At 60.7% G+C, this 57,671-nt stretch carries 46 protein-coding genes (2 of these 46 cut by a window edge); 27 read left to right on the top strand and 19 right to left on the bottom strand.

What is annotated here, in order from left to right; genetic code table 11:
• The 8 genes in view from CAG47_RS11945 to CAG47_RS11910 are tightly spaced (at most 33 nt apart) and all read left to right on the top strand, a layout consistent with a single transcriptional unit that may run on beyond the window.
• A protein-coding gene (locus tag CAG47_RS11945) for a PepSY domain-containing protein (RefSeq protein WP_085725050.1) crosses the window boundary here: on the top strand, nt 1–1,178 show its 3' portion. It extends 25 nt beyond the left edge of the window; only the last 1,178 of its 1,203 coding nucleotides appear in the window; its start codon lies beyond the left edge, outside the window; its stop codon occupies nt 1,176–1,178.
• Nucleotides 1,175–1,717, top strand: coding sequence for a thiamine pyrophosphate-binding protein (locus CAG47_RS11940; protein ID WP_085725049.1), 543 nt, complete (start codon nt 1,175–1,177; stop codon nt 1,715–1,717). The genes CAG47_RS11945 and CAG47_RS11940 overlap by 4 nt, the downstream gene beginning before the upstream one ends.
• Nucleotides 1,714–2,043: a hypothetical protein gene (locus CAG47_RS11935; protein ID WP_085725048.1), complete on the top strand. Its 330-nt coding sequence runs from the start codon at nt 1,714–1,716 to the stop codon at nt 2,041–2,043. The genes CAG47_RS11940 and CAG47_RS11935 overlap by 4 nt, the downstream gene beginning before the upstream one ends.
• A complete protein-coding gene (locus tag CAG47_RS11930; RefSeq protein WP_085725047.1) occupies nt 2,040–2,612 on the top strand; it encodes a DUF6162 family protein in 573 nt (190 codons plus the stop codon). The genes CAG47_RS11935 and CAG47_RS11930 overlap by 4 nt, the downstream gene beginning before the upstream one ends.
• Nucleotides 2,613–2,645: 33 nt before the next feature.
• Entirely contained in the window at nt 2,646–3,572 is a 927-nt protein-coding gene (locus CAG47_RS11925) for a metal ABC transporter substrate-binding protein (protein WP_085725046.1), read from the top strand.
• Nucleotides 3,569–4,405: a metal ABC transporter ATP-binding protein gene (locus CAG47_RS11920; protein ID WP_085725045.1), complete on the top strand. Its 837-nt coding sequence runs from the start codon at nt 3,569–3,571 to the stop codon at nt 4,403–4,405. The genes CAG47_RS11925 and CAG47_RS11920 overlap by 4 nt, the downstream gene beginning before the upstream one ends.
• The gene (locus tag CAG47_RS11915) at nt 4,405–5,304 is read left to right on the top strand and encodes a metal ABC transporter permease (protein WP_085725044.1); all 900 of its coding nucleotides are present in this window, start codon (nt 4,405–4,407) and stop codon (nt 5,302–5,304) included. The genes CAG47_RS11920 and CAG47_RS11915 overlap by 1 nt, the downstream gene beginning before the upstream one ends.
• The gene (locus tag CAG47_RS11910) at nt 5,305–6,207 is read left to right on the top strand and encodes a metal ABC transporter solute-binding protein, Zn/Mn family (protein ID WP_085725043.1); all 903 of its coding nucleotides are present in this window, start codon (nt 5,305–5,307) and stop codon (nt 6,205–6,207) included.
• A gap of 120 nt (nt 6,208–6,327) precedes the next feature.
• On the opposite strand, the gene CAG47_RS11905 is transcribed toward CAG47_RS11910, so the two are convergent.
• The 4 genes from CAG47_RS11905 to CAG47_RS11890 all read right to left on the bottom strand — a co-directional run bounded on the left by CAG47_RS11905 (nt 6,328) and on the right by CAG47_RS11890 (nt 10,249).
• Complete coding sequence (locus CAG47_RS11905; RefSeq protein ID WP_085725042.1) at nt 6,328–6,555, bottom strand: MbtH family protein; 228 nt, start codon at nt 6,553–6,555, stop codon at nt 6,328–6,330.
• An 81-nt stretch (nt 6,556–6,636) separates the two neighbouring features.
• On the bottom strand, nt 6,637–8,037 hold the full coding sequence (locus CAG47_RS11900; protein WP_085725041.1) for an aspartate aminotransferase family protein: 1,401 nt from the start codon (nt 8,035–8,037) through the stop codon (nt 6,637–6,639).
• Nucleotides 8,038–8,246: 209 nt separating this feature from the next.
• A complete protein-coding gene (locus CAG47_RS11895) occupies nt 8,247–9,572 on the bottom strand; it encodes an ATP-binding protein (protein ID WP_085725040.1) in 1,326 nt (441 codons plus the stop codon).
• Nucleotides 9,569–10,249, bottom strand: coding sequence for a response regulator (locus tag CAG47_RS11890; protein WP_008020398.1), 681 nt, complete (start codon nt 10,247–10,249; stop codon nt 9,569–9,571). The genes CAG47_RS11895 and CAG47_RS11890 overlap by 4 nt, the downstream gene beginning before the upstream one ends.
• A 154-nt stretch (nt 10,250–10,403) precedes the next feature.
• Here CAG47_RS11890 and dsbD point away from each other — a divergent pair, with 154 nt between their 5' ends.
• The 3 genes from dsbD to dsbG are packed head-to-tail and all read left to right on the top strand — an operon-like array spanning nt 10,404 to nt 13,737.
• Complete coding sequence (gene dsbD, locus CAG47_RS11885; protein ID WP_085725039.1) at nt 10,404–12,140, top strand: protein-disulfide reductase DsbD; 1,737 nt, start codon at nt 10,404–10,406, stop codon at nt 12,138–12,140.
• A complete protein-coding gene (locus CAG47_RS11880; RefSeq protein WP_085725038.1) occupies nt 12,140–12,994 on the top strand; it encodes a TlpA disulfide reductase family protein in 855 nt (284 codons plus the stop codon). Before dsbD ends, CAG47_RS11880 begins: the two co-directional genes overlap by 1 nt.
• Entirely contained in the window at nt 12,970–13,737 is a 768-nt protein-coding gene (dsbG, locus tag CAG47_RS11875; RefSeq protein WP_085725037.1) for a thiol:disulfide interchange protein DsbG, read from the top strand. The genes CAG47_RS11880 and dsbG overlap by 25 nt, the downstream gene beginning before the upstream one ends.
• Before the next feature lie 15 nt (nt 13,738–13,752).
• Here dsbG and CAG47_RS11870 read toward each other — a convergent pair whose 3' ends face one another.
• From CAG47_RS11870 to CAG47_RS27865, 6 genes are all read right to left on the bottom strand, one after another.
• Nucleotides 13,753–14,565, bottom strand: coding sequence for an alpha/beta fold hydrolase (locus tag CAG47_RS11870; protein ID WP_085725036.1), 813 nt, complete (start codon nt 14,563–14,565; stop codon nt 13,753–13,755).
• Between the two features lie 146 nt (nt 14,566–14,711).
• Complete coding sequence (locus CAG47_RS11865; protein WP_085725035.1) at nt 14,712–15,449, bottom strand: pilus assembly protein; 738 nt, start codon at nt 15,447–15,449, stop codon at nt 14,712–14,714.
• Between the two features lie 57 nt (nt 15,450–15,506).
• Entirely contained in the window at nt 15,507–16,727 is a 1,221-nt protein-coding gene (locus tag CAG47_RS11860) for a hypothetical protein (protein ID WP_085725034.1), read from the bottom strand.
• 49 nt (nt 16,728–16,776) lie between these two features.
• Nucleotides 16,777–19,299, bottom strand: coding sequence for a TcfC E-set like domain-containing protein (locus CAG47_RS11855; protein WP_085725033.1), 2,523 nt, complete (start codon nt 19,297–19,299; stop codon nt 16,777–16,779).
• A 104-nt stretch (nt 19,300–19,403) separates the two neighbouring features.
• Nucleotides 19,404–19,913 carry a CS1 type fimbrial major subunit gene (locus CAG47_RS11850; RefSeq protein WP_085725032.1) on the bottom strand — a complete coding sequence of 170 codons (510 nt, stop codon included), beginning with the start codon at nt 19,911–19,913 and terminating at the stop codon, nt 19,404–19,406.
• Nucleotides 19,914–20,477: 564 nt separating this feature from the next.
• The gene (locus tag CAG47_RS27865; protein WP_143515835.1) at nt 20,478–21,530 is read right to left on the bottom strand and encodes a hypothetical protein; all 1,053 of its coding nucleotides are present in this window, start codon (nt 21,528–21,530) and stop codon (nt 20,478–20,480) included.
• Nucleotides 21,531–21,906: 376 nt separating this feature from the next.
• Here CAG47_RS27865 and CAG47_RS29235 point away from each other — a divergent pair, with 376 nt between their 5' ends.
• Nucleotides 21,907–22,254, top strand: coding sequence for a LuxR family transcriptional regulator (locus tag CAG47_RS29235; protein ID WP_085725030.1), 348 nt, complete (start codon nt 21,907–21,909; stop codon nt 22,252–22,254).
• Between the two features lie 67 nt (nt 22,255–22,321).
• Here CAG47_RS29235 and CAG47_RS11835 read toward each other — a convergent pair whose 3' ends face one another.
• Complete coding sequence (locus CAG47_RS11835; protein ID WP_085725029.1) at nt 22,322–35,320, bottom strand: non-ribosomal peptide synthetase; 12,999 nt, start codon at nt 35,318–35,320, stop codon at nt 22,322–22,324.
• A 375-nt stretch (nt 35,321–35,695) separates the two neighbouring features.
• On the opposite strand from CAG47_RS11835, the gene CAG47_RS11830 reads away from it, so the two are divergent.
• Nucleotides 35,696–36,244, top strand: coding sequence for an RNA polymerase factor sigma-70 (locus tag CAG47_RS11830; RefSeq protein WP_085725028.1), 549 nt, complete (start codon nt 35,696–35,698; stop codon nt 36,242–36,244).
• A 118-nt stretch (nt 36,245–36,362) separates the two neighbouring features.
• Here the strand turns inward: CAG47_RS11830 and CAG47_RS11825 are convergent, their stop codons facing one another.
• The 3 genes from CAG47_RS11825 to CAG47_RS11815 all read right to left on the bottom strand — a co-directional run bounded on the left by CAG47_RS11825 (nt 36,363) and on the right by CAG47_RS11815 (nt 38,990).
• Nucleotides 36,363–37,376, bottom strand: coding sequence for a GNAT family N-acetyltransferase (locus CAG47_RS11825; RefSeq protein ID WP_085725027.1), 1,014 nt, complete (start codon nt 37,374–37,376; stop codon nt 36,363–36,365).
• A gap of 75 nt (nt 37,377–37,451) precedes the next feature.
• Complete coding sequence (locus CAG47_RS11820; RefSeq protein ID WP_085725026.1) at nt 37,452–38,270, bottom strand: ABC transporter substrate-binding protein; 819 nt, start codon at nt 38,268–38,270, stop codon at nt 37,452–37,454.
• A 93-nt stretch (nt 38,271–38,363) separates the two neighbouring features.
• Nucleotides 38,364–38,990, bottom strand: a complete 627-nt coding sequence (locus CAG47_RS11815) for a TetR/AcrR family transcriptional regulator (protein WP_085725025.1) — start codon at nt 38,988–38,990, stop codon at nt 38,364–38,366.
• A gap of 178 nt (nt 38,991–39,168) precedes the next feature.
• On the opposite strand from CAG47_RS11815, the gene CAG47_RS11810 reads away from it, so the two are divergent.
• The 8 genes from CAG47_RS11810 to CAG47_RS11775 all read left to right on the top strand — a co-directional run bounded on the left by CAG47_RS11810 (nt 39,169) and on the right by CAG47_RS11775 (nt 48,545).
• The gene (locus CAG47_RS11810; RefSeq protein ID WP_085725024.1) at nt 39,169–40,971 is read left to right on the top strand and encodes an acyclic terpene utilization AtuA family protein; all 1,803 of its coding nucleotides are present in this window, start codon (nt 39,169–39,171) and stop codon (nt 40,969–40,971) included.
• Nucleotides 40,972–40,983: 12 nt separating this feature from the next.
• Nucleotides 40,984–41,853: an SDR family oxidoreductase gene (locus CAG47_RS11805; RefSeq protein ID WP_085725023.1), complete on the top strand. Its 870-nt coding sequence runs from the start codon at nt 40,984–40,986 to the stop codon at nt 41,851–41,853.
• A gap of 3 nt (nt 41,854–41,856) precedes the next feature.
• Entirely contained in the window at nt 41,857–43,473 is a 1,617-nt protein-coding gene (gene atuC / locus CAG47_RS11800) for a geranyl-CoA carboxylase subunit beta (RefSeq protein WP_085725022.1), read from the top strand.
• Nucleotides 43,474–43,499: 26 nt separating this feature from the next.
• On the top strand, nt 43,500–44,657 hold the full coding sequence (atuD, locus tag CAG47_RS11795) for a citronellyl-CoA dehydrogenase (RefSeq protein WP_085725021.1): 1,158 nt from the start codon (nt 43,500–43,502) through the stop codon (nt 44,655–44,657).
• Nucleotides 44,654–45,451 (top strand): enoyl-CoA hydratase-related protein, encoded by a 798-nt coding sequence (locus CAG47_RS11790; protein WP_085725020.1) that lies wholly within the window; start codon nt 44,654–44,656, stop codon nt 45,449–45,451. Before atuD ends, CAG47_RS11790 begins: the two co-directional genes overlap by 4 nt.
• A gap of 117 nt (nt 45,452–45,568) precedes the next feature.
• Complete coding sequence (locus CAG47_RS11785) at nt 45,569–47,530, top strand: acetyl/propionyl/methylcrotonyl-CoA carboxylase subunit alpha (protein WP_085725019.1); 1,962 nt, start codon at nt 45,569–45,571, stop codon at nt 47,528–47,530.
• A 118-nt stretch (nt 47,531–47,648) separates the two neighbouring features.
• A complete protein-coding gene (locus tag CAG47_RS11780) occupies nt 47,649–48,191 on the top strand; it encodes an exonuclease domain-containing protein (protein ID WP_085725018.1) in 543 nt (180 codons plus the stop codon).
• A 69-nt stretch (nt 48,192–48,260) separates the two neighbouring features.
• On the top strand, nt 48,261–48,545 hold the full coding sequence (locus tag CAG47_RS11775; RefSeq protein ID WP_085725017.1) for a pyrimidine/purine nucleoside phosphorylase: 285 nt from the start codon (nt 48,261–48,263) through the stop codon (nt 48,543–48,545).
• A gap of 70 nt (nt 48,546–48,615) precedes the next feature.
• Here the strand turns inward: CAG47_RS11775 and CAG47_RS11770 are convergent, their stop codons facing one another.
• Both CAG47_RS11770 and CAG47_RS11765 read right to left on the bottom strand, forming a co-directional pair.
• On the bottom strand, nt 48,616–49,422 hold the full coding sequence (locus CAG47_RS11770) for an MOSC domain-containing protein (RefSeq protein WP_085725016.1): 807 nt from the start codon (nt 49,420–49,422) through the stop codon (nt 48,616–48,618).
• 180 nt (nt 49,423–49,602) lie between these two features.
• Nucleotides 49,603–50,538 carry a chemotaxis protein CheV gene (locus CAG47_RS11765; RefSeq protein WP_085725015.1) on the bottom strand — a complete coding sequence of 312 codons (936 nt, stop codon included), beginning with the start codon at nt 50,536–50,538 and terminating at the stop codon, nt 49,603–49,605.
• A gap of 462 nt (nt 50,539–51,000) precedes the next feature.
• On the opposite strand from CAG47_RS11765, the gene CAG47_RS11760 reads away from it, so the two are divergent.
• The 4 genes from CAG47_RS11760 (at nt 51,001) to CAG47_RS11745 (ending at nt 54,003) form a co-directional block, all read left to right on the top strand.
• Nucleotides 51,001–51,471, top strand: a complete 471-nt coding sequence (locus tag CAG47_RS11760) for a hypothetical protein (RefSeq protein ID WP_085725014.1) — start codon at nt 51,001–51,003, stop codon at nt 51,469–51,471.
• 494 nt (nt 51,472–51,965) lie between these two features.
• A complete protein-coding gene (locus tag CAG47_RS11755; protein WP_085725013.1) occupies nt 51,966–52,859 on the top strand; it encodes a sensor histidine kinase in 894 nt (297 codons plus the stop codon).
• On the top strand, nt 52,856–53,515 hold the full coding sequence (locus tag CAG47_RS11750; RefSeq protein WP_085725012.1) for a response regulator transcription factor: 660 nt from the start codon (nt 52,856–52,858) through the stop codon (nt 53,513–53,515). The genes CAG47_RS11755 and CAG47_RS11750 overlap by 4 nt, the downstream gene beginning before the upstream one ends.
• Nucleotides 53,516–53,727: 212 nt before the next feature.
• A complete protein-coding gene (locus tag CAG47_RS11745) occupies nt 53,728–54,003 on the top strand; it encodes a hypothetical protein (protein ID WP_371917200.1) in 276 nt (91 codons plus the stop codon).
• 63 nt (nt 54,004–54,066) lie between these two features.
• Here CAG47_RS11745 and glp read toward each other — a convergent pair whose 3' ends face one another.
• Both glp and moaB read right to left on the bottom strand, forming a co-directional pair.
• Nucleotides 54,067–55,293, bottom strand: coding sequence for a gephyrin-like molybdotransferase Glp (gene glp / locus CAG47_RS11740; protein WP_085725010.1), 1,227 nt, complete (start codon nt 55,291–55,293; stop codon nt 54,067–54,069).
• The gene (moaB, locus tag CAG47_RS11735) at nt 55,277–55,816 is read right to left on the bottom strand and encodes a molybdenum cofactor biosynthesis protein B (protein WP_085725009.1); all 540 of its coding nucleotides are present in this window, start codon (nt 55,814–55,816) and stop codon (nt 55,277–55,279) included. Before moaB ends, glp begins: the two co-directional genes overlap by 17 nt.
• 81 nt (nt 55,817–55,897) lie before the next feature.
• On the opposite strand from moaB, the gene mobA reads away from it, so the two are divergent.
• Together mobA and CAG47_RS11725 are read left to right on the top strand one after the other, a co-directional pair.
• Nucleotides 55,898–56,500 carry a molybdenum cofactor guanylyltransferase MobA gene (gene mobA, locus CAG47_RS11730; RefSeq protein ID WP_085725008.1) on the top strand — a complete coding sequence of 201 codons (603 nt, stop codon included), beginning with the start codon at nt 55,898–55,900 and terminating at the stop codon, nt 56,498–56,500.
• 75 nt (nt 56,501–56,575) lie between these two features.
• Nucleotides 56,576–56,797 (top strand): YgdI/YgdR family lipoprotein, encoded by a 222-nt coding sequence (locus CAG47_RS11725; RefSeq protein ID WP_085725007.1) that lies wholly within the window; start codon nt 56,576–56,578, stop codon nt 56,795–56,797.
• Between the two features lie 84 nt (nt 56,798–56,881).
• Here CAG47_RS11725 and CAG47_RS11720 read toward each other — a convergent pair whose 3' ends face one another.
• On the bottom strand, nt 56,882–57,671 hold the 3' portion of the coding sequence (locus tag CAG47_RS11720) for a pseudouridine synthase (RefSeq protein ID WP_085725006.1). Its footprint extends 101 nt past the window's final position; the window shows 790 of its 891 coding nt (coding positions 102–891); the start codon falls outside the window, past its right edge; the stop codon is at nt 56,882–56,884.

Below are 57,671 nucleotides of genomic sequence, written 5' to 3'. Positions count from 1 at the left end.
TCTGGTTCCTGGTCCATAGCTGGCTGGCGCTGCCGATCTGGTTTTTCGTGCTGATCGTCTGCGTGACCGGCACCCTGGCGGTGATCAGCCAGGAAATCGTCTGGCTGGCCAATCCGCCCATGCGCGCCAGCCAGCCCTCGGACGATGCACCGCTGCTCAGCTATCAGCAGGTCATCGAGGCCATCAACAAGGCCGAGCCGCAAACCGTGGTACAGAGCATCAGCCGGCCCGACGAGTCGCATTTCGCACTGGATGTCGAAGTCAGCTATCCCGACGGTCGCTCGGTGGTGATTTATGTCAATCCGTACAGTGGCGTGATCCAGGGTGTCGCGCCGGAGTTCAATTTCCGCGCCTTTACCCGCGCCCTGCACGGTTGGTGGCTGGTGCCGTTTACCAATGGCTATAGCTGGGGCTGGTACCTGGTGTCGTTTCTCGGCTTGCCGCTGCTGGCTTCGCTGATCACCGGGCTGGTGGTCTACAAACGTTTCTGGAAAGGCTTTTTCCGCCCAACCCTGCGCATTCGCCACGGGGCACGGATTTTCTGGGGCGACTTCCACCGCTTGAGTGGCATCTGGTCGATCTGGTTCATCGCGGTGATATCCATCACCGGCACCTGGTTCCTGATCCAGGCACTGCTGTCCGATAACCAGATTTCCATATCCACGGAAAAAATCATTCCGGCGATGCCCCGTGAAGCCGTACCGCTGTCGGTCGATGGGACACCCCCGCCACGGATCGACCTTGATCGCGCGATCGAGATTGCCTCGCAGAGAATTTCCGGGCTGCAAGCCAGCTTCGTCAGCCTGCCGGGCAATGCCTACAGCCATCTGGAGGTCGGCGGACGCGGCTGGTATCCACTGATGTTCCAGATCGCGACCATCAACCCGTACAACGGCGAAATCGCCGCCTCGCGCCTGATTTCGGACCGCTCGGCCCTGGAGTTCGTCACCGAGTCCATGCGCCCGCTGCACACCGGAGACTTCGGTGGCCTGTGGATCAAGCTGATCTGGGCATTCTTCGGCCTGTTGCTGAGCATGATGGTGCTCAGCGGCTTGTTGATCTGGACCAAGCGCACGGCACTGGCCACGGCCAATGCCTTCAAGCGCAGCAACAAAAAACCACGAGGCACCACAGCACAACCGGTCACCCGCAACGAAACATCGGAGGCCAACCCGTGAGCAAAGCCACAGCGGTCTCACAACCCTCGCGCCTGGGCGTTTTCTGGCACAAATGGCGCTTTCACCTGAACGTCCTGTTGTTGCTGGTGCCACTCGGTTTCATGCCCAGGTATTTCGCTGACGAAGCCTTGATGCGTGGCGACAGCGGCCTGGGCGAACACGAAATCGGCGAAGTCCAGGTCGGCCCCTGGAGCCTGCGCCTGGCGGAGCTGCGCAACACCGCGCCCACGCTCGATGGTCCGGCCGGCTACATGAAGGGCTTCAACGCCGCGTTGTGCGATACCTGCATCGGGCAGGTCAAGGCCACTTACCTGCGCATCGGCAAGCCCCGCAGCCTGCGTGCCGCCGGGGTGATTTTCTTCGGCCCCCCGTATCGCATGGGCGCTTCGTTGCCCGTCCCGGAAAAGACCACGGCCGATGCCGAGCTGTGGATCACCATGGAAGGCTGGGACGGCGCGATGCATCAGGCATTCATTCCTTTGCGCCAGGCCTCCCCCGCCACCATCGCCTGGCTGAACAAACAAGGAGGCAAACCATGATCCCCCCTCTTCGGCCACTCAAAGCCCTGTTGCTGGTGCTCTGCGCCGGATCCAGCACCAGCGTCCTGGCCCATAACCCGATGTGCGAATGCAAGGCCATCGACGCCGAGCAGATCAAATGCACCGGCGGCTTTTCCGACGGCAGCGGTGCGCCGGGCGTGACCCTCGATGTGATCGGCTATGACGAAACCATTCTGGTGCCGGGCAAACTCGGAACCGATTCGACCCTGACCTTCAAGAAACCCGGCACCGAGTTCTACGTGCTGTTCGACGCAGGCCCCGGTCACGTGGTGGAAATCGACCAAGCGGACATCGAGGCACCATGAGCACGCCAACGACCCAAGTCGTGCGCCCGGCCGGTGCCGGTCACGAAACCCTCCATGTCCTGCTGCTGTGCCTGGTGATCCTCGCGGTCGCCGGGAGCGTGGTGCTCTGGCGCGGCGAATCCCATGAGATGAGCAGCGTCAACAGCCACCAGTTGGATGCCCGTCGCGACCTCAATGCGTCCGAGCAAGGCATCTATGCCGATTTGCGGGTGACGCTGGACGAGATTCATTTGCTGCGCCAGGAACAGCCAAGCCTGCCGACTCCCCAGGCCCTCGCCGACGAAGGATTTGCCCCGTTTGCCCAGGACGCCAGCGCCGTCAGCCGTGGCAACCATACCTGGCAATTGCTCGATGCCAAGGCCTACTTCGGCCAAAGCCAGGCGCCGACGGTCGCCGGTTCATTCCTGATGCGCCTGACCGCAGGCGATGACGCCGTGGACGTCTGGCTCAACCGCGACGGCACGCTCACGGCTCCAGCCGACCTCAGTGATACCGCGCTCGAAAGCGCCGGCTGGCAACAGATCGTCGCGCAATTCGACGCCGGCGTGACTCGCCAGCACCGGCACTGAACCCTCGCCCATTCGAGAGAGGACCGCTATTCCATGCCTGTTTCATCTCAACGTTCCATCTTGCGCTTGCTGCTGGTCGGCCTGCTGGCCTGCCTGCTGCCATCCCTGGCCAGTGCCGACGAAGCCAAGCGCCTGCGCATCGGCATCACCCTGCACCCTTACTACAGCTACGTGGCGAACGTCGTTGGCGACAAGGCTGAAGTGGTGCCACTGATCCCCGCCGGCTTCAACCCGCATGCCTACGAACCTCGCGCCGCAGACATCAAGCGCATCAGTGGGCTGGACGTGATCGTGCTCAACGGCGTCGGTCATGATGATTTCGCCGACCGCATGATCGCCGCCAGCGAAACGCCGAACGTGCCGGTGATCGAAGCCAATGAAAACGTGCCGCTGTTGGCCGCCACCGGCGTTGCCGCGCGCGGTGCCGGCAAAGTGGTAAACCCGCACACCTTTCTGTCGATCAGCGCCTCGATCGCCCAGGTCAACAACATCGCCCGGGAGCTGGGCAAGCTTGACCCGGCCAATGCCAAGACCTACACCGAGAACGCCCGAGCCTATGGCAGGCGCTTGCGCAAGATGCGCGCCGACGCCCTGGCCCAACTGACCCAGGCGCCGAACGCCGAGTTGCGAGTGGCCACGGTACACGCGGCCTACGACTACCTGCTGCGTGAGTTCGGCCTCGAAGTCACGGCCGTGGTCGAGCCGGCCCACGGTATCGAGCCGAGCCCGAGCCAGCTGAAAAAGACCATCGACCAACTGCGCGAGCTGGACGTGAAAGTGATCTTCTCGGAGATGGATTTTCCATCCACCTACGTCGACACCATCCAACGTGAATCAGGCGTGAAGCTGTATCCGCTGTCGCATATTTCCTACGGCGAATACACCGCAGACAAGTACGAAAAGGAAATGACCGGCAACCTCGACACCGTGGTGCGGGCGATTCAGGAGTCCGGCGCATGACTTCGAAAGAAACCCTCTGTGCCCCCCCTGTGGGAGCGAGCCTGCTCGCGAAGGCGTCCAGTCAGGCGACACCTTCATTGAATGACACACCGCAATCGCGAGCCTGCTCGCTCCTACAGGGTTCGGGGCCGACGCTGGATTTTTCCGATGTCAGCCTGACCCTCGGGCGCACGACGATCCTCGACCAGGTGACCTTCCAGGTCCGTCCCGGCAGCGTGCACGCACTGGTTGGCCCCAACGGCGGCGGCAAGAGTTCACTGATCAAGACCCTGCTCGGGCAAATGCCGCATCAAGGCCGATTGAGCCTGCAATGGTCGGAGGAGCCCGGCACCATCGGCTACGTGCCGCAAGCCCTGGAATTCGACCGCGGCTTGCCAATGACCGTCGACGACTTCATGGCCGCCATGTGCCAGCGTCGCCCGGCTTTTCTCGGTTTGAGCAAACATTATGCGACGGCGATTGGCGAAGCCCTTGAGCGGGTCGGCATGCAGGAAAAACGCAAGCGCCGCATGGGGGCGCTGTCCGGCGGTGAGCGCCAACGGGTGTTGCTGGCCCAGGGGCTGGTTCCGCCTCCGCAATTGCTGGTGCTCGACGAGCCAATGTCGGCCCTCGACGAGGCCGGCATCCAGGTGTTCGAGCGTTTGCTCGGTGACTGGCGAGCGGCGGGCATCACCGTACTGTGGATCGAGCACGACCTGGAAGCGGTTGCGCGCCTGGCCGATCACGTCACCGGACTCAATCGCCGGGTGCTGTTCGACGCCACGCCGCAACAGGCACTGACGCCGGAGCGCCTGTGGACGCTGTTTTCGAGCCACCCCCGGAGCCTTGCCTGATGAGTTACGAAGCTTTTCGCCTGATGGTCCAGGGTTGGGCGTCGTCGGGTTATCTGCCCGAGGCGCTGGCCTATGGGTTTGTGGTCAATGCGCTGCTCGCCGGTCTGCTGATCGGCCCGGTGCTGGGGGGCCTGGGCACGCTGGTGGTGGTCAAGCGCTTCGCGTTTTTCTCCGAGGCGGTCGGCCATGCCGCACTGACCGGCGTGGCCATCGGTATTTTGCTCGGTGAACCCTACACCGGCCCCTACGGCAGCCTGTTCGGTTACTGCCTGCTGTTCGGCATTTTGCTCAACTACCTGCGCAACCGCACCGGGCTGGCGCCGGACACCTTGATCGGCGTGTTCCTCTCGGTGTCGCTCGCCCTGGGCGCCAGCCTGCTGTTGATTCTGGCGGGCAAGATCAACGTGCACATCCTGGAAAACGTGCTGTTCGGTTCAGTGCTGACGGTCAACGGCAATGACCTGCTGGTATTGGCCATCGTCGGTTCGCTGGTGATGGCCCTGGCGTTGCCGCTGTACAACCGCATCATGCTCGCCAGTTTCAATCCGCAACTGGCAGCGGTGCGCGGGGTGGCGGTGAAGACCCTGGACTATCTGTTCGTGATTCTGGTGACGCTGATCACCGTCGCCGCCGTGAAGGTCATCGGTGCGATTCTGGTCGGTGCCCTGCTGGTGATTCCGGCAGCGGCGGCGCGATTGCTCAGTCAATCGCTGAAGGGCTTTTTCTGGTGTTCGGTGCTGATCGCCACCCTCAGCACGCTGTGCGGGATTCTTGCGCCGATCGTCTTCGACCTGCCGATCCCGTCCGGTGCCGCGATCATCCTCGTGGCCGGTATCGCCTTCGCTCTGGCCGCCCTCGCGCGCGGCGTTGTCCCCAGCCTGAAAGGGAACCTTGGATAAATGATTCTTTCACTGCGCCAACTGACCCTCGCCGTTGCCCTGTGCGGGCTGACTACCGCGACCTGCGCCGCTGACAGCGGCAAACCGCTGCGTGTACTGGCCTCCTTGCCGATTACTTATGGTCTCGGTGAAGTGCTGCTCAAAGGCACCGCTGTCAGCCTCGAACGTGCCGCGCCAGCCAACCTGCCCGGCAGCCGCCAGACCGCCTACTTCACCGGGCGTGGCGCCTCGGCGCTGGCCAAACTGGCCAATGATGCCGATGCGGTGATCAGCCTGCGCTCACTGTGGCCCGACGACCCGCTGTACCCGATCTCCCGGCGCAGCAATATCCGCATCGTCGAAGTCGACGCCGCCCGCCCGGTGGACGGCGCCCTGCCCGGTATTGCCGTGCGCCCCGGCAACAAGGTCGACGGGCTGAACAGCCAGCCATGGTTCTCCAGCAACAACATGGGACGCATGGCCGATGTGATGGCGGCGGACCTGGTGCGCCTGGCCCCCGAGGCCAAGCCGACAATCGACGCCAACCTGGCAGCGCTCAAGCAACGCTTGCTCAAGCTCAGTGCCACCAGCGAAGCGCGCCTCGCCAATGCGGATAACCTGAATGTGATGAGCCTGAGCGATCATTTCGGCTACCTGATCGGCAGTCTCAATCTCGAATTGATCGCCCAGGACCCACGCCCCGACGCCGAGTGGACAGCCGAAGCGCTCAAGCAATTGGGCGCAACATTCAAGGACAATGATGTGGCGGTGGTGCTGCATCACCGGCAACCCTCGGATGAGCTGAAAGCGGTGATAGCCGGGTCGGGTAGCCGGTTGGTGGTGTTGAGCACCGATGCCGAGGATCCGGTGGCTGAACTGGAGGGGAATGTGGATTTGCTGATCAAGGGGCTTGCCGGGGCGTAACTGAGTTAGACCGCGTTATCGTTCATCGCGAGCGTGCTCGCTCCTACAGGGCGACCGTGCACGACATGAAAAAGCCCGCTGACTGTCACCAGTCCAGCGGGCTTCTTTTGGCATGACCGATCAGCGCGTCACAGCCGCCTGCTCATCCATCTTTTGCCGCAGGCTCAACGGACGCATATCGGTCCAGGTTTCCTCGATGTAAGCCAGGCATTCCTTTTTCAGCCCGCTTTTGCCCACGGTGCGCCAGCCTTGTGGCACGGCTTTGTAATCGGGCCAGATCGAGTATTGCTCTTCGTGGTTGACCACGACCTGAAAGAGGATGTCCTCGCGGTCGAATACTGACGTCATGGTGTCTCTCCATCGTTGCAGGGCGGGCTGCGCTGTGTGCGCAGCCGTTATGTAGAAGGAACGTTCCCCGGGATGGAAAATTTAAGGACGGGCGGTGGCAGCGGCCAGGGCCCGACCAAAAATCTCCGCCACACGATCGATTTGCGCAGCGGTAATCACCAGTGGCGGCAGGAAGCGCACCACCGCGCCATGGCGGCCACCGAGTTCCAGGATCAGGCCACGCTTGAGGCATTCGCGCTGCACCAGCGGTGCCAGGCGGGCGCAGGTCGGTGGGTGCCCCTGGGCATCCGGCGCGCCCCTCGGATCGACCAGTTCGACACCGAGCATCAAGCCACGCCCGCGAATATCACCCAGTTGCGGGAAGTCCCGCTGCAGGATGCGCAAGTGCTCGGCCAGACGCTCGCCCATTGCGGCGGCATGCTCGCAGACCTTGTGTTCGACCAGAAAACGCATCACCGCGGAACCGGCGGCCATGGCCATCTGGTTGCCACGGAACGTCCCCGCATGGGCACCCGGCAACCAGCTGTCGAGCCAGTCGCGATAAATCACCACCGCCAGCGGCAGACTGCCGCCGATGGCCTTGGACATCACCACCACATCGGGAATGATCCCGGCATGCTCGAAGGCAAACATCTTGCCGGTGCGGGCGAATCCACTCTGGATTTCATCGACGATCAGCGCGACCCCCGCCTCTTCGGTGATCCGTCGCACACCCCGCAGCCAGTCCAGGTCCGCCGGGATCACCCCGCCCTCGCCCTGCACCACTTCCACGATGATTGCCGCCGGCAATTGCACGCCGGCCTCGGGGTCGTTGAGCAGGTTTTCCAGGTAACTCAGGTTGGCTTTGACCCCCGGCGCGCCGCCAAGCCCGAACGGGCAGCGGTAATCGTATGGGTACGGCATGAACTGCACGCCGCTGCCGAGCAAGGCACCCAGGGGCTTTTTCGGCCCAAGGCTACCCATCAGGCTCAACGCCCCCTGGCTCATGCCGTGATAGCCGCCCTGGAACGAGATCACGGTGCTGCGACCGGTGGCGGTACGCACCAGCTTCAGCGCGGCTTCCACAGCGTCAGTGCCGCTGGGGCCGCAGAACTGGATCTTCGCTTCCGCGGCCAGCGCGGGCGGCAGCAGGCCAAACAGGTCCTGGACGAACTGGTCTTTGACCGGCGTGGTCAGGTCCAGGGTATGCAGTGGCAGCTCATCGGTCAGCACTTGTTGGATCGCCTGGATCACCACCGGGTGGTTGTGCCCCAGGGCCAAGGTCCCGGCACCGGCCAGGCAGTCGATGAACGTGCGGCCTTCGACGTCTTCGACGTAAATACCCCTGGCGCGCTTGAGCGCCAGGGGAATGCGTCGCGGATAGCTGCGGGCATTGGACTCCTGCTGGCTCTGGCGGGCGAGCAATGGCGATTCGTTGAACTGATAAAGCGTCTCGGCGGACGTCGCCGGTTGCTCTTCGATCAGGCTGGTAGCGACTGACATCTCTCGACCCCTCAATAAGGTTTTCCTGTTCTGGAAACGCATCAGCGCTTGAGGGATTTAGGCGGTAACACGCAAACCCTGTAGGAGCGAGTGCCCGCTTGCGGCAAGCTCGCGATGGAGGCACAGGCACCGCGGGGTGTCAGGCAGCCAGTGTCATCGTTAACGACCATCGCGAGCTTGCTCGCTCCTACAGGGGTTTAATGATGTTTTCAGATGGATTGCAGCGGCATCGTCAGCTCGACCCGCAAGCCGTCCGGACGGCTATCGAAATACAGCGTGCAGCCGCAACGCTGGACGATCGCCTGGACTATCGCCAACCCCAGGCCACAACCGGTGCTCTGGCCGTTGCGCCAGAAACGCTGGGTCAGGTATTGCAGATCCTCTTCGGCAATCCCCGGTCCATGGTCGCGCACCACGAATTGCACACGATTGCCGGTGGTTTCCAGGCTCAACTCCACCGCCTTGTCGGCAGGGGTATGCCGCAGTGCGTTGTCGAGCAAGTTGCGCAGCGCGGCAATCGACAGCACGGCGGGCATTTGTACTGGCGCAGCGGAGACCGTGCCCGGCGCCTGGAACTTGATGCGTTGCCGATCGCCGCTCGCCGCGTCCTGGATCGCCAGTTTCGCCACTTGCTCGGCATTGCACTGCACACCGTCATCAAACGACAGACTGCCCTCGACTCGCGCCAGCAACAGCAATTGCTCAAGCGTGCGATGCATGCGATCTGCACCCTCTTCGGCCCTGGCCAGTGACTGGTCGCGAGCATTGCCGTCGGTCATGCGCGCCACTTGCAGGTGGGTCTTGATCGCGGTCAGCGGGCTGCGCAGCTCGTGGGCCGCATCACCGGTCAGGCGCCGTTCGCGCTCGATCGTCTTGCCGATGCGCTGGAGCAGCTGGTTCTGGGTTTCCAGCAAGGGTTGCAGCTCGCGGGGCAACGGATGGATCTGCAAGGGCTCGAGGGAGTCGGCGCTACGACGCATCAAGGCATCACGCATGCGGTTGAGCGGCACCAGCCCCTGGCCGATGCCCAGCCAAAGCAGGCACAGGCATCCGAGCAAGGCCACGCCCACCGGTACCGAAGCGGCCAGCAGAATCGACAGGTTCAACGCCTCACGTTCGATCTGCCGGTCGGCGGTGGTGATGCGCAGATCTCCCCGGGCCAATGTGAAACTGCGCCACGGCGCGCCGTCGATCATCTGATCGTGAAACCCCAGTTTTTCGGCCTCCAGCGCTTGTTGCGGATCGGAGTGGCTGCGAGCAAGGATTTCCCCGCGCAACGAGCTGACCTGGCACGCCATTCCACCGGGAATGTTCAATTGTTCGGCACTGAAATGGGTGCCCTCGCCCTTGCTCGGCAGGGGTGGCAATTGCTCCATCAGGCCGGCGACCATGCGCGCCGACGCCACCAGGCGCTGGTCGAGGGAAAACATCATTTGATTGCGCAAATCGCTGAGCATCCAGGCCGCGGCCAGGGCCCAGATCAGCGCAAACGCGGCGCCGAGCGTCAGGCTCAGGCGCAAACGCAGACTCATCACTTCGATTCTTCTCCGCCATCAGCCGGCCCCAGGCGATAGCCCAGGCCGCGCACGGTCTCGACAATGCCATTGCCAAGCTTGCGCCGCAGGTGATGGATATGGACGTTGAGGGCGTTGCTCTCCAGTTCGTCGTTGAAACCGTAGACACTGTCCTTCAGTTGCTCGGTGGACAGCACCCGGCCACGGTTATGCAACAACGCTTGCAGGAGTGACTGCTCGCGGCGCGACAGGTCCACCGGTTGCCCCGCGAGCGTGGTTTCGCGGCTGCTGGGGTCGTAAGTCAGGGCACCATGTTCGATCAGGTTGACGCTGCGCCCCGCCACCCGTCGCAACAGCGTATGCAGGCGTGCAGCGAGTTCACGCAAGTCGAAGGGTTTGAGCAGGTAATCATCGGCGCCGGCTTGCAGGCCATCCACGCGATCGGTGACCGAGTCCCGGGCGGTGAGGATCAAGACCGGCAGTTCCAGGCCTTGATGGCGCAACTGCTGCAGCAGCTTGAGGCCATCCTCGTCCGGCAGGCCAAGGTCGAGCACCATCACGTCGAACTCCGCGACCTTGAGCATCGCCCGGGCGGCGGACGCCGTGGCGACGTGCTCCACGGTAAGGCCCTGGGCGGTCAGGCCGGCGACAATGCCGCTGGCGATCAGCTCATCGTCTTCGCAAACCAGTACGTGCATGGGGAGCCTCGTAGAAATAAAGCGGATTAAGCCGTTGACCGATTAAGCCGACATTATGCCGCAGGCGCCACCGCCACAAGGCCGAAGCGGTTAATCATCGGTTAATCGCCGCCCGCCACTGTGCACTCTAATTGCACAGGGCAAAGGCTTATCCATGCGTCGTCTGTTTTTACTTTTTACCCTCATGATCGCTGGCCTGGCCCAGGCGGGGACCAATCCATTCGATACCAAACCCGAGTTTCTCCCGGTCGATAAAGCGTTCGCGTTCAGCTCTGAGCGCCTGGAGTCCGGTGAAACCCAGCTCTATTGGCAGATCACCGACGGTTATTACCTGTACCAGAAACGTTTGAAATTCGACGGATTGCCTGTCGCGCAACATCCCGCGCTGCCGGAAGGTGAAGCCCACAGCGACGAGTTTTTCGGTGAGCAGCCGGTCTATCGCCAGGGTCTTGAACTGAAGATTCCGGCCGGTGCCAGCGGCAAGGTCAAGGTCAGCTACCAGGGCTGCGCCGATGCCGGTTTGTGTTATCCGCCGCAGACTCAGGTCGTGGATCTGGGTGGCAAGGCGGTCAGCGTTGCGGCAAACGAAGCACCGGACCAGGCATTGGCCAGCGGCCTGCAACAACGGGCGCTGGGCTGGAGCCTTCTGGTGTTCTTCGGCCTGGGCCTGTTGTTGGCTTTCACCCCTTGTTCATTGCCGATGCTGCCGATTCTGGCCGGCTTGATCGTCGGCAGCGGCGCCACGCCCAAACGCGGATTGACCCTGGCCAGCAGTTATGTGGTCAGCATGGCGCTGGTGTATGCGGCGATGGGTGTCCTGGCCGCCTCCCTCGGGGCGAACCTGCAAGCCTGGTTGCAGAACCCCTGGTTGCTGGGCAGTTTCGCGGCGATTTTCGTGTTGCTGGCGCTGCCGATGTTCGGTTATTTCGAACTGCAACTGCCGGTGGCTGTGCGTGATCGCCTGGAAAATGTCTCGCGCAATCAGCGTGGCGGCAGCCTGATCGGTGCCGGGGTGCTGGGGGCCCTGTCCGGCCTGTTGGTCGGCCCGTGCATGACAGCGCCGCTGGCCGGCGCCCTGCTCTACATCGCGCAAAGCGGTAACGCGCTGCATGGCGGCTTGATCCTCTTTGCCATGGGTATCGGTATCGGCGTGCCGCTGCTGTTGCTGGTGACCGTCGGGAATCGCTTCATGCCCAAGCCTGGCGCCTGGATGAACCTGGTCAAAGGCATTTTCGGCTTCTTGTTCCTCGCCACCGCGTTGCTGATGCTGCGCCCGGTGCTGGACCAGTCCCTGTGGGTCGGCTTATGCGGTGCGCTACTGCTGATCGCGGCCTACAGTGCCTGGAAACAGTCGGAAGGTTTCGGTCGTATCGCCCACCTGTTTGGCGCCAGTTCGTTGCTGCTCGGTTTGTGGGGCAGCCTGCTGGTAATCGGGGCGGCCGGTGGCAGTGACGATCCCTTCAAGCCGTTGCAGGTCTTCCGCGCCTCGAACCAGGCGGTGGCCGCCGTGCCGGTTGGCCACGATGCCTTCACCACCATCAAGGATCCGCAGGCACTGCAACAGGAACTCGATGCCGCGCAGGCTCGGGGCCAGTGGGTGCTGCTGGACTACTACGCCGACTGGTGCGTGTCGTGCAAGGTCATGGAAAAACAGGTGTTCGGCAAAGCCAATGTCATGCAAGCCTTGAGTGACGTGCGCTTGCTCCGGTTGGACGTGACCGCGGACAATGCCGCCAGCCGCGAACTGCTCGCTCGTTTCAAAGTGCCGGGGCCACCGAGCCTGCTGTGGATTGGCGCTGATGGCGAGGAGCGTCGCAGCCAGCGCATCACTGGCGAAGTCGATGCCGATACTTTCCTGCAACGCTGGACCACTACCCGAGACGCCCGTTAATGCTGACCTTCACCCTCGGCACCTTTGCCATCGCGCTTAATCACCTGCTGCTGATCAGTGCGCTGGCGCTGGCCACGTTTGTCGGCTGGCGGGTGGCCAAGCGTGGCGGCGACAACCCCGAGTCGGTGCTGTTCAGCCTGTTTCTGATTGGCATGCTGGCGGCGCGAATCGGCTTCGTGGCGGCCTATTGGGTGCATTATCGCAACGATCCGTGGCAGATCATCGACCTGCGCGATGGCGGTTTCCTCGCCTGGCCGGGAGTGATTGTGGTTTTGCTTGCCACCCTGTATCGCGGCTGGCGTCGCCCGGGTTTGCGCCGACCACTGGGCTTTGGCGTGGCCAGTGGCCTGGCGTTCTGGTTGTTGGCGACGTTCTCCCTGTCGATTTATGAACAAGGCACACGCCTGCCGGAGATCGCCCTGCGCAATGCCGCTGGCGAAACCGTGCAATTGGCCGACTACAAGGGCGGCCCGCTGGTGATCAATCTCTGGGCCACCTGGTGCCCGCCATGCCGCCGGGAAATGCCGGTGCTGGAAAACGCCCAGCAACAAAGGCCGGACCTGACGTTCCTGTTCGTCAATCAGGCGGAAAGCATGCAAAGCGTCGCGACCTTTCTGGAAACCCAGGGCCTGAGCCTGACCAACGTGCTGTTCGACGGCGGTGGGCGTCTGAGCCAGGCCGTGGGCTCCATGGCGTTGCCGACTACCCTGTTCTATAGCCCCGAAGGTCGCCTGCTGGGCAGCCATCTGGGCGAGTTGTCGGATGCCAGCCTGGCCCGCGCACTGGAAAACTTCGACACCGTACCTGCCACCTCTTCAAGGAAACTGCCATGCCCCGCCTCCGCCACCTGCTGACCCTGAGCCTCGGTGCCGCCCTGCTGCACCTGCCGTCGGTGCAGGCCGAAGAATTGCCCGATGCGATCAAGAAAATCGAGGCCAAGGGCGCGAAAATCGTCGGCCAGTTCGATGCCCCCGATGGCTTGCGCGGTTATGCCGCGCAGTACCAGAACCGCGGCATGGCGCTGTACCTGACACCGGATGGCAAACACGTATTGCTGGGCAACCTGTATGACGCCGAGGGCAATGACCTGAGCAGCGCACCGTTGCAGAAGCTGGTGTATGCGCCGATGGCCAAGGAAGTCTGGGCCAAGTTCGAAACCAGCAACTGGATCGGCGACGGCAACAAGGATGCGCCGCGCGTGGTGTACCTGTTCAGTGACCCGAACTGCCCGTACTGCAACATGTTCTGGGAACAGGCCAGGCCATGGGTCAAGGCGGGCAAGGTGCAGTTGCGCCACATCATGGTCGGTATCATCCGCGAAGACAGCCCAGGGAAATCCGCCGCATTGCTCGCGGCCAAAGACCCGGAAAAAGCCCTGCAGGACCACGAAGCCGCAGGCAAGGGCAGTTCGCTCAAGGCCTTGAAGGAAGTGCCGCCAGCCGTTCAGGCGAAACTCGCGGCCAACATGCAGTTGATGGAAGAGTTGGAGTTGCAGGCGACGCCGGCGATTTTCTACATGGATGACAAGGGGAATCTGCAACAGCAGCAAGGCGCGCCGTCGCCGGACAAGCTGGCGAAGATTCTCGGGCCGAAGTGACGGGCAGTAAACCCACTAACTTCTTGAAGCTATGAACTTCAGCAATTCGGCGGTGACGAACCCGGGGTTTTCCAGATTGGAAATATGCCCCGCCTCCGGCACCAGCACCCATGGACAGCCAATCAACCCGGCCATCTCACGGGCCTCATTCGGTGGCCGAGGTTTGTCCTGGTCGCCGCACATCACCAGCGTGCTGGCAGCGTCGAGCTCACCCAGCCGCGCCATGAAATCCTCGCGGCCAAAGGTAATGCGCCCCATCGGCACAATGCTTTCACGCAGGCGATCGGCAGGCAAAGCTGCCAGCGTCGCACGGAAGTTCCGGTACAGAGGCGACTGCGGGTCGATACCGGGGCGAAAGAAGATCGGCACCACGATATCCAGCAACTGCGGGGCAATGGCGCCCGCCTCTTCGATCTGCTGCAGTAGCGAGAAGTAGTACTGACGGGTCGGCTCCGGCTCGACACCCAGGTAGGTGTCCATCATCACCAGCCCGTTGATACGCTGCGGCGCCGACAACGCCAGGCGCGCGCCCCACATACCGCCTACCGACAGACCGACCAGGGTGACCTGCCCGATATCAAGATGATCGAGCAGCATCAGGGCCTGGCGTGCCAGATCATCCAGCGACGTCGTGGCTGCTGGCATAGGCCCGGATTCACCATGGCCCCACAAGTCCAGGGCGATCACCCGATACTGTTGCGCCAACGCGGCAATCTGCGGCGCCCACATGGCCTGGTCCCACAGGTAACTGCCGGCCAGCAGCACGGCCGGGCCAGTGCCTTGATCGATGTAGTGAAGAGCTTGTCCATCCAGGGTTACGAAGGGCATCGAGGGGCTCCGCAGAAAAATGGAGCGGCAAGACTGAGCGACCGGCACCCTGCAGTCAATCGCAGGAACGTACGGGTTTGTACAACCGCCATCGCGAGCTTCCCCCCGGTGATCTCGCTCACCGCCAACCTGTCGATGGACGCTGACTACCCCTTCACTTCCACAGGGGTTTTCTTTCCGTCCTCGATCAAGTTATAGCGATAGACTCGACCCGCTTGCTTATCGAACGCAAAATCATGACCTGGGATCAAGTGTACTTTTTTGGTCGGTTTGCACTCATCCTCGTTCTTGGCTGAACAGTCCTTGAAAGCGTCGATAACGACCACGCTATTGCCGTTGTTTTGCACTTTATAACGATTCGCAATGTTATCGATCCGGGTATCAAACCGGGTCTCGGCCGGGCGAACAAAAAATACCGAGCCATAACCTGCCATTACGTTGAAACCGGCAGACATGCTCTTTTCATAGGATTCGCGCTCACTTTCGGAAACGGCGAATTTATCTTCTTTTTCAGGTACTACCGGCAAAAAGCGAACCCGGAAATATCGCTCCTTGCTACGATCGCCGGTATACAGCAGGCGAGTGCCCTGAGTGCCCTTGGCTGGCACGATCAACCGGGCCGGACTGGCAACCAGGCCATCGCGAGTACTGCCCTCGACGACCTTCAAGGGCTCTTCTCGAGACTTCCCGTTCTTCTCGTAAAAAATCTCCTTGATCTCGACTTTTACGAATGCCGTTGATGTACCGCCGTTATGAATACGTTTCAGATAACTACTTTGAGTACCTTTCATAAAGTCATAGAAGGTACCGATTTGCAGGCTCGGGCCCGCATGAGCGTTCATGCTGAACATCAATGTGCAAAGCATCGTATAAAGAAATTTCATGAGATGAACCTCATACTGAAAACGGGCCCGATCAAGCCTCTGGCCGCGCTACTGTTATTAAATGTCAGAATCAAAGGTGACATAGACGGTTCCGCGATAACTGCTGTCGCCTTGCATATCCTTGACTGAGTCTGCTTGCACCTCGAAGTGCAAAATACTGGGCTGCCCAGTGGCCGAACCTATCAATTTCAGATGTTGCAAACCGGCGCCGGTCACTGTCAGTGGACGCCGCGATACAGGCTGACTCATATCGTCGACCCACGGAGGTGCCAGACTGACACTCATATCGACCGGTACTTGATGGGATCCATTGCTGATCGCACAAGTATCACCCACAAAACGCTCGCAAGTAAGTTCCATCTTGAACGGCGCAGAGCTCAATATGGAAAATCGCAGGTCCCCCAGCAACTTTTCCTCTTTGCGACCGTTAGCGATCCACTCCATCCATCCGCCCTTGGGCGCGAGGGCTACCCTGTCGGAGGACATGACCACCTTGACGTCCTGTTTCACTGACAGGTTCAGGTTGAATGTCATCGAAGGATCACTGGCAGTCAGATTACCCATGTTCAAGTCGTTGGGTATTGTGTAGGTATACGATCCCGAATAGTTGCCACTGATGAGTTTTTCCGGGCGAACTGCTCGTAACTCATAATCTACATCGAGCCGGTCTAAAGTCATCCACGGAATTGCAAATCGTGCGGTTCTTGGACCACAGGAGGTGACTTCTGCAGACATTCTCCAGAAAGTTGTGTAGTCCCTTCCGTTTGGATCAGCACCATCAGAAATCACTGAAGTACAGGGGGCAACCGCGTTAGCCCATGAGGGCCTCCAAAGAGTGACATGGTATTCATGAGGAGTGACACCCGATGGTCGTCCCGTCAGCGCTTGTGCAGTGTCACTCAAGCGATAACGGGTTCCTGCTCCGGAAATTCGGATTTCGATCTCTGCGGTCTCGCCAGGAATACTTTCATGGTCGACTTTAAACCTGCGCCATGTCGCTGGAAAATTGAACGGCATGCTGCCATCTTGCGGAATAGCCCCAGACGATTGAAAACTAATATTAAAAGTATTACTTCGAATACGATTACTGGCGCATTGGCCCGGGTATTCCACACAAAACCCGGTAACCGGGGTCTTGTTAATAATTTCAGCACTGGCCGGATTGCTCGGATCCGGCTTTATTTCCGCATCTACGTTCAATGTGGCAGCCTGGGAAAAACCCGGATAAAACCCGCAAAGCATCCCCGCCAATACAAGGCGATTCATTGACTTGTTCATTTGACTTTCCTGTGTACGCCATATTCAGACCGCTGTGTATAAGTGCCCATCAACTGGCTTTTTCAGACTTATAAGCAGCTTCGGCCAAAGTGTCTGAATGACACTTGAGATCGCCTACCATCAGCACATCATTCTCTCGACGCTGGGAGGTGGGATCGAGCCTGAACTGGCATAACAACTGACTGTCGTGCCGCACTTCAAGTGTAGGAGACTTTTCACTCAGTTCCATGGAAAAGAACCCATCGACTTCGCTGACGCCACGACTGGCATGGTTGATAACATGGTGGCCTTTCAGCGGTTTCCCAGTGGCATCCACCAGGCGGCCCATGACTGTCACCGTCTTCAGAATGCGTACCTGACGATAATCCACGCCGCCCTTGTTCAAGTGGTAGGTGGTACGCGCCGGCTGGATGGTTGCCGCGGGCACATCCGTCCCGTTGAAATCGAAGCTCACGGTACCGTTCCTGTAGGCCGACACCGGAATGAAATTACGACCTGCCCGCAGCGTGGAGTGGGTGCCGGAGAAGTCGTCGGCGCGCAACTGGATATCATCCACGTCGCTCTCGACATCAACGATCATCCCCGCCTCGCGAGTCGTAGCCTGGCTGCTGAGTACCAGTTTTTTTCCACTGACCGCCAGGGTACTGTCCAGATTCAACCCACCAGTGACACCACCGTTGAAGGAAGAGCGCTGTGCATGCATGGAACCGTTGACCTGGTCAGTCTTGAAGTCGACCGTGCCCGCCAGGCCGGTCCCGTATACATCTCTGCTTGTCGTGGCGGATACGCTCTGCAAAACATGATCCTTGAGGTCCCGACGATAGGTGACGGACGCATTGGCATCCCGCCCACCGTCACGCGACGTGCGCTGACCGATGCTACCGGACACCTGGTGACCGTCCGAACCCAATGCCAGGCGCAGGCTGAGATCGATCCCGCGATTACGCTGGTTGGCAGTACCCAGGGTACCCGGCCGGTCGAACACCGCCACCCGCCAGTCGGCAGCATTGCCAAACAACTGCGCATTGCGGGTCCAACTCAAATCGATGCCCATACCTTCGGAATAACCCTCGCTATGGGAAACTTGCGCACTGATCGAACTCCTGCTGTTCAGGCGTTGGTTCATCGCCAGCGACGTGTTGCTGGTTTGTCCGTTGTACGTATTGCGTTGGCGGATGTGCGTTCCGTCCGGCAGCGTTTCGTAAGTGTTGCGTGTGTCCAGCCAACTGCGCTGGTGGCGCAACACCAGACTGCCACCGTTGTAGTGATGTACGCCCTGCACTTCCACGCCCGTGCCTTCGCCCTTGGTCTGGGACAGGCTGCCAAAGACGGAAGTCTTGTCGCTCACCGTCAACTCGGCGGAAGTGCCCAGTTGCATCTGCTCCTTGACCTGTCGGGCGGACAAGCCCAGGACCACTCGTGGGTGCAGCAGAAAGTTGAAGGCAGCGCCTGCCGTCAGGTCGCCGTCATCGCTTTCTTGCCAATTGCTGAGCAACTTGCTTTCGCGACCGGCAAACAGGTTGTAGCGCCAGCGATTTTCCGGGTTGCGCCAGTTGGTGGGCTTGTAAACAAGCTCCTGGTTGGTGGAAATCACTTGGCCATCTTCGATCAGACGCACTTCCACCTCGTAGATGCCGCCCGGCAACGGACGCGTGTCCAGAGTCTGAAGGCCGCTGGCCACCTGCTGACTGTTGATCAACGCGCCGTTGCGATAGATCTCCACCATCGCCTGTCGATTGGCGGTCACCGAAATCGGATAGAGGCTCGGTTTGGGGTCGTCCACCGCCAGGCTGTCGGAACTGCCGTACATCATGCCCAACACGGTATCGGGGCCGGCGCCGATTGTCCGCGCTGACCGAGTCAAACCCTGGGCGCTGGGCGTAAAGTACCCGGCACGAAAGAAGCTGCCTTCCAGTTCCCGCTGGGCATGCAACTCATGAACTGCATGCTTGATGCCTGTGTCTACCCCGGACATGCGCGAAAGTTGGGCGTTGAACGTGTTAGTCCAGTTGCCCAGGCTCGCGCTTGCCTCCAGGCCATAACGACCGGCCGCGTTCTGCTCCTGACCGCCGCTGATGTTCAATTGATTGCGCACAATCAACCCGACACTGCCGCCTTCCGGTTGATCGTGAAACTGTCGGGTTTGCGGGTCGCGCTCGGCATTGGCCGTTACCAGCGACACCATGGAGTCCGCAAGGCTGTAGTGAACCGCCTGCAATTGCCGAGGGCAGGCGCTTTTGCACGATCCCAGCGCCACGCCCTGGGTCAGGAATGCAGACCACTCATCACGTTCGGCCGAAGTCAGGTCGCTGTTGCGGGTATCGGTAAAATTGATCAACGTGATCCGCTCATCCCGGGTCAACTGGATCATGGCCTCACCCAGAAACTGTTTGTCGACCTCGACGCGAACAGCCAATGGCACATCAAAAAAGAATTCATGAAACTCCGCGGGCAAGCCTTCAGCCTGTTGCAGCAAACTGACGGTTTTATCCGTATGTCTGGTTTCACTGGCAAGCGCACCCGCGCAAATAATCAGCGCAAGCGCTCCTGCGACAGGAGTCTTCGAAAACATGGAAGTATTTCTCAAGTTAGCGCTTGCATGTGCAAGGAAGAATGCGGCCGGCATAGAGTGCCGGCCACACAAACAACGTACTGACAGCTAGAGTCCACTCACCATCAAGGCGCGTCGAACATCACTTTAACGAAACCGCGATAGTTACCTTCAACGTAACCTGGGGCGGCTGGCTCAACTGGGGTAATTGCCAGAGGCGCTCGCATTTCAGTTGTCGCATCGCCACTGTCAACAACCACGACAGGAGTGCCTACAGTCGTCAATGCACGACCATTGAAGCTTACATTCAAGTTGATCTTGTTATTCGGATTGGCAATATCCACAATTTCAGCGGCTTCCAAAAGAGTCGCCTCAACCTCAGGACCTGCCGCAGCACCCACGGAACTCTTGACCTTGAACATCCGGGAAATACCTTCCAACTTCGAAGTCGTCTGATTCCAAAGCAGGCGTTGCTCGTCGCGAATGGTGCTCATGTCTTCCGGTTGCACATAAAAATCAGCACCCGGAATATCAGCAACTACAGTAATATCATGTTGCTGGGGAACAGCCAGTGCAGCCGAAGAAGCCAAGGCCAAAGCCAGCACAGAGGTAGACATTGCAACTTTCTTAAACATTAGATTCACCTTTAAACAGCCAAGTAAAAGTGCAAGCTTCAGCCAAGTGACGAAAGTCCAGCACCGGTTTGTCATGCCAACCAAGAGAGTTGGCATTGCATTTCAACGGGGCGCATCTTCGTGCTTTCTGAAGGACGGGTATGCAAGAGTTGTCTGCTCTGCTTGTAGGATTAATCCTTCTACCTAAAGAGGACGCTTCCACAGCTTCTGCTTACTGCTTGTAGGTGTTTTCGCTACAAACGCACGGGGCGAGAATTCGGCTGGCAACCTTAAAAGAAGGGGTATCGGCGTTATCAAGCACAGGGAGGATCAGGGTTCGAAAACCGAAGCGCACCTATAGATGGGTGGCCGAGCGAAGGGCGCATCTGCGTACGGGCAGATCGAGAAGGGACGTGGTATTCGGTGTGTCAGTCAAGGCGCAAACACACATCGAGTTGAAAGAAGGACTTTTACGATTGTCATCGATTGGCAAGGCATGCGATGGAGCAGACCCAAAGCACAGAAAGTCCCGATGCCTGAACATCGGGACTGAGTCAAACACGCAAAACCAACGGCGTTACACGGTTACTGCTTGCGCTTTAAAGGAATGCCGATGGGCGGATAGCTTGTACATACTTGTTCTGATTTATTACCGGAAGCATCCTCAGCCTCTACACAGATCTGATAGCGCTTCCCTGACTCCATCTCGGTAATGGAAAATGCCGTCTCATCCGTGGTTCCCTTATGGTCACCATTCAGATAAACATGGTATTTAACCTGTCCGGATGAATCATACGCCGGATCCCAGAGCACTTGCAGGTTAAGATCAGTGGTTCTCAAGTTTGATGGTTCAGTGGGTGCGGTCACATCACCGAAGCTGAGCTCCAGTGTAGTCCGCTCCGATTCGTTGTACTGATCATCAACTGTAGTGACGCTATAAACATAAGTATTGCCTTGCTCTGGGGTTAAATCCCTGTAAGCAGTATCTTCTGTTTCTTCAAGCACTAGTTCATCGCGCCGCACTCGGTAAAGAATCTTACCACCATCGACCGATCCCGGGCCCCAATGCAACAAAACCGAATTGATGGTGTGCTCAAACTTACCTAAATAGGCAGGTGCGGTCGGCAGGTCTCTAGGCATCGTAAAACTAAGATTATTCCATTCCAGTGCATTATCCAACCTAACACTACACTTTACTGACTGACCAGGCCTTGCATTAACTATTTTCCAACGATTCGAACTATGATGAGTCTCTTCCGGACCATCATCAATTTTCACTTTCACTCGTTGCGTGTCACCTGGCCAATTCAACTTGAAGGATGTCTTTGTAACGTCGGTTACCCAAAGTTCAAGCTTAGTACTTTTTGTCCTGACCTCATGAAAAGGCCCCTGACCGCTCCATTGACCATTGGGCTTCTTTCCATAAAGAGAGAGCCGATACAACGTATCCGGGCTCAACGAAGTTAGCGTTATTTCACTCTCAGGTAGATTAATAGGCAATCCTGGCGCCCCCATAAGACGATATTCAGTAAATTCGTCTGAAACTGGCCAGCTGACCTTTACGGCATAATAATCCACCCAATCCGTTCTGATTTGAAGCGCATTGTTAATTGCGAAATCGCTCACTAAATTAGTCATTTTTCATCCCTTCATAATAAACTAAAAAATAAATCGACCTCCCGTATTTCAGACTAATGAAATACATCAATATTTACACACAACTCTGACTCCAAGCACACTATCAGTTCTGCTAGGGAAACTTCGAATAACTTGCAGCGACTGCGTCGTCATTTGAACAGACTGTCACGTCAACCTTTCCCAGCGCAGAAATGGCCTTAAGCATCCGTCGACCTGAACATCTGGATGATCGATTCCACTGCACTCGCAAACAGCCCACGAATACAGCGTACCGAACTGGTATTTCTTACAGGTTCCAACCACCCCGAATCGCGCTATAAAAGACTCCTCGAGTTACACACCGCCCTCCAAGGCGCCCTACCCCGGGAGACCAGCCATGTACACTGCGAGCCCAGCCCAGTTCCGATCTGAAACACCGCCCACCCAGTCACTCGGCTACGCGATCCCCCCGAAACTCTCCGCCAGAGAGCAGGAAATCCTGAAGTGGTGTGCCATGGGCAAATCGTCCTGGGAGATCGGACGGATCCTCAATTGCTCTGAGGCGGGGGTGAATTATCACTTCTGCAATATTCGTAGAAAATTCGGCGTCAGCTCGCGTTGGCTGGCGCTGGTCAAGGCCATGGAACTGGGGCTGGTCGAATTGAAGGACCGAGAGGGCCCGACTGAAACCAGACAGGCTGCCTCTCGGAAAAAAGGGCGGGGTTCAAGCGTCAGTTGCGTATGAACTGTGTTCCGGCGGCTGCGGACGTGCCCGTGGGGCAGCATCCGGATTTTCCGTGAACTATTGGCTTTCAGTTCATTTCCAGCTCAGCCATCAAATCATTCAAACGATCCACCTTCTCCCCGGTGATGTCGTTGGCCGCCAACCCGTCGATGTACCCGGCCAATTCCTCCACCGTGCTGCATTCGAACATCGCCCGCAGAGGCACATCCCGTTGCAGGGTTTTCTGCACCCGCGAAGCGATTTGCGTGGCCAGCAGCGAATGTCCGCCCAACTCGAAGAAGTTGTCGCGAATACCCACCTGTTCGACCTTCAACACCTCGGCCCAAATGTCGGCGAGGGTCTGCTCCAGGTCATTGCGCGGCGCGGCATAGTCCTGGCTGTGCAGTTGGCCGATCTCCAGCGCCGGTAGCGCCTTGCGATCCAGCTTGCCATTGGCATTGAGCGGCAGCTTGTCCAGCCACAGCCAATGCAGCGGCACCATGTACTCCGGCAGTTCGGCACGCAGTCGCCGCTTGATTCGCTCCAGTTCCTCGCTTGAATCAAGCGAAGTATCGGCCGTGACCAGATAACCAACCAGGTGCTTGCCGTTGACGCCTTCCTGCACAGCCACCGCTGCGTCACGGATTTGCGGTTGCTCATGCAGACGCGCTTCGATTTCGCCCAGCTCGATACGGTAGCCGCGAATCTTCACCTGGTGGTCGACCCGGCCGACATACTCCAGCACACCATCGCTGCGCCGGCGAGCCAGGTCACCGGTGCGATACAGACGCTCACCCGGCGCACCGAACGGGTTCGGCACGAACACCGGTGCCGTGCGCAGCGGATCGCTGACATAGCCGCGACCGACGCCGGTGCCGGCGACGCACAACTCGCCCACCGCGCCCAGCGGCACCAGTTCCAACGCGCCGTCGAGCAAATACAAACGGTTGTTGTCGGTCGGCGTGCCGATCGGCAGGTAGCTGCCGCGAGTGGATGCCATGTCGACACGGAAAAACGCCACATCATCCGAGCACTCCGCCGGACCGTAGGCGTTTACCAGGCCGATGTCCGGATAGCGCTGCAGCCATTGATGCGCCAGCTCCGGTGGCATCGCTTCACCGGTCGGCAGCATCCAGCGCAGGCCGTCGAGGTCCATGCGCTCCTGGGCGAGCATGCCCTGGATCAGCGACGGCACGCTTTCCAGCACGGTGATGCCCTGGGTCGCAACATGCGCCAGCAAGCCCTGGGGATCGTGGGCGATGGTGTTCGGCACAATGTCCACCCGTGCGCCGAACAACAGCGCGGCGAGGAACTGCCAGACGGAAATGTCGAAGCTTTGCGAGGCGGTTTGCGCGACCACATCGGCGTCGCTCAGGTTCAGGTACGGCACCTTGCTCAACTGGTTGTTGAGCATGCCGCGCTGTTCGACCATCACGCCCTTCGGCAAGCCGGTGGAACCGGAGGTGTAGATCACGTAGGCCAGGTTGTCCGGGGCACTGTAGAGACCCGGATTATCCGCCGAGAGCGCAAGGGCCTGGACTTCCTCCCAGACCAGCAGTCGTGGCCGACTGGCGCAGCCGAACTCGTCGAGCAAGACCTGCGCCTGCTCACGGCATGCTTGCGTGCACACCAGCAATGGCGTGCGGCTCAGATCGATGATCCGGTTCAGGCGCTGGCTCGGCAAACCCGGGTCCAGCGGCAGATAGCCCGCCCCGGCCTTGAAGCTGCCGATGATCATGCCCAGCAACTCGAGGCTGCGCTCGGCCAGCAAGGCCACCGGTTGGTCCCGACCGACACCGGCGGCCAGCAACGCATGGCCGAGACGGTTACTGCGCTCGTTCAACTCAAGATAGCTGTACTGCCGGTCAAGACAACTGGCGGCGATCCGCTGCGGGTGCCGGGCGACCCGGGTTTCGAACAATGAAACGTAGCTCTGCTCCAGCGGATATTGCTGTTCGCTCTGGTTACAGCCATGCAGAAGGAAATCCCGCTCCTGCGCCCCCAGCAACGGCAGGTCGGCCATGTCGTCATGGAAACCGTCCACCAGCGCCAGCAGCAAACGCTTGAACTCAGCGAGCATGCGCTCGACCGTGGCTTGCTCGAAGTAGCGCTGGTCGTAGGACAGGTGCAAGCCCAGGTCATCGCCTGGATAGCACACCGCCGTCAGCGGGAAGTTGGTGTGGGTGCGGCCCGAATCCGAGGTCGCGTTGAGGCTCTGCGCACGGTCCAGCACCGAGACTTCCACCGGGGCGTTTTCGAACACGAACAGGCTGTCGAACAGCGGCTGGCCTTTGGGCAGTTCGCTTTGCTCCTGGATGTTCACCAGCGGCAGGTATTCGTACTCGCGCAGTTGCATGTTGCTGTCGAGCAATCCGTTGAGCCACTCACGCACGCTGCAACGCTGGCCGTCCTCGGGCATTTTCACCCGCAGCGCGATGCTGTTGATGAACAGGCCGACGGTGCGCTGCATCTGTGGCATGTCCACCGGACGTCCGGCCACGGTGACGCCGAACAGCACGTCGCGATCACCGCTCAAGCGCCGCAACACCAACGCCCACGCTGCCTGGGCGAAGGTGTTGATGGTCAGTTGGTGGGCCTGGGCCAGCTCGCGCAATTGCGCACCGTCACGGGCGTCGAGCCTTGTGTAGCAGTCGCCGACGATCATGCCGCCGCTGTCGCCGGCATGTTCGCGCAGGATTGGCCGGTCGCTGGGGATCGGCGTGGTCCGTTCGAAGCCTTGCAGGTTGGTTTTCCACCATTGCCGCGCTTCGGCCAGGCTCTGGCGTTGCAACCAGGCGATGTAGTCGCGATAGCGCGGCGGCACCGCCAGCTGTGCTTCCCGGCCTTCGCCCAGGGCGCTGTAGATTTCAAAGAAATCGTTCATCAACAGCGAACGGCACCAGGCATCGATGAGGATGTGGTGGTTGCTCATCATGAACCAGTAGCGCGCCGCACCGACCCGGATCAGGCGCAGATGGAAGGGTGCCTGGTTGAGCAAGTCGAAACCCGCCTCGCGTTCGGTCTTGAGCAGGGTTTGCAGCTTCGGCTCTTGCTCGGCTTCGGCCACGTCGCTCCAGTCGAGGTACTCGATCGGCGTGCCGCCCGGCTTGTGGATCACCTGCAGCATGTCTTCGCCGACGTTCCAGCAGAACGACGCGCGCAACGCTTCGTGGCGGGCGATCACCGCTTGCCAGGCCCGGGCGAAACGCTGCGGATCGAGCTCGCTGTCGATGCGATAGCGGTCCTGCATGTAGTACAGGCCGGTGCCAGGCTCCAGCAAGGTGTGCAACAACATGCCTTCCTGCATGGGTGTCAACGGGTAGACATCTTCAATCACGGAAGCCGGAACCGGCAGCGCATCCAGTTGCGTCTGGCTGAGCTGCGCCAGCGGGAAGTCCGACGGTGTCAGGCCACCGGCATCGTCGCGCAGGCAATGTTCGATCAGGCTTTGCAGCTCGCCCATGTAAGCACCGGCCAGATCATCGATGGTTTGCGCATCGTAGCGTTCGGCACTGAACGTCCAGCGCATCACCAGTTCACCGCCATACACCTGACTGTCGACGCTCAGCTCGTTGGGCAACGGTGCATTGGCATCGTGGGCCGCGCCGATGGCTTCATCCAGCGGATGGAACAGCGCATCGGCAGCAAAGCTCTGGTCGAACTGTCCCAGGTAGTTGAAGGTGATCGGCGCCACCGGTAACTCGGCCATGCCCTGACGGCTCAGGTCATCGGCGAGATAGCGCAGCACGCCATAACCCAGGCCGTTGTGCGGCACGGCGCGCAGTTGCTCCTTGATCGCCTTGATCGAAGCGCCCTGCCCCGCTGCCTCTTCAATGTTCGACGGGGCAAGGCGCAACGGGTAGGCGCTGGTGAACCAGCCCACGCTGCGGGTCAGGTCGATGTCCTCGAACAGCGCTTCGCGGCCATGGCCTTCCAGCTGAATCAACACCGATGCGTGACCGCTCCAGCGGCACAGCACCCGGGCCAATGCGGTCAGCAACAGGTCGTTGACCTGAGTGCGATAGGCACTCGGCGCCTGTTGCAGCAATTGCCGGGTGCGCTCGCTGTCGAGGCGCACGCTGACGGTTTGCCCATGACGATTCTGTCGACCGCCGTCCGGGCGGTCGCACGGCAGTTCGGCGCTCGGTCCGGCCAATTGGGTCTGCCACCAGCCCAGTTCCTCACGCAGGGACTCGCTGCCGGCATAGGCCTGCAAGCGTGCAGCCCAGTCCTTGAAAGCGCTGGTTTTTGCCGGCAGTTTCACCGACTGCCGCGCGTCGAGTTGGCGGTACGCGGTTTGCAGGTCGTCCAGCAGTACGCGCCATGAAACACCATCGACGACCAGATGGTGAATCGCGATGAACAGCCGTTGCTGGCCCTCGGGACCATCGACCAGCAACACGCGCATCAGCGGCCCCTCTTCGAGGTCGAGGCTGCGCTGGGCATCGGCGAACAGGGCGGGGCATTTATCCATCGACGAAACGCGCACCTGCCACAGCACCGGCACGTCGCAGATCGGCTGATGCCGGGCTTGCCACTGACCGGCGATCCGGCTGAAGCGCAGACGCAAGGCGTCGTGCTGCTCGATCAGCGCCAGCAGCGCTTGCTCCAGGCGGTGGGACTCCAGAGGTGCCGTCGGCTGCAGCAACAACGCCTGGTTCCAGTGCTGGCGTTGCGGGATATCCGTGTCGAAGAACCAGTGCTGGATTGGCGTCAGTCGCGACTCGCCCATGATCAGGCCTTGTTCGGCGCTGATCTGCTCGGTGCGGGTGGCCACGGCGGCGAGGGTCCGTACGGTCTGATGCTGGAACAGGTCGCGCGGGCTGAAGTGAATACCCTGCTGCCGCGCCCGGCTGACCACCTGGATCGACAGGATCGAGTCGCCGCCCAGTTCGAAGAAGTTGTCGTCGAGGCCGACCTGTTCGACGTTCAGCACTTCGCACCAGATCTGTGCCAGCGTGACTTCGAGCTCGTTGCCCGGTGCCACGTACTGCTGACGATTCAGCTCCGGGTCCGGTGCCGGCAGTGCGCGACGGTCGAGTTTGCCGTTGGCGGTCAGTGGCATGCGGGCCAACAGGATCAGGTGCATGGGCACCATGTAATCGGGCAGCTGCGATTTCAGGTGTGCCTTGAGGGCTTCGCGCAATGCGCTTTGCTGCGCATCGCTCTGCCCGGCGATGTCACTGACGAGGTAAGCGACCAGTTGCTTGCCGCTCGGCGTATCGAGGGCCAGCACCACCGTTTCACGGACCGATTCGTGTTCCAGCAAACGGCTTTCGATCTCGCCCAATTCGATGCGGAAACCGCGAATCTTCACTTGATGGTCGATCCGCCCCAGGTATTCCACCAGGCCATCGTCGCGCTGGCGAACCAGGTCGCCGGTACGGTAGATACGCCCGCCATTGGCGGCAAACGGGTCGGCCACGAAGCGTTCAGCGGTCATGCCCGGACGCTGGTGATACCCCTGCGCCAGACCAGCGCCCCCCACGTACAGCTCACCGGTCGCGCCCTGCGGCACCAACGCCAGATCGGCGTCGAAAATGTAAGCCACGCGGTCGCCGATCACGCTGCCGATCGGCACACTGCCGGCGCCCTCTTCCAGCACTTCAGGCGCAAGGCTGGCCAGCGGCATGACCACGCTTTCGGTCGGGCCATAGGCGTTGAAGAACTGGCTCGGCGCGAACGCTGCGCGAATGCGCGCCAGGTGTTCGCCGCTCAGCGCTTCGCCGCCGGTGATGATCATGCGCACCGGCAGGATTTCATTTTGCGTTGCCAGCCACTGCGCCAACTGGCTGCCATAGCTCGGGGTGAAACCGAGGACGTTGATGTGGTGACGACGGATCAGGCCACAGATTTCCTGTGCGTCCCACTGCCCTTGCGCCCGCAACACCACCTGCGCGCCGCTGAGCAGCGGCACCAGCAAGCGTTCGGTGGCGGCGTCGAAGTTGATCGAATAGAAGTGCAGTTCACAGTCGTCCGGGCGCATACCGAAGCGCTCGATCACCGCGCGACAATGCATGGCGATTTCGCCGTGGGACACCACCACGCCTTTGGGTTTACCGGTCGAGCCCGAGGTGTAGATCAGATAGGCCTGATGCTGCGCCTGGCTGATCGACGGCAACTCGGTGGCCGGGTAATTGGCAAGCCTGGCCGCGTCTTCTTCCACGCACCAGCGACCCACCGCTGACGGCAACTCACCAAGGGCCTTGAACATCGCGGCATCGCTGAGCAGCAGACCGATGCCGCTGTCTTCGATCATGTAATGCAAGCGGTCCAGCGGGTATTCCGGATCGAGCGGCACATAGGCGCCACCGGCCTTGAGGATCGCCAGCAGGCCGACGACCATGTCCAACGAACGCTCCAGCGCCAGACCCACACGAACCTGCGGCCCGACACCGCGCTCGCGCAGCATCCAGGCCAGGCGATTGGCGCGACTGTCGAGTTCGCCATAGCTCAGGGTCTGCCCGGCGAAGGTCAGGGCCGGAGCATCCTTGCGCAGCAAGGCTTGCTCGGCGAACAGGTGATGGATGCACTGGTCCAGCCGATGCTCACCCGGTTCGACACCCAGACTGTCGAGCAGATTCTGTTGTTCACCAGCGTCCAGCAGCGGCAATTCGCTCAAGCGTTGCTGCGGATCGGCGATCAGCGCCTCCAGCACGTTGCGCCAATGCGTGGCCATGCGGGCGATGCGCGGCTCGTCGAACAGATCGGTGCTGTAGGTCAGGCAGCAACCCAGGCGATGGTCGAGGTCGGTGACTTCCAGGTTGAGGTCGAACTTGGTCGCACGCGCATCGTTGACCAGGTACTCGACCGTCATGCCGGCCAGAGTACGGCTTTGCTGGAACTCCCAGCGCTGTACGTTGCACATCACCTGGAACAGCGGGTTGTAGGCAGCGCTGCGCGGTGGCTGCAAGGCTTCCACCAGATGATCGAACGGCAGGTCCTGATGGGACTGGCCTTCGATCACCGTGTGGCGCACCTGCTCGAACAATTCGCCGACGGACATTTGCCCGTCGAGCTGGCAACGCAGCACCTGGGTGTTGAGGAAGGCCCCGATCAGCCCTTCGCTTTCCGGGCGAATGCGGTTGGCCACCGGCGCACCGATGCGCAAGTCGGTCTGGCCGCTGTAGCGGTACAGCACGACAGCCAGGGCGGCGGTCATGGTCATGAACAGCGTCAGGCCCTGCTGCGCATTGAAGGCGCGTACCCGTGCCGCGAGGTCATCGCTCAGGTCGAAACGGTACAACTCCCCCTGGTGGCTTTGCGCCGGCGGACGCGGACGGTCGGCCGGCAACTCCAGCAGCGGGTGTTCGCGACCCAGTTGCGCGGTCCAGTAATCGAGCTGGCGTTGACGCTCGCCGGACTCCAGCCACTGACGCTGCCACACGCTGTAATCCAGGTACTGCACCGGCAATGGCGCGAGGGGCGATTCGCGCTCATCGACAAAGGCTTCGTACAGCGCACTGAGTTCCCGGGCGAAAATGTCCATCGCCCAGCCTTCGGTGACGATGTGGTGCAAGGTCAGCACCAGGTAGTGTTCCTGCTCGGCAGTCTTGACCAGACAGGCGCGCAGCAACGGTCCGGCTTCCAGATCGAAGGGCTGGTGCGCTTCGTCGTCGGCCAATTGCTGGACCTGCCACTCGCAGCCTTCGGCATCCAGCGCGGTGAAATCCTTCCACGCCATGCGCACATCGGATTGAGCGTGCACCTGTTGACGGGCGACGCCGTCGATGCTCGGGAAGGTGGTGCGCAGGGTTTCGTGGCGCATGATCAAGGCTTGCAGCGCCGCTTCAAGACACGCGACATCCAGCACGCCGCGCAGCCGCGCCATGCCGCCGACGTTGTAGGCCGGGCTGTCCGGTTCCATCTGCCAGAGAAACCACATGCGCTGCTGGGAATAGGACAGTGGCACCCCTTGGCTGCGGTCGACCTTTTCAATCGGCGGTTGTTTGTTGCTGCTGCCGCTGGACTGGAGCAAGCGAACCTGCTCGGCAAACGCGCCGAGGTCGCTGTGCTCGAACAGCGTGCGCAGCGGCAACTCGACGTCGCAGGCCTGACGGGTACGGGAGATGATTTGCGTGGCCAGCAATGAGTGGCCGCCCAGGGCAAAGAAATCATCGCCCAGGCCGACCTGGGCCAGGCCCAGCACTTCGCGCCAGATTCCGGCGATGTGCCGTTCCAGTCCAGACACCGGTTCGACGTGTTCGCGCACCTGCCATTGCGGTTCCGGCAAGGCGCGGCGGTCGAGTTTGCCGCTTGGGCCGAGGGGCATTGCATCCAGGCGCATCAGTTGCGCGGGGATCATGTATTCCGGCAATTCGGCGGCCAGTGCGCTGTTCAGGCGAGCGATTTGATCGGTTTCACCCCCGGCATTGTCCGCAGCGCTGTAGTAACCGATCAACTGAGCTCCGGTCAGGGTTTCGCGCACCAGCACCACGGCTTGCGCAACGCCGTCCTGGGCCAACAGACGCGCTTCGATTTCCTGCGGCTCAACGCGGAACCCGCGCAGTTTGACCTGCTGATCGAGGCGGCCCAGGTATTCGATCACGCCGTGCGCCGTCCAGCGCACCCGGTCGCCGGTGCGGTACAGGCGTTCGCCCGGCCCACCCAAGGGATCGACCACGAAGCGTTCGGCGGTCAACGCCGGACGACCGAGGTAACCACGGGCCAGACCAATGCCGCCGATGCACAGTTCGCCCGGCACGCCGACCGGAACCGGATTGAGATCGCTGTCGAGCACGCGGCAAATCACATTGCCCAATGGCCGGCCAATCGGCGAACGTTCGCCGTCGAGGCGGGAGCAATGCCAATGGGTGACGTTGATCGCGGTTTCGGTCGGTCCGTAGCGGTTGTGCAATTGCACCGCCGGCAGTTGCGCCAACACCCGGTTGCGCAGCTCCGCGGGCAAGGCTTCGCCACCGGAGAATACCCGGCGCAGGCTGGTGCATTGCGCGCTGAGCGGTTCGTCGATGAACAGTGAAAGCAGCGGCGGCACAAAGTGCAACGTGGTCACGCCGTGCTCTTGCACAAGCTGTGCGATGCGATGCGGATCGCGGTGTTCGCCGGGTCCGGCTATCAATAAACGTGCGCCGGTGATCAGGGGCCAGAAGCACTCCCACACCGACACGTCGAAACTGATCGGCGCCTTTTGCATCAGCACGTCGGTTTCGTTCAGGCCATAGGTGGCCTGCATCCATTGCAGGCGCTCGGCCAACGCCGCGTGGGTGTTGCCGACGCCTTTTGGCTGGCCGGTGGAACCGGAGGTGTAAATCACGTAGGCGAGGTTGTCGCCCTGCAGATGCAGCCCCGGCGCCTGGCTTGGCCAGTTCTCCAGATGCAAGGCGTCCATGGCGATCACGCTGACGCCATCAGGCGCCGGCAAGCGCTCCAGCAATCGGCTTTGCGTCAGCAGCAATTGGACTCTGCTGTCGCTGAGCATGTAGGCCAGGCGCTCGGCCGGGTAATCCGGATCGAGTGGCACGTAGGCGCCCCCCGCCTTGATGATCGCCAGGAGGCCGACCAGCAGTTGCGGCGAACGCTCGCAGGCGATCGCCACGCAGACATCCGGACCGACGCCTTTGTCACGCAGGTAATGGGCCAGGCGGTTGGCCCGGGCGTGCAATTCGGCGAAATCCAGACTGCCGCCCTCCCACACCAGCGCGGTGCGCTGCGGCGTCTGACGCGCCTGTTCGTTGAGCCATTCGGGCAGCCATTGGTTGGCCGCCGTGCACACCGCGGTCCCCCACTCCGATTGCTGTCGCTGCTCGACAGCCGTCAACAATGGCAGGTCACCGATGGCACTGGTCGGTTGCTCGCAGATGGCGTGCAGCAAGTTGCCGAAATGCTCGGCCAGGCGCTCGATGGTCGTGGTATCGAACAACTCGCTGGCGTAATCGAAGGACAAGGTCAGGCGACCATTACGGTCTTCTTCGCTGTGCAATTGCAAATCGAACTTGGCTTCGCGGCTATGCCACGGCAGCTCCTCGGCCAACAAGCCCGGCAGCCGGCGCAAGGCGCTCAGGTCCCGTTGCTGGTGGTTGAACATGACCTGGAACAAACCCTGTTCGCGGGCCTGGGGGAAGGCTTCCAGCAGTTGTTCGAACGGCAGGTCCTGATGGGCCTGGGCATCCAGCGTGGTGAGTCGGGTTTGTGCCAGCAATTCAACGAATGGCAGGCGCGAATCCACCTGCGCGCGTAGCACCTGGATGTTAATGAAGAAACCGATCAGCCCTTGGGTTTCCAGGCGCGGACGATTGGCATTGGGCACGCCGATGCGGATGTCCCGCTGACCGCTGTAGCGCTGCAACAGCGCCTGAAACGCCGCGAGCAACAGCATGAACGGTGTGGACTCATGGGCCTGGGCGGTCTGGCGAATGGCGTCGCTGAGGGTCGCGCCAAGACGCACCGTGTGGCGCGCAGCGCTGCGCCGTTGTTGTGCCGAGCGTGGATGATCGGTGGCCAGGCTCAACACGGGCTGCTCGTCGCCCAACTGCGCTTTCCAGTAAGCCAGTTGCCGTTCGCCTTCCCCTTGTGCCAGCCATTGACGCTGCCAGCTAGCGTAATCGGCGTACTGGGTCGGCAGTGGCGCCAGCAGCGCTTGCTGACCCTGGGAAGCGGCCGCGTACAGGCGCGAGAACTCGTCGATCAGCACATTCAGCGACCAGCCATCGGCAATGATGTGATGCAGGGTCACGAGCAACTGGTGATCCTCGTCGGCGAGGCGCACCAGCGTCACCCACAGCAGCGGGCCTTGCTCCAGATCGAACCGGGTACGCGCTTGGTCCTCGCGGATTTGCAGCGCTCGAGCTTCTCGCTCGGCCACCGGCAGGTCGCTGATGTCGATCATTTGCAGGTTGAACCCAGCGGCCGGATCGACCTGCTGCAACGCTACGCCATCACGCTCGAAAAAGCGTGTGCGCAAGGATTCATGACGCTCGATCAACTGCTGGAAACTGACGCGCAAGGCTTCTTCATTCAACTCGCCACGCAAGCGCAAGGCACCGGGAATGTTGTAGGCGCTGCTCTGCGGATCGAGTTGCCAGGTGATCCACAGCCGGTTTTGTGCCAGCGATTGCGGCATCGGTTGCTGGCGCGACAGCGCGGTGATCGCGCCCTGGGCCAGCCCCCCGTCCTGTTGCCGGCGGGCCACTTCATCGGCGAATGCCGCCAGGGTCGGTGCTTCGAAGAGCAGGCGCAGGTTCAACTCCAGCCCCAGCTCTTCACGCAGACGCGCGACCACTTGCGTGGCCGCAATGGAGTTGCCGCCGAGCAGGAAGAAGTGATCGTCGGCCCCCACCTGCCTGACTTGCAACTGCTCACACCAGATGCGGCCGATCAGACTTTGCAGCTCCGAGCCCGACTCGATCCGGCTTGCGCTTTCGCTGTTGGCCGACGGGAATACCGCATAGCTGTCGAGGCTGCCGTCTACCAGGCGACTGCGGCACGCCGAGCGTTGCAGTTTGCCGCTGGAGGTCTTGGGCAGCGCGCCCGGATTGAGCAGTACCACCACGCTCGGCGCTTCCTGACAAGCCTCGGCAACGGCCTGGCGAATGGCCTTGATCAACCCGTCGGGTGACAGGATCTTCTGCACGCTGCGGCTGATTTCCGCAGCGATGCCGATGCCTTCCTGACCGTCCACGTTGATGGCGAACGCGGCGACGCGCCCTTTGCGCACCACCTCCACTTCACGTTCGACGGTCTGCTCGATGTCCTGTGGGTACAGGTTGTGCCCGCGCACGATCAGCATGTCCTTCAGGCGCCCAGTGATGAACAGTTCGCCGTTGCGCATGAAGCCCAGGTCACCGGTGCGCAGCCAGGCCTGGCCGGCATGCTGGACGAAGGTCTCGGCGGTCGCTTCAGGGTTGCGCCAGTAGCCGTGGGCGATGCTCGGTCCGGCGGCCCAGATTTCGCCGACTGCATTGTCGCCCACCTCAGTGAGCGACACCGGATCGACAACCAGCACAGCGTGGTCAGGCTGACTGATGCCGCAACTCATGATCGCGCTGCCCTCACCCGGTTCGACGCGGTTTTGCGTCAGGGCCGGATCGTCCACGCGCAAATTGCCGATGCCTTGGCCACGGGGTGTACCGGCCACGAACAGCGTGGCTTCGGCCAGACCGTAGGAGGCCATGAAGCTGTCTGCGGTGAAGCCGCAGGTCGCGAACTTCTCGGCGAAGCGCTCAAGGGTGTCGAGGCGAATCGGTTCGGAACCGGAATACGCCACGCGCCAGCCACTCAGGTCGAGCCGTTCCAGGGCTGACTCGCTGACCCGCTCGCTGCACAGGCGATAGGCAAAATCCGGCCCGCCGCTGATGGTGCCGCCGTATTCGCTGATCGCCTCCAGCCAGCGCAACGGCCGGCCAAGGAAGTACGCCGGCGACATCAGCACGCACGGCACACCGCTGAAAATCGGCTGCAGCAGGCCACCGATCAGACCCATGTCGTGGTACAGCGGCAGCCAGCTGACGATGACGTCGTCGGGGTTCAGGTCGATGCCGAAACCATGGCGAATCAGTAACTCATTGGCGACCAGGTTGCCATGGCTGACTTGCACGCCCTTGGGCAGCGCGGTGGAGCCGGAGGTGTATTGCAGGAAGGCGATGTGATCGCTGTGCAAATCCGCTGCGACCCAGCGCTCGGCCAGCGCAGCGTCAAGGGTATCGACACACAGCAACGGCGGCGCCCCTTCGATGTCCAGCAAGGCATCGCGCAGGCCGGCACTGGTCAGCAGCAAGCGCGGTTGCGCATCGCTGATGATCGACAGCAGGCGCTCCTGGTGATGACGGCGTGTCGACTCCGGCGGATAGGCCGGCACTGCGATCACGCCGGCGTACAGGCAACCGAAGAACGCCGCGACATAGTCCGGACCACTGGGGAACAGCAGCACGGCGCGGTCGCCAAAATCCGCCTGGGCCTGCACTGCGCCGGCAATCGTCCGCGCCCGTTGATCCAGCTCGCGATAGCTGAGCACCACAGCATGCTCCGGGGTCTCGGCAAGAAAACGCAAGGCCACCCGATCCGGCGTCAGGACCGCGCGGCGCTGAAGGGCTTGGACCATTGTGCTGGGGAGTTCGAATGCGTCAGTCATGAGGTTTCCTGCCTGGTTTCGGCTTGGTAGGAGCGAGCCTGCTCGCGAACATCTGGAGAACGCTGCGGGGGTGTCAGGCGCCCATCGTCATCGTTGACGACCATCGCGATCGGGCTCGCTCCTACAGGGTTGTGGGGATTGCGCTGTGCCAATTACCAATCAGAACGGATGACGTCCTGAAATAATTAGACGAGCACCAGGCGGGCTGAAGTGCGTCAGCGTGTCGCAGTTCTCACTCCGCACTTTTGCAGCGCACTGGTTATTTTTCTCATTTGACAATCATTATCATTAAGCCTAATTTGTCGCTCGATTGTGCAGGACGGCCCCCCGGTTTATCCCCCGTCCCACTAACCTTTTGGCAGCCAGGTGATTTCCATGATGGAACCAGTGTCCACAAGCAGGTGCGATACACCGCTACTTCAGGTATTCGTCGACAATCGACTGATTCTGGTGAAGATCGCAGCCCGGATTACCGGCTGCCGTTCACGTGCCGAAGATGTTGTGCAGGACGCATTTTTCCGGTTGCAATCGGCCCCGCCCATCACCAGTTCGATCAAGGCTCAGCTCAGCTACCTGTTCCAGATCGTGCGCAACCTGGCCATCGACCACTACCGCAAGCAGGCGCTGGAGCAGAAGTATTCCGGCCCTGAAGAGGAAGGGCTGAATGTGGTGATCCAGGGTGCGTCACCGGAAACCTCGCATATCAATTTCTCGACGCTGGAGCACATCGCCGACGCGTTGACCGAGTTGCCCAGTCGCACCCGCTACGCCTTCGAGATGTATCGCCTGCACGGCGTACCGCAAAAAGACATCGCCAAAGAGCTCGGTGTCTCGCCGACCCTGGTGAACTTCATGATCCGGGATGCGCTGGTGCACTGCCGCAAGGTGTCGGGCAAGCGTGGGGATATGGCTGCTCGCCAATAGGATCCGAGATCTGCGGCGTGACCATCGCGAGCATGCTCGCTCCTACAGGTTCAACGCACACTCTGTAGGAGCGAGCATGCTCGCGATGAGCGCTCAAGACCGCCAAAGATCTTCAGCCTCAGGCCAGTCCGCACCGATCAAAAAACCGCTCCCGCCCCAACACCATCAAGGCCGCGCGCTTGTGCGGAAAGTCGAACTCTTTCTCGCAGTGAAAGCCTTGGCTCTGCATGTACCCGATCATCTTCGCGTTATCGGCCCGAGGCTCGGCAACCACGCGCTGCGTGCGCGGATCATCGAGAAACAGATAATGCACCAGCGCCGATAACCAGCTTGCCACCTTGTGCGGACCGCGATGGTTTTCCTCGCCCACCAGCATGTGGATGCCACGGTCGTAATCGCCGACGTCATAGAAGGGTGCGATGCGATCTTCCCTGGCCCAGTAGGCTTCGAAGTAGGCGAACGGTTGATCGTCGAAACAGCCAATCAGCGTCAGGGTGTGCGGGTCGGCCTCGAGTTTGCCCAGGTACTCCCGGTGCTGTTCGAGGCTACCCTCCTCCTGCCAGAAACTGGCGACACGCGGGCTGTTCTGCCAGCGATGGAAACGCGCCAGGTCTTGCTCGATTTCCAGCGTGCGCAAAGAAACCCAGGCCCCCAGCCGTGCATCGAAGCGTCGATATACTTCACCGCGGGGTTTGACCGGTCGCAACGGATGACGCTTGCCGTCGGAGATGACCATTTGCTGCGGATAACTGCCGGTCAGGAAGTGCCCCAGCCACGGCTGCGGCAACTGCCAGAACAAGGTGCGCTCACAGTGATACCGGCCGCTGACGGAAGTCGGGACCAGCAGGCCGCTGAGCACGGCTTCGGTCGGCACGTCCTGCAATTGCCAGAGCAGGCGCTGGCAGTCCGGGTCGCGGGCGAACAGCCAGTAACAGGCCGCCCACAACGCCAGTCCGTCGGAGCAGTTGAATCGCTCTTGCAGGTGCACGGACAACTCGGGGCCACGAACCAGCCGCAGGGTGAGCAGCGGTTGCCCTTCCAGGCAGAGGCTCAGGCGGCATTCGGTTTCATCAGCGGCAAGACGACTGCCATTGGGCAGGCACAGGGCCGTCAGGTCATTCAGATTGGACATGGATCAGGCTCACGATAATCGTCGACAGTTCATCGAGGTGACGTGAGCCACGGCGGGAAATTTAGGCAAAGACCGTCAATTGGCGACCTGTGGCGCCGAATCGCTGTGCGGGACCGGCACAAGCGCAATCTTGTACGGATCGAAGATCTTCAGCATCTGGCCGTTGTCCCGCAAGCCTTGCAGCAACCTGCCGAATGCCTCGCCGCTGATAGGGGCCGTCGGGCGCAGGATGGCGTAATGGTGATAGATCTGATCGATGCGATCAGACGCCAACAACTCTTTGGCGACATCCGGATTGCGCAAAAAGTAGTCATTGAGGTAAGAGCGCGTGACCAGTGCAATGTCGGCCCGATCGCGCATCACCATCAACAGATTGCTGTCATGGGAATAGGTCAGGGTGGCATTGTATTTTGTCGCCAGGTACTTGGGCTCGGCGTTGAAGTTGGCGAACTCATAGTGATAGCCGCTGAACAGTGCCAGGCGCTTGCCGTTCAGGTCGGCAAAATAGTCCTGGTGCCGGTCGGGCAAGCGTTGCGCGACAAAAATTTCGGCGTCTTCCAGCCCCATGTCGACGGCCGTGTGGGGGATTTCTTGCCAACCCCAGGCAGGATTTTCAAAGATGGCCATGTCGATCCGGCCCTGCTTGAAGTCACCGAAGCGCCGGGGAATGGACGTGGGCACCAGGACAAACTGGTAGTCGCTTTGCGATGCGTTCAGGGCCTCGACCAGTTGCGGCAGCAAGCCGGTATCGGCCCCGGATTCCGGACGCACGGTGTAGGGCGGAAAGTGCGCGGCACCAATGCGCACCAGTTGCGCAGCCTGGGCGGGCATCATTACTGACACTGCAAGCATCGCCAGCAAAAGCCGCGAGGCTGTCCGAATTGACGAACCCATCAAAACAACCCCACTCCCCGATAAAACGGCATCAATGCCTTCAAGCTAGGCGCTTTTGCCCAGTTAGCCAGTTTAATGCTGGCCAATACAAGCTTATTGCCGGTTTTCCAGTACCAGAATCAACGCTTCTTCGGCCAACTGATCAAGGCTCATACTGCCGTCGGCGCGAAACCATGTGGTGGTCCAGGACAATGCGCCGGTCAGGAAGCGTCGGGTAATGAACACATCACCGCGGATAAACCCGGCGGTCTTGGCCTCGCCCAACACTTGCAGCCAGATGTCCTCATAGATATCGCGCAGCGCCAGGACCCTGGCCTGGCCGTCGTCGGACAGCGAGCGCCATTCGTAGACCAGCACCGCCATGGCCTCGCCGCTGCCACCCATGATCGACTGCAATTCACAGCGGATCAGCGCCAGCACCCGTTCGCGCACATTGCCCGCCTCGGCAATGGCCGCACGCATCAACGCGGTGTTGTAGCGGATGGTTTCTTCCATCACGGCGCGCAGGATTTCGTCCTTGCTTTTGAAGTGATGGAAAATACTCCCGGACTGAATGCCCACGGCGCCGGCCAGGTCACGCACGGTCGTGCGCTCATAGCCTTTATTGCGGAACAGGTGAGCCGCCACTTGCAGCAGTTTGCCCCGGGCGCTGTCCGGGTCGGTCAATTGGCCGTCGTCCACCAATTCGCGCATGACCCTCAGGGCTTTTTGCTCGTCCACCCGTTCTCTCCTACAGTCGATCAATCAGTAACGCCGATCCCCCCGAAAACAGTGGGGTTGCGCGGGCAATTTAAGCTCATGGATGGAACCAAGCAAGCGCTTGGGAAGAAGATAATCAAGCCATTTACAAACCAAGCGCTTGCTTGGTAATGTCGATGCACTTCGGTTGGAGGTGGTTATGGAACGGACTGCGCCAAAAACAATTCGCATCGGATGCGCCAGCGCCTTCTGGGGCGATACCTCGACCGCTGCCGCGCAACTGGTGGAACACGGGCATCTGGACTATCTGGTCTTCGATTACCTGGCCGAGATCACCCTGTCGATCATGGCCGGCGCACGAATGAAAGATCCCCAGGCCGGCTATGCGGGCGACTTCATCGAAGTGCTCGCACCCTTGCTGCCGCAGCTCGCGCAACACGACATCCGGGTCATCAGCAATGCCGGCGGGGTCAATCCCCAAGCGTGCGCCGCCGCCCTGCAAGCGGCCTGCGACAAGGCCGGGGTGGCGCTGAAGATCGCCGTGCTGCTGGGTGATGACCTGCAGCCGCAATTCAAACAGCTGGGCAACCTGGGCATTCATGAAATGTTCAGCGGCGCGCCCCTGCCATCGATGTGCGTCTCGACCAATGCCTACCTCGGCGCACCCGGCATCGTCGAAGCCTTGCGCCTGGGCGCGGACATCGTGATCACCGGGCGAGTGGTCGACAGTGCGGTGGTCAGCGCCGCGCTGGTGCATGAGTTCGGCTGGTCGTGGCACGACTACGACAAGCTCGCCCAGGCGGCATTGGCCGGGCACATCATCGAATGCGGCGCCCAGTGCACCGGCGGCAACTTCACTGACTGGCGCGACGTCCCCGACTACGAACACATCGGATTTCCCATCGTCGAAGTCAGCGCCGACAGCCAGTTCATCGTCAGCAAACCCGCAGGAACCGGCGGACTGATCACACCACTGACAGTGGGCGAACAGATGCTGTATGAAATCGGTGACCCGCGGGCGTACCTGCTGCCGGACGTGGTGTGCGATTTCACTCAGGTCAAACTGCTGCAACAAGGCAAGAACGCGGTGCGGGTGCACGGCGCCAAAGGCCTGCCGCCGACCGCTCAGTACAAGGTCAGCGCCACCTTCCTCGATGGCTTTCGCTGCACCGCCAGTTGCCTGATGGCCGGTATCGATGCCGTCGACAAGGCGCGGCGGGTCAGCGACGCGATCATCAACAAGACCTCGGAAATGTTCCGCCAGCGCGGTTGGGCGCCGTACAGCGACGTGAGTATCGAGTTGCTGGGCAGCGAGGCCACTTACGGCCCTCACGGCCAGCGCCAGGACAGCCGCGAAGTGGTGATCAAACTCGCGGTGCGCCATCCGGACAAGCGTGCGCTGATCGTGTTTTCCCGGGAAATAGCCCAGGCCGCCACCGGCATGGCGCCGGGGTTGACCGGCATTGTCGGGGGCCGGCCGACGGTGTACCCGCTGATCCGGCTGTTCTCGTTCCTGATCGACAAAACCGCCTGCACGCTGGACATTGATTGCATGGGCTTGCGCCACCGTTGTGCCCTGCCCGCCCTCGATGTGCTCGACCCGCTGGACCTGCCAGTCCCGCTCGCCCCACCGAAACCGACGGGCCTGGCCGACGCCAGCGTGGCACTGGTCAAACTGGCGGTGGCCCGATCCGGCGACAAGGGCAACCACAGCAACATCGGCGTCATGGCCCGCGACCCGGAATTTCTGCCATGGATCGCCGAAGCCTTGACCCCGGAAGTGATCGTCGACTGGATGGACCACGTCCTCGATCCCATCCACGGGCGAGTCGAGCGCTGGTACTTGCCCGCCAGCCATAGCCTGAATTTCCTGCTGGAAAACGCCCTCGGCGGTGGCGGTGTCGCCAGCCTGCGCATCGATCCGCAAGGCAAAGCCTTCGCCCAGCAACTGCTGGAAATCCAGATTCCGGTGCCGCAGCGCATCGCCGACCAGTTCAACTAGAGGATTGCCGCCATGGCCTACGATTCGATTTTCAAAGCCGATTTGTTTGCCGGCCAAAACATCATCGTCACCGGTGGCGGCAGTGGCATCGGCCGCTGCACCGCCCACGAACTGGCGGCCCTTGGCGCCCACGTGCTGCTGGTCGGGCGCAAGGCCGACAAGCTGAAAACCGTTGCGGCGGAGATCACCGACGACGGCGGCAAGGCCGATTGGGCGGTTTGCGACATCCGCGAGGAAGAAGCGGTGGAACATCTGGTCAGCGAACTGATCCGCAAACATGGCCTCATTCACGGCCTGGTCAACAATGCGGGGGGGCAATACCCGTCGCCCTTGGCCTCGATCAACCAGAAGGGTTTCGAAACCGTGATGCGCACCAATCTGGTGGGCGGTTTCCTGATGGCCCGGGAAGTGTTCAACCAGTCCATGAGCAAGCACGGCGGCGCCATCGTCAACATGCTCGCCGACATGTGGGGCGGTATGCCCGGCATGGGTCACTCCGGCGCGGCACGTTCGGGCATGGACAACCTGACCAAGACCGCCGCGTACGAATGGGGTCATGCCGGGGTGCGGGTCAACGCCGTGGCGCCGGGCTGGATTGCCTCCAGCGGCATGGACACCTATGAAGGCGCCTTCAAGGCCGTGATCCCGACCCTGCGTGAACACGTGCCGCTCAAGCGCATCGGCACCGAATCGGAAGTCAGCGCGGCGATTGTGTTCCTGCTCAGCCCGGCAGCGGCGTTCGTCAGCGGCAGCACCCTGCGCATCGACGGCGCCGCCAGCCTCGGCGGCCGCGCCTGGCCGATCCACAAGGCGACCAACAGCGAGTCGTACAACGGTTTCCATCGCGCCTACATACCAGACGTATTGAAGGACAAGGAATAACCCATGCCGGTGATTCAGTCGCAACTCGATCCCCACAGCGAGCAGTTCACCCAGAACCGCGCGGCGATGCTCAACGCCATCGAGCAAGTCCGCGTGCTCGAACAGAACTTGCTGAACAAGGCTGCCGAAGCCAAACCCAGGTTCGAAAAACGCGGCCAGTTACTGCCCCGCGAGCGCCTCGATCTGCTGCTGGACCCCGGTGCGCCGTTTCTTGAACTGGCCAGCCTGGCCGGCTACAAGTTGCACGATGACAAGGACGGCAGCTCCGCCGGTGGTGGCTTGATCGCTGGTATCGGCTATGTGTCCGGCGTGCGTGTGCTGGTGGTCGCCAATAACAGTGCAATCAAGGGCGGGACCATCTCCCCCAGCGGCTTGAAAAAGTCCCTGCGCCTGCAACAGATCGCCATGGAAAACAAACTGCCGGTGATCACCCTGGCCGAAAGCGGCGGCGCCAACCTCAATTATGCGGCGGAGATTTTCGTCGAAGGCGCGCGCAGCTTTGCCAATCAGGCGCGGATGTCGGCCATGGGCTTGCCGCAGATCACCGTGGTGCACGGCTCGGCGACGGCGGGCGGTGCCTATCAGCCGGGGCTGTCGGATTACGTGGTGGTGGTGCGCGGCAAAGCCAAGCTGTTTCTCGCCGGTCCGCCACTGCTCAAGGCCGCCACCGGCGAAGTCGCCACCGATGAAGAACTGGGCGGCGCCGAGATGCACGCACAAACCGCCGGCACCGCCGAATACCTGGCTGAAAACGACGCCGACGGCGTGCGTCAGGTGCGCGAGATTGTCGCTTTGCTGCCGTGGAACGAACAACTGCCCCCACTGCCCGAACGTCGCTGGGAAGAACCGCTCTACCCCATCGACGAACTGCTGGGCCTGATCCCGGATGACCCGAAAAAACCCTACGACGTACGCGAGATCATTGCCCGGATTGCCGACGCTTCGAACTTCCTCGAGTTCAAGGGTGAGTTTGATCAGCAGACCGTGTGCGGCCATCTGAAAATCCAGGGCCGCGCCTGTGGCTTTATCGGCAACAACGGCCCGATCACCCCTAAAGGCGCGAGCAAGGCTGCCCAGTTCATCCAGCTGTGCGATCAGAGCCAGACGCCGCTGCTGTTTTTCCACAACACCACCGGGTTCATGGTCGGCACCGAATCGGAACAACAAGGCGTGATCAAGCACGGCGCAAAGATGATTCAAGCGGTGGCCAACGCCCGGGTGCCGAAGCTGACCATCGTCGTCGGTGGCTCTTACGGCGCGGGCAACTATGCGATGTGCGGGCGCGGCCTCGATCCGCGTTTCATCTTCGCCTGGCCCAACAGCCGCACCGCCGTCATGGGCGGCGCGCAAGCGGGCAAAGTGCTGCGCATCGTCACCGAGGCCAAGCAGGCCAAGGACGGCCTGGTGCCCGACCCGAAAATGCTCGACATGCTGGAGCAGGTGACCGCGCAGAAGCTCGACAGCCAGTCCACGGCGCTGTACGGCAGTGCCAACCTGTGGGACGACGGTTTGATCGACCCACGGGATACCCGGACCTTGCTGGGTTATCTGCTGGATATCAGTCACGAGGCCGAAGTGCGGCCATTGCAAGCCAACAGTTTTGGCGTCGCCCGGTTCTAGGCCCGGCTAATGGAGAACAACAAAAAATGATCTTCACCCAGGAACACGAAGCACTGCGCCGCACAGTACGCCAATTCGTCGAACACGAGATCAATCCCCACGTCGAGGAATGGGAAAAGGCCGGACGCTTCCCCATCCACGAGATCTTCCGCAAGGCCGGCGAGCTCGGCTTGCTGGGGATATCCAAACCGGAAAAATTCGGCGGCATGGGGCTCGACTACAGCTATTCGATCGTGGCCGCCGAAGAGTTCGGCACTATTCATTGCGGTGGCATCCCGATGTCCATCGGCGTGCAGACCGACATGTGCACCCCGGCCCTCGCCCGTTTCGGCTCCGACGAACTGCGCGACGAATTCCTGCGCCCGGCCATCAGCGGCGAACAGGTCGGCTGCATCGGCGTCTCCGAAGTCGGTGCCGGCTCCGACGTCGCCGGGTTGAAAACCACCGCGCGCAAGGACGGCGACGATTACGTGATCAACGGCAGCAAGATGTGGATCACCAACTCGCCGAGCGCCGACTTCATCTGCCTGTTGGCCAACACCTCGGACGACAAGCCGCACATCAACAAGTCACTCATCATGGTGCCGATGAATACACCGGGCATCAGCCTCAGCTCGCATCTGGACAAGCTCGGCATGCGCAGTTCGGAAACCGCCCAGGTGTTTTTCGACAACGTGCGCGTGCCGCAGCGCAACCGCATCGGCCATGAAGGCGCGGGGTTCATGATGCAGATGCTGCAGTTCCAGGAGGAACGCCTGTTCGGCGCGGCCAACATGATCAAGGGCCTGGAGTATTGCGTCGACAGCACCATCGAATACTGCAAGGAGCGCAAGACCTTCGGTAACGCACTGATCGACAATCAGGTGATCCACTTCCGCCTGGCTGAACTGCAAACCGAAATCGAATGCCTGCGGGCGCTGGTCTATCAGGCCACCGAGCAATACGTCAAAGGCCAGGACGTGACGCGCCTGGCCTCGATGGCCAAGCTCAAGGCCGGGCGCCTGGGCCGCGAAGTCAGCGACAGCTGCCTGCAATACTGGGGCGGCATGGGCTTCATGTGGGACAACCCTGTGGCCCGTGCCTACCGCGACGTGCGGCTGGTGTCGATTGGCGGTGGCGCCGACGAAATCATGCTGGGAATCATCTGCAAACTAATGGGTATTTTGCCGGGGAAAAAGAAATGAACAGCCTGCCCGATTGCCAGACCTTGCTGCTGGAACTGCACAACGGCGTGTTGCACATCACCCTCAACCGTCCGGAATGCCGAAATGCGATGAGCCTGCAGATGGTCGCCGAATTGCGCTCGGTGCTGGCTGCGGTACGCGATAAACCAGGGGTTCGCGCACTGGTGATCGGCGGCGTCGGCGGGCACTTCTGTGCCGGCGGCGACATCAAGGACATGGCCAGTGCCCACGCTCAGGGTACGAGTGCACACCGCGACACGAATCGAGTGTTCGGTGTACTGCTGCAAGAAGTGCAACACGCGCCGCAAGTAGTGATCACTGTGCTGCAGGGGGCGGTGCTCGGCGGTGGCCTCGGCCTGGCCTGTGTCAGCGATATCGCCCTGGCCGATCATCAGGCGCAATTCGGCCTGCCGGAAACCAGCCTCGGCCTGCTGCCAGCGCAAATCGCACCGTTCGTGGTGCAACGCATCGGCCTGACCGAGACTCGAAGGCTGGCCCTGACGGCGGCTCGTTTTGATGGCCACCAGGCTCGACGCATGGGACTGGTGCATTTTGTCGAGCATGATCCCCAGGCCCTGGCCGAGCGTCTCGATGAGGTGCTGGCCCATGTGTTGTGCTGTGCGCCGGGGGCGAATGCGGCGACCAAAAAGCTCTTGCTGGCGAGTGCCGGAGAACCGTCGAACGCCCTGCTGGATCAGGCTGCCGAATGGTTCAGCGAAGCGGTGAGCGGAGCCGAAGGCGTCGAGGGAACATTGGCCTTCGTGCAAAAACGCAAACCGGGGTGGGCTTCATGAAAAGCATCGCGAGCAGGCTCGCTCCTACACTGGATTTATGCCGTTCATAAACCTGTGGGAGCGAGCCTGCTCGCGAAGAGGCCATCACATTCACCGCAAAACCCAAGGGAACAGCCCATGCCCGGATTCAAGAAAATCCTCATCGCCAACCGCGGTGAAATCGCCTGCCGCATCCAGCGCACGGCCCAGGCGCAGGGCTATCGCACGGTAGCCGTGTTCAGCGATGCCGACACCGATGCCCTGCACGTGCAAATGGCCGACGAAGCCGTCAACATCGGCCCGGCCGCGGTGCAACAATCTTATCTGAACATCCCGGCCATCCTTGACGCCGCCCGGCGCACGGGCGCGGATGCGATTCATCCGGGCTACGGCTTCCTCTCGGAAAACGCCGGGTTTGCCATCGCCTGCCGGGACGCCGGCATCACCTTCATCGGCCCCAGCCCCGAGGCCATCGAACTGATGGGCAGCAAACGCCTGTCGAAAATCGCCATGCTTGAAGCCGGCGTGCCCTGCATCAAGGGTTACCAAGGCGACGGGCAGGACGACGCGACCCTGAGCCGCGAGGCGGAGCGCATCGGCTATCCGTTGATGATCAAGGCCAGCGCTGGCGGCGGTGGACGTGGCATGCGCCTGGTGCACGACGCTGGCGACTTGCTGGAACAGATTCGTACCGCGCGCTCCGAAGCCTTGAACGGTTTTGGCAGCGGCGAACTGATTCTTGAACAGGCACTGATCGAACCACGTCATGTCGAGGTCCAGCTGTTCGGTGACCGGCATGGCAACCTGATTTACCTCGGCGAGCGCGATTGTTCGGTGCAGCGTCGACATCAGAAAGTCATCGAAGAAGCCCCCTGCCCGGTGATGACGCCTGATCTGCGGCAAGCCATGGGCGAAGCGGCGCTCAAGGCCGGACGGGCGGTACAGTACGTCGGTGCGGGCACCGTGGAATTTTTGCTGGATGCACGGGGGCAGTTTTACTTCCTGGAGATGAACACCCGCCTGCAGGTGGAACACCCGGTGACCGAATTGATCACCGGGTTGGACCTGGTGGCCTGGCAGTTGAACATCGCCGAAGGGCAGCCATTGCCATTGCGCCAGGAACAGGTGCAACTCCAGGGGCACGCCATGGAAGTGCGCCTGTATGCCGAAGACCCGGCTCAGGGTTTTCTGCCGCAAACCGGGCGCGTCGCGGCTTGGGAACCGGCGTTGCGGGACGGCATTCGAATCGACCATGGTGTGATCGAAGGCCAGAACATCAGCCCCTTCTACGACCCCATGCTCGGCAAGCTCATCGCCCACGGCGCCACCCGCGAGGAAGCCCGGCGCAAGCTGCTGCGGGCGGTACAAGACAGCGTGCTGCTGGGCGTGCAAAGCAATCAGCGCCTGCTCGCCAGCCTGCTGGAGCACCCGCAGTTCGCCGGCGGTGATTTCAGTACCGGGTTCATCGCTCAGCATTTTTCCGGGCATGCCTGCCTGCACACCCACGCCCCCGCTGCGCAATACCTGGCCATTGCAGCCGCCCTCTTCTATCAGGCTTCAGCGCAGGCCCATCCGGCCCCGCTTTGCGGTTGGCGCAACAACGCCAGCGTGCCGCTGCACTATCGCATCGGGCTAGAGGATCAGGACTGGGTGGTGACGTTGCAGGCAATCCCGGGCGAGCCGTTGCGCCTGCAGGTTGCCGGGCGCAACCTCGAACTGAAGGTTCTCCACTGCGACGGGCGACAGGCGACCCTCGAAATTGATGGCATCCGCCAGCGCCATGCCTATCGCCTGGAAGCAGGGCAACTCTGGCTGTTCACCCGTCCGGGCAGCTTGCAGTTTGTGGATCGCACTCAGACGCAGGTTTCCAGCCAGGCCAATGTCAGCTCCGGTACTGTCAAGGCACCGATGGACGGGGCGATTGTCGACGTGCTGGTCAATGAAGGCAGCCCGGTAACCAAGGGCCAGTTGCTGGTGGTGCTGGAGGCGATGAAAATGGAGCACCCGTTGAAATCGGGTATCGACGGTGTACTCAAGCGCCTGCAAGTCAAAGTCGGGGATCAGGTAAAAAACCGCCAGATTCTGTTGGAGGTCGAATAAGCCTGGTGGCCTGTGTGGCTGATTCGAGTACTCGAATCAGCCACACAGGCCACTAGGCGGAACCGCCGGGTTTGGCTACGCTCAAACCCTACAGGACGCGGATACCAGGAAACCTGCAATGCCTCACTGGCTGGTCATTGATCTGGAGGCCACCACCGATGAGGGTGGTTGGCCCGTAACGGATATGGAAATCATTGAAATCGGCGCCACCCTGGTGGACCGCAAGGGACGCGAGCAGGACCACTTCCAGCGCTTCGTCCGCCCGTTGCGGCGGCCGTTGCTGACGCCGTTTTGCCGCGAGCTGACGCACATCAGCCAGGCCAACATCGATGCCGCGCAACCGCTGGGCGAAGTCTGGCCGGCGTTTGAACGCTGGCTAAGCCATCACCACACGCGACTTGAAGGCTGGGCCAGTTGGGGCGATTACGATCGCAAACAACTGCTTCAGGATTGGCAGCAACTGGGACTCGCCAGCATGCTGAGCAACGTGCCACACATGAACCTCAAACAGCGTTTTGCCAAGGCCCGACGCCTGGAGCGCCCGCTGGGATTGAACGGCGCGTTGCAATTGGCCGGCCTGCAGTTCACCGGCCAGCAACACCGGGCACTGGAAGATGCGCGCAATACCGCACGCCTGCTGCCGCTGGTTCTGCCGCTTTAGACAGGTGACGTCGCCGAGGGCCTTGTGCATACTGGCCGGCCCTTTTTAGCCCTTTTCGAGGAATCGCCCATGTTTAAAGTCAACGAGTACTTCGACGGCACCGTCAAGTCGATCGCCTTTGGCACCACAGAAGGTCCAGCGACCATCGGCGTCATGGCTCCGGGCGAATACGAATTCGGCACCAGCCAGCGTGAAATCATGCACGTGGTCAGCGGCGCATTGACCGTCAAACTGCCAGACAGCAGCGACTGGGAAACCTTCGCCGCCGGCAGCCAGTTCAACGTACCGGCCAACAGCAAGTTCCAGCTGAAAGTCGCCGTCGACACCGCTTACCTGTGCGAATACCGCGGCTAAACCCGCGGGCTTCACCGCAATGAAAAATGCCCGTGTTTTTCGACACGGGCATTTTTCATTCTGCGCAAGATTACTCGAGGATCTCCACCGGCATGCCGACTTCGAGTCGCCCGTTGCCGTCGTTGACCAGGTTCTGGCCGAACATTGCACCGTCGGCCTGCGAGCGGTATTTCTGCAAGGTGGCCAAGGGTTCGCGATCGTCGCTGCGCTCCCCGGTTTGCGGGTCGATGGTGGTCAGGATGCAACGTGAACAGGACTTGACCACGCGGAACTCGACCTCGCCGATGCGGATACGCTTCCAGCTGTCCTCGGCGAAGGCTTCACTGCCTTCGATCACCAGGTTTGGCCGGAATCGCAGCATCTCCAACGGGCGCCCGACCCGTTGCGACAAGTCCTCGAGGGAGGCCTGGCCAATCAGCAACAGCGGAAAGCCATCGGCGAACGCCACCTGATCGTCATCATTGCCGTACCCGGCTTCGGTCATTCGCGCCCGATCAAGCGGCACTTGCACCAGACGCGTCGGCTTTCCAATGAACTGGCTGACCCAGGCCCCGGCTTCGTCGCCTGCATCGGGGACTCGCAAGGTATCGCGCCAGATGGTCACGCCACGCAGTTGTGCATCGCTACCGGGCAAGGCAATGTCGATCGACGAATGGCCGGGCGCGCCGAGGGTCAAGCCACCTTCGGCGTTCCACAGCGCCGACAACTGGCTCATCTGCGCCACCGCACGCTGGGTCAGGAAACGACCGCTGGCCTCATCCACCAGCATCCAGCGGCGATCGCCGTCCAGCCCGAGTTTATCGAGACCACTCTGTTGAAGCGTCTCTCCCTTGGCGGACTTCAATGGATAACGATACAGCGCGCTCAGACGCAACATGGCCAGCTCCCTGGTAGGCAAAAACTCCACCCTATACGAGCTTGGTCAGCGAATCAAAGTGCAAAAAGCCTGTAGGAGCGAGCATGCTCGCGAGGGTCGTCAACGATGACGCTGGCTACCTGACACCCCGCGGTGCCTGTACCTTCATCGCGAGCATGCTCGCTCCTACAGGAAGACCGCTTAGGCCGGCACTTCGTCAAGCATCAGGCGCTGACGTACCACGTCGACGAGTTTGTCCGGCTGGAATTTGGAAAGGAAATTGTCGCAGCCGACCTTTTTGACCATCGAATCGTTGAAGCTGCCGGACAACGAGGTGTGCAGTACCACGTACAGGCCGCGCAGGCGTGGATCATTGCGAATTTCGGTGGTCAGGCGATAACCATCCATCTCCGGCATTTCCGCATCGGTGAAAACCATCAGCAGTTTTTCAGTCATGTCCACGCCAGTGTCGGCCCAGGCCTTGAGCAGGTTCAAGGCCTTCAATCCGTCGCTGGCGATGTGCATCTTCACGCCCAACTGCCCCAGGGTATCGCGCAACTGCGCCAGTGCCACGTTCGAGTCGTCCACCAGCAGCACTTCACGGCCACGGGCGCGTTCCAGTACAGGGTCTTCAAGCTTGTCGCGGGAGACTTTGGCGTTGTACGGGACAATCTCGGCCAAGACCTTTTCGACGTCGATGATTTCCACCAGTTGTTCATCGACTTTGCTGATAGCCGTCAGGTAGTGCTGGCGGCCGGCACTGCCCGGTGGCGGCAGGATGGCTTCCCAGTTCATGTTGACGATCCGGTCCACGCCACCGACCAGGAAGGCCTGAACCGAACGGTTGTACTCGGTGACGATAATCGTGCTGTCCGGCCCCGGCACCAGCGGGCGCATGCCAATGGCCTGGGACAGGTCGATCACCGGCAGGGTCTGGCCACGCAGGTTGACCACGCCGCACACAAAAGGATGGCGCTGCGGCATCAGCGTCAACTTTGGCAGTTGCAATACTTCCTGTACCTTGAAGACGTTGATCGCGAACAATTGCCGTCCGGCGAGCCGGAACATGAGAATTTCCAGGCGATTCTCACCCACCAGTTGCGTGCGTTGGTCTACCGTGTCGAGAATGCCGGCCATCAATGACTCCTGGTCTTGTTCGGATGAATTCACTTGAAGAAGGTTATCGGCTGTTTTGGCCGAAGCTTGACCCCCTCCAAAATGCCACGACCGGGCATTGATGTCACATTAACATCATGCTTTACTGGCGCTGTGATTACATCTGCTGCACTTCTGCGCCACGCGACCACAGTTCACGTGATAGGTTCCGTTGCCTAAGGGATTCCCCTATCAACAATCAGGTGCAACCTGATATTCGCAATATCCAATAGCCATTAATGTGACGCCATTCTCATTGCATGAACGGAGTCAGGTTTTGTGTGCGATCGCAAGTAAGTGGCCAACCACCCTCTCGTGTTCCCCTGCCTGCCTGCGGGCCAGCCGAAACTGGTTCACCCGACGACTCGGCAATGCCGGGGTCCCGACCACCCTCGTCGACACACACGATATCCCCTCATTTGACATGACGTTGTGGAGATAAGTATGCAGAACGACCGTAACGAGTGGGCCCTGCGGCTCCCGGAGTTCCTCGTCGAGGCTGAAACACTCCTGGCTAAAACCGAGGAATGCCTGAGTCATCTGCAACTGATCAGCAATGACAAGGACGCCATCGACTGCCTGCTCAGCACACTGCTCAAGCTGGCCACCAAGGCCGATGCCCTGGCGTTGGCGGCCGTGTCCGAATTCTCGCTGCATATTCATGGCCTGCTGAACCACGCACAGAACACCATGAGCCTGCACGACGAGGCGCTTTACGCACTGAAAGACTGCCTGACCCTGATCGCCTGGCAACTGGAACTCATCGACCAGACCACCGGGCAACTCAGTCTCGACGACAGCGAGCAGGTCACGCTGATCGAAGCCTTTGCCTTTCAGGTCGGGCAAGGCCGATTTCAACCACCGGTCAATTCCAGGCCGTTCACACTCGTGTCCTGTGCGGAACGCCAGCCCTGAACTGACTCAACCAAGCCGTATGGCGTGATTGGGTTATCAATACCCCGCTGTAACTTGAGTGCGCACAAGTCGCATATGATTACCTCATATCTATAAGCGACATCTTTCAACACCCACTTTTGCCCCTCCACAATTGGGCGCCAGCTCTCTAGTCAGGGTTTGCCCGGCATCAAAAAAACCAGGGACAATCGGCACTTTGTGTCGCAATACCCAACTTCTTCCATTATGGAACCATCGTCCAAACGACTGGATTCCTGACTTTCTGGACACATATACAAACGCGACCAACGGTATCTTAAGTGCTACTATGGCGCCTGTTAGTTGGCGCCAATTAATGGCAGTGTGGTTGCAGCCGGATTCAGCTCACTCCAGTGCGGAGCTGAACTCTCCAACAAAAAATGCACTCCATTGAAGTCGCTCCACATGAAAAACAGGGGCCTGTCAGCCAGCATGACCGGTCAGCCCGCAGCGAACATCCATTGGCTCCATCCGCTATGCACGCCAGCCTCAAGTCAATTGCCAAGTGGCCACCCTCCCGAGAAAATGCACGCACATTCACCCTGTTGCTATGTGCCTGCTCGACGCTCGGCAGTTTGTTGGTCTATGTATTGGCCATTCCGTTGCCCCTGTCCTTGCTGGTGCTCAACATTGCGGCGCTGACCAGTGTTGCCGTGCAATACAGCCTCTCGCGCAAATTCATCAAATTCCAGCCCCAGGAACTGGCCGACCGGCTGCTGCAGGTTCAGGAAAACGAGCGTCATCGCCTGAGCCGGGAATTGCATGACGACATCGGCCAATTACTGACCGCCGCCAAACTGCAAAGCGACTGGCTCAAACGCCGGATGCCGGAAGAGTTCCAGGGACAATGCGCGATTCTGCGCGACACGCTGGAAGAAACCCTGGCGAAAGTTCGTGACGTATCCGCCATTCTCAATCCCCGGCAGTTGACCAGCCTCGGCCTGGAAGCCAGTCTGCGCGCGCACCTGCTCAAGACCCTGGCCAACACCCCGGTGCACTGGAGCCTGGAATGCCAGCAGCGCCTGACCGGCATACCAGAGGAAATGGCGGTGGCAGCTTTCCGCATCACCCAGGAAGCAGTCACCAACATCTTGCGACATGCCCAGGCCAAGAACCTGCTGGTCTGCCTGCAGCGTCTGCCACAAGGCCTGAAACTGCAGATCAGCGATGATGGCCAGGGATTCGCGCCCGTAACCGACCCGGGTCGCGAAGGGCAACGCGGTATGGCCGGGATGTCGGAACGGCTCGATCAACTGGGCGGAACACTGACCGTTACCAGCGAGCCGGGCAAAGGCACTCAAATCGAAGCTCTATTTCCCTGGGCGCCCCGTGCGCTCGAACGGGCCAGTTCGAATAAGGTTATGCATTGACTTGTAATTTACTACTGGTGGATGACCACTCGCTGATCAGGGCTGGCGTGCGCGCCCTGGTAATGGATCTGCCCGGCTATGCCGTCATCGGCGAGGCCAATGACGGCTCGCAGTTGCTCGAAATGGTCGGGCATCTGTCCCCCGATATCATTCTGCTGGATATTTCGATGCGCCAGACCGGCGGCCTCGAAGCCTTGCAGCAACTCAAGCGAGTGCGCCCGCAGAGCAAGGTTCTGATCCTGTCGATGCATACCGACCCGGCCCTCATCATGCAGGCGCTGGAATTCGGGGCCCATGGCTACCTGCTCAAGGACACCACGGCGACCGAACTCGAACACGCGCTGGAAGCCTTGCGCAACAACGAACGCTACCTGAGCCCGGCCATTGCCCACACGGTGATCAATCAGGCGCTGACCCGAAACCAGAAGCATCAACCCGAACCTGTCGACTCACACAACCTCACGGTGCGTCAGCTGGAAATCCTGCGGTTGATCGTTCGCGGAAAATCTACCCGCGAGATCGCCAACGGCCTTGGGTTAAGCGTCAAGACCATCGAAACCCACCGCTCGCAGATCATGAAGCGCTTGCAGATTTATGATGTAGCAGGCCTGGTGCTGTTTGCCGTACGCGAACAAATCATCAGCCTTGACGACTAGACACTTCACCGCCCCGTAACAGCGGCGATTCCCGCCAAGGTTTCGCCCACCAGCCGCTGTGCGCCACCGGCTTCCCAGGTCAATCGAACAGCCAGCCGCAGGCTCCCGCCAAAGGTCGTAAGAAAACGAATTATTTCCAGACGCAAGGATTCGATCCCTGCACGGCAGGATTTTTCTTACAAAACGTGAGGAATCGGCTCAATTGACCACAAATCTTAATTGGGAGACCTTGGGCGTCAGGCCATCGAGCTGAATGCGGCAACAGCACAAAAGCCACGGGAGAAGTTGATATGGAACCTCGCGTCACCGAGCTGGAAACACACCTCAAGAGCATCCGCAGGGACATGGACGAAGTCCGGGGCGACGTCAAAACCATCAAGCACAGGCTTGCCTATTCCGCCGGAGGAACGGCGGTGATCCTCGGCCTCCTTGGCTGGATCGCCAACAGCCGATTCGAGCAGGTTATTTCGTTGCTTCTGGCTCATTGAGTTGCATCAACACAAAACCCGGTTCAATCGACCGGGTTTTGTGTGACAAGACCGCTGAAACTATCAGCTCAGGACTTCGCTCAGCGGAATGAAGAAAACGCTATCCCCCTGAGCAAGCGTGCGACCTTCCAGGACTTCTACCAATCCATCAGCCCAGGCAGCGCTACGCAGTACACCGGAACTCTGGTTCTTGTAGATCGTTGCCCGGCCGTTTTCCAACCTTGCGCGCAAATACTCACGCCGATTGCCGGGTTGCAGCCAGTCAAACCCAGCCGGCACCTGCACCTTCAGCGGCTCAACGTCGGGCACACCCTGACGGCGCAAGAGGTAGGGCCTGGTCAACAAGGCAAAAGTCACCAGGGTCGATGCCGGGTTGCCCGGCAAGCCAATCACCGGAACACCGCGAAAATGCCCGAACGTCAGCGGCTTACCGGGTTTGATGGCGAGCTTCCACAGCGTCAGTTCGCCCTCTTCGCGCAAGGCGATGCCCAGAAAATCGGCCTCTCCCACCGATACGCCACCGGTCGAGAGGATCAGGTCGACATCCTTCAACTCACCCAATCGGGAGCGAGTGGTTTCCAGATCGTCGGGAAGAATGCCCGCGTCGACGACTTCACACCCCAAGCGCTGCAACCAGCTACACAACAACACCCGATTGCTGTTGTAGATCTGTCCCGGCCCCAGCGTCCGCCCCGGCTCAATCAACTCGTCGCCGGTAGACAGCACCGCCACACGCACCTTGCGAACCACCTCCAGCTCAGCACACCCCAATGAGGCAGCCAATCCTTGCTCGATCGGCCCCAGTCGCGTACCTGCTGGCAGAATCAGCTCGCCGACGGTGGTTTCCTGGCCTTGGGGGCGGATGTTCTGGCCCGGGGTCAGGGCCTGGGTGAAACGTACTCGCTCATCGGCCTGAACTTCGGCGTTTTCCTGCATCTCGACGCAATCGGCGCCGGCGGGAACAGGTGCCCCGGTGAAAATGCGTGCACAGGTTCCCGGCTGCAACGGTTCGGGGGCCTGGCCGGCAAACACCTTTTGACTGACCACCAACGGCTCTCCAGTCCAGTCCGCCATGCGCAAGGCATAACCGTCCATGGCACTGTTGGGCCAGGGTGGCAAATCGAGGGTCGACACCAGATCTTCAGCCAGTACACGCCCCTGTACCTGTGCCAGCGGCAGGCGTTCACGCTCGACGATCCTCGAGGCCTCGGCCATTTCCAGCAAGCGCACCAGGGCCACCTCGACGGGCATCAGGCTGCCAGTCTTGCCGGGCTTACCCACGGGATTCACAAGGCGCTGCCTGTTTCAAGTGAGGCACGAAATTGCACGGACGATGCCGTGCATCCAGTTGTTCGGCCAGAATGCCATCCCAACCGGTGCGCACGGCGTTGGTCGAGCCCGGCAAACAGCAAACCAGCGTGCCATTGGCCAGACCGGCCAAGGTCCGGGACTGAACGGTCGAGGTGCCGATATCGGCAACCGAGATCTGACGGAACAGCTCACCAAACCCATCAACCTGTTTGTCCAGCAGGCAACTGACGGCCTCCGGTGTGCTATCGCGCCCGGTAAAACCCGTGCCGCCGGTGATCAGCACAACCTGCACGACATCGTCGGCAATCCAGTTGGCGACTTGCGCACGAATTTTGTAGAGATCATCTTTGAGCAACACCCGGGCTGCCAGGTTATGACCGGCAGCGGTCAAGCGGTCGACAAAGAGTTGGCCCGAGGTGTCGGTTTCCAGTGTGCGGGTATCGCTGACAGTCAACACTGCAATATTCAGCGGTGCGAAAGGTACATCAGCCTTGGCTTTCATAGGCTCGTCCAGTTGTAGGAGAAACAGCCCGGTGTTATATCACAGCGCTCCGTTTTTTCGCCGCTCCCATGGAGACCTGCCATGACCATGAATTCACATTTGCCACCCTGCTCCATTCTGCTCCTGGCGGGCGGTCGCGGCCAACGCATGGGTGGCCAGGACAAGGGTCTGCTGAACTGGCGTGGCGAACCACTGATTGCACACCTGCATCGCAAGACTCGCCCGCTGACCGATGACCTGATCATCTCCTGCAATCGCAACCTTGAGAAGTACGAACCCTACGCCGACCAGTTGGTCCACGATGATGAAGGTGATTTCCCCGGGCCGCTGGCGGGCATTCGCGCAGGCCTGAAAGCGGCTCGCCATAGCCATCTGCTGGTCATGCCCTGTGACGTTCCGGGCATTGATGCGGCGCTGATCGGCAACATGCGCGAGGCCGCCAACCTGCATCCGGACAAGCCGCTGATGGTGCGGCATGACAATCACTGGGAACCCTTGTTGTGCGTGATTCCTGTGCTGCACAGGGCAGCTTTCGAAGAGGCCTGGAACGAGGGTGAGCGCAGTCCTGGCCGGTTGATGCGCAAGCTCGGCGCGACCGCGCTGCAATGCCCCGACAATGACCCTCGGCTGGCCAACCTCAACACGCCGGAACTGTTAAGCGGTCACGGCTCTGTGTCAGACTGAATTGATCAGGAACTTGCACGAACGGTGTACGTCACAAGTTCAGTGACCACAGATTTCTTATTCGGAGATACACTCATGACTCAACGGACCCTCGCGACTTTCATGCTCGCACTCGGCCTTGCCACCCTCGCCGGTTGCGCATCGCCTACGGTGATCACCTTGAATGACGGTCGCGAAATCCAGGCCGTCGACACACCGCATTTCGACAAGGACTCCGGTTTCTACGAGTTCGAACAGCTCGACGGTAAACAGACCCGCGTCAACAAAGACCAGGTTCGTACTGTGAAAGATCTGTAATCCTGGCGCCGCCGGATACGAAAAAGCCCGCTTGATGCGGGCTTTTTCATGCCTGAAAAACAGCGCTTCAAGGTCGCTGCACAATTACCATTGCAGAGTGATTTCACTCTCGAACACTCGCTCCTGGCCCGTGACCGGATCGATGAATGTCAGACCCTGCGCCAGCAGTTTCAAAGGATTGGCGTAGTCATCCTGGGCCTCCTTGAGCACCTCGGGGTAAAACGGGTCGTTGCAGATAGCGGCTCCCAGTGCCGCCATATGTACACGCAGCTGGTGTTTCTTGCCCGTCACCGGATAAAGACCATAGCGCCAGAAATCACCGTGCTTGGCCCTGACTTCGATCGCAGTCTCGGTGTTGCTGGCCCCAGGCCCCTCCTGCATGCGAAAGAACGGTTCGCCATCGACCAGTCGGCTCTTGTGAACCCGCGGGAAAGCAACGTCAGGCAACGCCGCTGCAATGGCCTCGTAGCGCTTTTCGATCTGCCGAGCTGGAAACAACGACTGATAAGCCGAACGGCTCTGCGGATTGGCTGAAAACAGCACCAGCCCTGCGGTGTGCCGGTCTATGCGGTGCAATGGCACCAGATGCGGATTGCCCAGGCGCCGGATCAAGCGCCTGAGCAGCGTCTGTTCGACGTATTCGCCAGCGGGCGTCACGGGTAGAAAGTGTGGTTTGTCGGCCACCACCAGGTGCTCGTCCGCGTACAGAATCGACTCGATCACCGGGATCGGCTTTTCATCCGGCACTTCGCGAAAATAATGAATCCGCAAACCTTCCTTGTAGGCCAGATCGAGGGCGATCGGCATGCCTTGCCCATCGAGGACCCGGCCACGGGCGATTCTGTCCAGCCATTGTTCACGACCGATGGCGCTG

It is taken from the genome of Pseudomonas sp. R37(2017) (assembly GCF_002113375.1).
In the GTDB taxonomy this organism is placed as follows: Bacteria; Pseudomonadota; Gammaproteobacteria; order Pseudomonadales; family Pseudomonadaceae; genus Aquipseudomonas.
Note: the sequence above shows the minus strand (reverse complement) of the source record. Positions and strands in the feature narration are given on the sequence as shown.

Bases quoted from the DNA above. Each gene is read 5' to 3' on its own strand.
- CAG47_RS11935 (WP_085725048.1), top strand. From the start codon at position 1,714: ATGATCCCCCCTCTTCGGCCACTCAAAGCCCTGTTGCTGGTGCTCTGC.
- CAG47_RS11930 (WP_085725047.1), top strand. From the start codon at position 2,040: ATGAGCACGCCAACGACCCAAGTCGTGCGCCCGGCCGGTGCCGGTCAC.
- CAG47_RS11925 (WP_085725046.1), top strand. From the start codon at position 2,646: ATGCCTGTTTCATCTCAACGTTCCATCTTGCGCTTGCTGCTGGTCGGC.
- CAG47_RS11920 (WP_085725045.1), top strand. From the start codon at position 3,569: ATGACTTCGAAAGAAACCCTCTGTGCCCCCCCTGTGGGAGCGAGCCTG.
- CAG47_RS11915 (WP_085725044.1), top strand. From the start codon at position 4,405: ATGAGTTACGAAGCTTTTCGCCTGATGGTCCAGGGTTGGGCGTCGTCG.
- CAG47_RS11910 (WP_085725043.1), top strand. From the start codon at position 5,305: ATGATTCTTTCACTGCGCCAACTGACCCTCGCCGTTGCCCTGTGCGGG.
- CAG47_RS11905 (WP_085725042.1), bottom strand. From the start codon at position 6,555: ATGACGTCAGTATTCGACCGCGAGGACATCCTCTTTCAGGTCGTGGTC.
- CAG47_RS11900 (WP_085725041.1), bottom strand. From the start codon at position 8,037: ATGTCAGTCGCTACCAGCCTGATCGAAGAGCAACCGGCGACGTCCGCC.
- CAG47_RS11890 (WP_008020398.1), bottom strand. From the start codon at position 10,249: ATGCACGTACTGGTTTGCGAAGACGATGAGCTGATCGCCAGCGGCATT.
- dsbD (WP_085725039.1), top strand. From the start codon at position 10,404: ATGCGTCGTCTGTTTTTACTTTTTACCCTCATGATCGCTGGCCTGGCC.
- CAG47_RS11880 (WP_085725038.1), top strand. From the start codon at position 12,140: ATGCTGACCTTCACCCTCGGCACCTTTGCCATCGCGCTTAATCACCTG.
- dsbG (WP_085725037.1), top strand. From the start codon at position 12,970: ATGCCCCGCCTCCGCCACCTGCTGACCCTGAGCCTCGGTGCCGCCCTG.
- CAG47_RS11870 (WP_085725036.1), bottom strand. From the start codon at position 14,565: ATGCCCTTCGTAACCCTGGATGGACAAGCTCTTCACTACATCGATCAA.
- CAG47_RS11865 (WP_085725035.1), bottom strand. From the start codon at position 15,449: ATGAAATTTCTTTATACGATGCTTTGCACATTGATGTTCAGCATGAAC.
- CAG47_RS11860 (WP_085725034.1), bottom strand. From the start codon at position 16,727: ATGAACAAGTCAATGAATCGCCTTGTATTGGCGGGGATGCTTTGCGGG.
- CAG47_RS11855 (WP_085725033.1), bottom strand. From the start codon at position 19,299: ATGTTTTCGAAGACTCCTGTCGCAGGAGCGCTTGCGCTGATTATTTGC.
- CAG47_RS11850 (WP_085725032.1), bottom strand. From the start codon at position 19,913: ATGTTTAAGAAAGTTGCAATGTCTACCTCTGTGCTGGCTTTGGCCTTG.
- CAG47_RS27865 (WP_143515835.1), bottom strand. From the start codon at position 21,530: ATGACTAATTTAGTGAGCGATTTCGCAATTAACAATGCGCTTCAAATC.
- CAG47_RS29235 (WP_085725030.1), top strand. From the start codon at position 21,907: ATGTACACTGCGAGCCCAGCCCAGTTCCGATCTGAAACACCGCCCACC.
- CAG47_RS11835 (WP_085725029.1), bottom strand. From the start codon at position 35,320: ATGACTGACGCATTCGAACTCCCCAGCACAATGGTCCAAGCCCTTCAG.
- CAG47_RS11830 (WP_085725028.1), top strand. From the start codon at position 35,696: ATGATGGAACCAGTGTCCACAAGCAGGTGCGATACACCGCTACTTCAG.
- CAG47_RS11825 (WP_085725027.1), bottom strand. From the start codon at position 37,376: ATGTCCAATCTGAATGACCTGACGGCCCTGTGCCTGCCCAATGGCAGT.
- CAG47_RS11820 (WP_085725026.1), bottom strand. From the start codon at position 38,270: ATGGGTTCGTCAATTCGGACAGCCTCGCGGCTTTTGCTGGCGATGCTT.
- CAG47_RS11810 (WP_085725024.1), top strand. From the start codon at position 39,169: ATGGAACGGACTGCGCCAAAAACAATTCGCATCGGATGCGCCAGCGCC.
- CAG47_RS11805 (WP_085725023.1), top strand. From the start codon at position 40,984: ATGGCCTACGATTCGATTTTCAAAGCCGATTTGTTTGCCGGCCAAAAC.
- atuC (WP_085725022.1), top strand. From the start codon at position 41,857: ATGCCGGTGATTCAGTCGCAACTCGATCCCCACAGCGAGCAGTTCACC.
- atuD (WP_085725021.1), top strand. From the start codon at position 43,500: ATGATCTTCACCCAGGAACACGAAGCACTGCGCCGCACAGTACGCCAA.
- CAG47_RS11790 (WP_085725020.1), top strand. From the start codon at position 44,654: ATGAACAGCCTGCCCGATTGCCAGACCTTGCTGCTGGAACTGCACAAC.
- CAG47_RS11785 (WP_085725019.1), top strand. From the start codon at position 45,569: ATGCCCGGATTCAAGAAAATCCTCATCGCCAACCGCGGTGAAATCGCC.
- CAG47_RS11780 (WP_085725018.1), top strand. From the start codon at position 47,649: ATGCCTCACTGGCTGGTCATTGATCTGGAGGCCACCACCGATGAGGGT.
- CAG47_RS11775 (WP_085725017.1), top strand. From the start codon at position 48,261: ATGTTTAAAGTCAACGAGTACTTCGACGGCACCGTCAAGTCGATCGCC.
- CAG47_RS11770 (WP_085725016.1), bottom strand. From the start codon at position 49,422: ATGTTGCGTCTGAGCGCGCTGTATCGTTATCCATTGAAGTCCGCCAAG.
- CAG47_RS11765 (WP_085725015.1), bottom strand. From the start codon at position 50,538: ATGGCCGGCATTCTCGACACGGTAGACCAACGCACGCAACTGGTGGGT.
- CAG47_RS11760 (WP_085725014.1), top strand. From the start codon at position 51,001: ATGCAGAACGACCGTAACGAGTGGGCCCTGCGGCTCCCGGAGTTCCTC.
- CAG47_RS11755 (WP_085725013.1), top strand. From the start codon at position 51,966: ATGCACGCCAGCCTCAAGTCAATTGCCAAGTGGCCACCCTCCCGAGAA.
- moaB (WP_085725009.1), bottom strand. From the start codon at position 55,816: ATGAAAGCCAAGGCTGATGTACCTTTCGCACCGCTGAATATTGCAGTG.
- mobA (WP_085725008.1), top strand. From the start codon at position 55,898: ATGACCATGAATTCACATTTGCCACCCTGCTCCATTCTGCTCCTGGCG.
- CAG47_RS11725 (WP_085725007.1), top strand. From the start codon at position 56,576: ATGACTCAACGGACCCTCGCGACTTTCATGCTCGCACTCGGCCTTGCC.